Genomic DNA, 57,671 nt, shown 5'->3' on the forward strand with positions numbered 1-57,671 from the left:
GTAAGTTGTTCATTGTAAACACTTTGAAGTTAAATAAATTTACTCTTTTTCAATCAAATGAACAACTTTATTATTTATCAATCAAAATGCACAACGGGTATAATTTACAATTTTTAAAATATGTAGCTTAACTTATACTATAAAATTCAGGGGATATCCATCTACCTGTGATTTTACAAATGTCGCAGTTGCTATAAGTGTAAAAACAAATAAAACTTTTTTCATATTTTTTGAGTTAACAAAACCATCGTAAATTCAGTAAAAAAACTTTCAAAATCATGAATTACATGCATTTAATACATAAAATAATTATTATAGGTTATAAAAAATATAGACTCCGCTATTCAAGCGGAGTCTATCATGATTTATTTCATATTATTTTAAAATTAGATGACTTCTGCAACAATAAATGTACTACCTCCAACGTAAATCATGTCATTTTCTGTTGCATTTGATTTTGCAGCAATTAATGCCTTTTCTACAGTATCAAAAAAGTGTTTATCGGTAATATCTTCTGGTATGATTTTATACAAGTCGTCAATGTCATATTTTCGAGGAACATCTGGTTGACAGAAATAATAAGTTGCTTTTTTAGGAAAGAAATTTAAAATAGATAAAACATCTTTATCATTCACAAATCCTAAAACCAAATGCAATTGATTATAAGCTTGCTCATTTATTTGTTTTGAAACCTCTGCTAAACCATGTGGATTATGCGCAGTATCAGCAACAATTAATGGGTGTTGTCCTAAAATATCCCAACGTCCGCGCAAATTTGTATTCTTTACAACATTCAATAAGCCATTCGTAATATTTTCAGGAGAGACTGCCCAACCTTGTTTTTGCAATTGTTCAATAGCGGTTAAAACGGTACGTTTATTTTTGATTTGATAAGACCCTTTCAAATCTGAAGCTAAATCTTGAAAATGTTTTTCTTCAGCAAAAATGATTTTTGCATTTCTATCTTTCGCTACTTGTTCAAAAATTGTTTTTGTCTCTGCTGTTGTTTCACCAATTACAACCGCTGTATTTGGTTTTATGATACCAGCTTTTTCAAATGCAATTTTGTCCAATGTATCACCCAAAAATTGTGTATGATCTAAACCAATGTTCGTAATCACAGAAAGTTCTGGTAAAATAATATTCGTTGAATCTAATCGTCCGCCCAAACCAGTTTCTATAATCGCGATATCAACTTTCTGTTGTGCAAAATATTCGAAAGCCATCGCAATTGCAATTTCAAAAAAAGATGCTTTTTGATCAATTATTTTTTGCTCATGCTTATTCACAAAATCAATCACAAATTCTTCATCAGCCATTTCTCCATTTACACGTATTCGTTCACGGAAATCTTTGAGATGTGGAGAAGTTGTCAAACCTGTTTTATAACCTGCTTCCTGAAAAATAGAGGCCAACATATGAGACGTACTTCCTTTACCATTTGTCCCTGCAATATGAACCGTTTTAAACTTAGTTTGAGGATTTCCCAAATACTCGCATAAAGCTGTAATATTTGTTAAATCTGCTTTCATTGCTGATGCTCCAACACGTTGAAACATTGGTAAATTTGTAAACAACCAATCGATTGTTTCTTGATACGTTCTCATTTATTCAAAAATTTTACACGAAGTTACGGAATCATCTTCAAAAAAAAATCGAATTTCTCCGAAGAAAAATTCGATTCTATTATTTATGAATTGACTATTCTTAATCTGAATAATCTTGTTTTGTAGTTAATAATATTTTTAAAACAATAAATCCAACAATAGCAGCTGTTAACGAAGCTACTAAAATCATCAATTTCGCTTCATTTATATAACTTGGGTCTTTGAAGGCCAACATCGAAACAAAAATAGACATTGTAAATCCAATTCCTCCTAAAATTCCGACACCAAAAACTCGTTTGAAATTTACTGCTGTAGGTAATTCACACAATCCTAATTTAACCGCAATCCATGTAAATAATGTAATTCCGACTGGTTTTCCGACAACTAATCCTAAAAAAATACCCGAAGCTAATGGAATACTAAAATGCGCTAATCCTCCGCCATCAATTCTAATTGCTGTATTTGCTAAGGCAAATAAAGGCAAAATAATAAATGCGACTGGTAAATGTAAAGCATGTTCCATTTTAGCTGAAAGTGATTTAGAATCGTCCTTATCAAATGGAATTGTAAATGCAACCAAAACTCCCGCAATTGTAGCGTGAATACCCGAATGCAACATAAACCACCAAACAGCAATCCCTCCAATGATATAAGGAATCATTGATTTTATTTTTAATTTATTTAAAGCGAAAAGACCTAATAAAATGGCTATTGCAATTCCGAATTGTGTAAAATCTAAAGGTAATTCTGGGTTTGGATAAAATAATGCAATCACGATAATTGCTCCTAAATCGTCAATCACAGCTAAAGCTGTTAAAAATACTTTTAATGATAATGGAACTCTATTTCCTAACATTGTTATAATAGCAACAGCAAAAGCAATATCTGTCGCCATCGGAATTCCAAAACCATGAATGGTATCCGTTCCTTTATTCGTAAAAAAGAAAATAAATGCAGGAATTAACATTCCTCCCAAAGCTGCAAAAACAGGTAAAATTGCTTTTTTAGTATCCGACAATTCACCTACAAAAACTTCGCGTTTTAATTCTAAACCAATCAAGAAAAAGAAAATAGCCATCAAACCATCATTAATCCAATGTGAAAAATGATGACCAAATAGATTAATTTCCCAAATAGAATCATAAGATTCTGCAATTGGTGAATTGGCTAATAATAAAGAAAACGCAGTACAGAAAATCAATAAAATTCCTCCTGAGGTTTGGCTATGAAAAAATTGGTTAAAAAGTTTAGAAACTATCATTATATTTTTTTTAGTTTGGTAAAAATAATGAACTCGTTTTTAACCGCCTAATCTAAACGAAACAATAAGACCTAAATTATCATTTATATAATCTTCAAAATACTTTTTTGATACCAATTACTAAAATTAAACATCTTTTCGATGATAAAAACGAATATGAAAGGTAAAATCAGCAAGAAATAATTATGAGATTGAATGATAAAAAAACTACAAAACACTAAAAATCTAATATGTTCTAAATACGGTACCCATCTTTTTTGTTCTAATTGTGCACCAATATTTATAAATGTAATCAAGACAAATACAACGAAGAAACCTTTGGTTAAATTATCAAATTGATCAAAGTAATATGTTAGAATACTCATCGCAAAAAACGATAAAATCAATTGTAAATTAATATAACCTTTGTATTTGAAATGATAACTATTCCCTTTATTCTTAGACACCCATTTCTTTTCAATAATTGGTCTTATTTCCTGATCCATCACTGCTGGACTACCAAAATATATCGTCAATTTTTCTTTAATGGAGGATTTTCTTCGAGCAGCTTCATACAACTCTAAATAATAATGAAAATGTTGCCACAAAAAACTGTAACTATTGATAGGATGCGTCAATCCATATCTTGGTTTTTCTTCTTCTTTCTGAAAAGTACCAAATAATATGTCCCAAAAAACAAATACATCTCCATAATTTTTGTCCAAATATTTTTCGTCAGAAGCATGATGAACACCATGAAGAGAAGGTGTTATAAAAATATATTCAATCCATTTTTGTTTCTCCAAAATCTGCGTATGCGTAAAAAAAGAATACACGCCATGAACCACCAAAATCGTCATCACTAAATTTGGATGAAAACCAATAAAAGGCAAAATACACCAAAAAATATTGCGAACAATTGCTTGCAAAGTCGTTATACGTGCCGCCACCGTAAAATTAAATTCTTCGGATTGATGATGCACAATATGGGCTCCCCAAAAAATATTGACTTCATGTCCCAAACGATGATACCAATACCAAACAAAATCTGTCGCTAGAAGCATCACAACCCAAATCCACCAAGCATTTGAAATATCTAAAAGACGATAATTTTCGTAAATCCAAACATACAAATTGTAAAAACTTACCGTAATAAAAAGATTCAATAATCGTTCTGCAATTCCTATTGAAATATTAGAAACCGAACTTTCATACTTATAAATATTCTTTAATTTTTTCTTTTTAACAACTACATATTCAAGCCATAAAAAAAGAAAAAAAGCTGGTAAAGCAAAAGCTAAATACTCGGGATGATTCATTTTTAAGCACTTAAAAATTGATTAATATGTTGATTAAAAAGTATCGGCTGCTCCATCATCGGCACATGACCACAATGATCGATATAAGCTAATTTTGCATTAGGTAAATGTGCAAAAAACTCTTCAGCAACATTTGGCGGTGTCACAATATCTTGTTTTCCCCAAACCAATAAAACTGGCTGATCTATTTTATGTAAAAGATGTTTCAAATTTTGTCGCTTTGCATCTCGCGCAATTTAAATTATAGACAAAGCTTTTGTAGGCGTATTAGCGGCCGAAAAAACATCATCAACCAACTCTTTTGTTACAACATTTTTTGTTTCAAAAACATCTTCTACCTTATTTTTGATATACTCGTAATCTCGCACACGCACAAAAGAAGCCTGCAAATTGCTTTCATACAAACCTGAACTTCCAGCTAAAATCAATTTATCAAACAAATTTGGATGTGCCAACGCATACAGCAGTACAACATGACCGCCCAAAGAATTTCCAATTAATATTGGATTTTCAATTTTATTAGATTGAATATAATTTTCTAGAAATTGAACTAAATTTTGAAGTGAATTTCTTTTGAAATGTGTAGAAAATAAAGGAAATGTTGGCGTATAAACATTATAATTTATTTCAATATTCTTGATAACATTTCCCCAATTACTAAGGCTTCCAAATAAGCTATGAAGTAAAATAACATCTTTATTTTTCGAATATTTCATATCGCATTTATTCTTGGTTATCGAATAAATGTAAATAAAATATTTTTTAAACTCTATTATTTAGATAGACTTTATAAGTGATATATAATTCCAGACGAATGGTCTTTGCTCGCTCCTGTTACAGATGCCAAACAATTTATTTCGTTATAAACACGACGATAACCAAGGAATGCAAATATTAAGGCTTCTTTAAAATCGATTAAATTATCAGTTGGAATAATGATTTCAACAGTTGATAATTCTCCTAAACGATTGATAAAAAATGTATTTCGAACTCCTCCTCCAGTTATCAACACGTTGTTGATATCATATAAAGCAAAGGTATTTTTAATTTGAATTACAAAATGCTCCACACAACTTCTCAGCTTATCTTCGATAGAAATATCGTACTTATCAACAATTGTTAAAAACTCATTCATAACCCATTCAAAACCTAATGATTTTGGAAAAGGTTGATGATAAAAATTCAAAAGATTCAATTCTTCAACTAATGCGGTATTAATATGTCCTTGTTCTGCTCGTTCTCCATTTTTATCAAAATCAAAACCGAGTTGTTTTGCATAATGATTCAAGACAATATTAATTGGGCAGATATCAAATGCAATTCGTTTTCCATTTCTATTCATCGAAATGTTAGAAAAACCTCCAAGGTTTAAACATGCATCATAGTTAGAAAATAATAATTCGTCCCCAATCGGAACCAAAGGCGCTCCTTGTCCTCCTAAAATAACGTCTTGTGTTCTGAAATCGCACACCACTTTTTGTTGACAACGCGACGCAATTGCTAAACCATTTCCTATTTGCAAAGTGAATGATTTCTGCGGTTGATGAAAAATAGTTTGCCCGTGAGATGCAACAAAATCTACTTTTCTAATCTTATTTTTATGAATAAATTCTTTTACTTGTTCTCCAAGAAAATAACCATACTCTACATCTAGTTGGCATAAATCCATTGCCGAATATTGAAAAGCTTCTGTTAGTTTTGTTCGCCAATCGGATGAATAATCTATAGTTTCGGCATGTAAAATTTCGAAATGTTGGTTACCATCAAATCGTACATAGCAAATATCCAAACCATCTAACGAAGTTCCAGACATTAAACCAATGCAAAAAGTAGGGTTTTTCATGCTGTAAATTTAATGAGAGAAATTGATAGTTGGTTGGTTTAGAAATTAGAAATTTTAAATATCTAAGAAACCATCTTTCATTTTTTCCTTGATGAAAAAACGAAACAAAAAAATCAAGACCTCAATAAATCGGCTGAAAATGATTCATTCTACGCGAAAAGATTTAAAAACCTATCGGTTAAATCTTTTTTATCGCTTCGAATTTCTTCATTTTTTTAACGCCTTTTTATTGAAAGGTCATTTGAAATTCCTTTGAATAAGTAAATTAGTTTTCAATTATTAATAAGGTATGATTCTGAAAAAAGTATAAATATTATTACTCAAAACTAAGAACTTGTTACTCACAACTCGAGATGCGTTAGGGATAGTAGTGGAAATCCTTTGCGTGAAACAAAGCGATAGCGAAGTTACAAAGTAAAGATTGCAACGAATAGCCCGCCCGAAGGAAACGCCCAAATCATTAGAAAAATTGTTTTGATAACTCTTAGGTTATTACGAATATATCAGTTAGAAATTCTAATGATAAAAGCTTATATTTGAAACACAATTAATACAAACAAAACATGGCACAAGATGTAATCTTCGATTTGATTGAAGAAGAAAAAGAAAGACAACTGAATGGAATTGAATTAATCGCGTCAGAAAACTTTGTTTCAGACAACGTAATGCGCGCGATGGGTTCTGTTTTGACAAATAAATATGCAGAAGGTTATCCTGGAAAGCGCTATTACGGTGGCTGCGAAGTTGTAGACGAAGTAGAAACTATTGCAATTGATCGTTTGAAAGCGTTGTTTAATGCAGAGTATGCAAATGTGCAACCTCACTCAGGATCTCAGGCAAATGCAGCTGTTTACTTAGCATGTTTGAAACCAGGAGACAAGATCTTAGGATTCGATTTATCGCACGGAGGGCACTTAACTCACGGTTCTCCTGTTAATTTTTCTGGGTTAACTTACCAAACTTCTTTCTATGGAGTCGACAAAGAGACGGGAAGAATTGACTACGAAGCTATGGCAGAAACTGCTCGTAAAGAGAAGCCTCAAATGATAATTTGTGGTGCTTCGGCATATTCAAGAGACATAGATTATGCTAAATTTCGTGAGGTAGCTGATGAAGTTGGTGCTTTGTTATTAGCTGATATCTCGCATCCTGCTGGGTTAATCGCCCGCGGAATCTTAAACGATCCTATGCCTCATTGTCATATCGTAACGACGACAACTCACAAAACTTTACGTGGTCCTCGTGGTGGAGTCATTATGATGGGGAAAGATTTTGAGAACCCTTGGGGAGCAAAAACTCCTAAAGGTGAAGTGAAAATGATGTCTCAAATCTTGAACGGAGCAGTGTTCCCTGGTACACAAGGTGGGCCTTTGGAGCATGTAATCGCGTCTAAAGCTATTGCTTTTGAAGAGGCTTTATCTGACGGTTATATGGACTATATTGTACAAGTTGTGAAGAATGCTAAGGCTTTAGCTGCGGCATTGGTTGCAAAAGGTTATGACATTGTTTCCGGAGGTACAGATAATCACTGTATGTTGATCGACTTACGTAACAAAGGTATTTCTGGGAAACAAGCAGAAAACGCTTTAGTTTTGGCAGAAATCACTTGTAACAAAAACATGGTTCCTTTCGATGATAAATCTCCTTTCGTTACATCGGGGATTCGTTTAGGTACGGCTGCTGTAACAACTCGTGGGTTGGTTGAAGCAGATATGCAAACTGTTACTGACTTGATTGACGAAGTATTAATGAATATTGATAACGAAGAAATCATTGATGGAGTTGCAGATCGTGTAAACGAGTTCATGTCTTCTCGCCCATTATTTCAAATGAAATAAATAGAAACTTAGTTTCGATGATAACAATAGAAAAGTCCTGAGTATTTCTTAGGACTTTTTGTTTGATATAAAATGTCGAGACGTTTTAATCAAAACCACCTTAGCTTTTAGGTAAAATCACTTGACGTTTTTATTGAAATGTCTTGAGGAAATAATTTATTTCATTTTAATTTATAAAAAGAATAAAATAATGAGAATTCTAATTAGATATATGATTACAAAAATTATCATCCTGAATAAAGTAATAACTAAGTAGAAGTATTTCTTCAATACATATGTTAAAGAATAATTATTCAAAAGTGTTTATTACTTCTTTATAATCTAAAGTAAACATTATAAAAAAAAGCAACTTCGAGATGAAGTTGCTTTTCTATTTAAAAATAAGATAAGTCTTTGTTTTTACGCATTCAATGCTTCTGCACCACCAACGATCTCTAAGATCTCGTTTGTAATAGCAGCTTGACGAGCTTTGTTGTATTGAATTTTCAATCCTTTTTGTAATTCGCTTGCGTTGTCTGTTGCTTTATGCATTGCAGTCATACGTGCTCCATGTTCAGAAGCGTTAGCATCTAATACGGCTTTGAATAATTGCGTTTTCAACGTTTGAGGGATCAAGTCTCTTAAAATTTCTTCTTTCGAAGGGTTGAAGATATAATCTAACTCTGCTGAATTGTTTGCTTCTTCTTCAGTTTTCTCTAAAACGACTGGTAAAAATTGTTCGTCTTGTACAATTTGAACAGCTGCATTTTGAAATTGATTGTAGATAATTCTGATTTGATCAAAGTCACCTACAGTAAATTTCTCTACTAAATCGTCTGCAATTTCAGCCACATCTGCAAAATTTAAATTATCCCAAATGCTTGATGCATTTTTATAGATAGTTTGTGTTTTACTAAAAGTATCATTAGCTTTTTTACCAATTGCTAAAATCTCTACGTGTTTACTTGCTAATTCGCCAGCTAATAACGCATTTACTTTTTTGATGATGCTTGAGTTGTATCCTCCACATAAACCTCTATTCGAGTTAATAACGACTAAAAGTACTTTATTAACTTCGCGCTCTTCTGTTAATGCACCTCCTACTTCAGCTTCTAAAGTAGAACTTACATTTTGTAAAAGTTCACGTAATTTATCTGCATAAGGACGTAACTGTACGATAGAATCTGTAGCACGTTTTAGTTTTGCAGCAGAAACTAATTTCATAGCACTTGTAATCTGCATTGTAGAACCTACAGAAGTAATACGGTTACGTATATCTTTTAAATTTGGCATAATTCTATTTGAGATGAAGGATTAAAAGGAACTTAGAGATTCAGAAACCTCTAAGTTTCATTTATATTTTATTAGTATTTAGAAGTAGTTTCTGTGATAACTTTCTTCAATACATCCATAATTTCATCAGTCCATTTACCTAAACGGATAGATGTTAAAGTGTCTGCATATTTGTTGCGCATTAACTCAACAAAGTCACCTTGCCACTCTTTCACTTGGTTAACTGGAACGTTTTTCAACATACCATTAGTACCCGCATAAATAACTGCTACTTGTTCTTCAACTGGAATTGGAGCGTTAACACCTTGTTTTAATAACTCAACGTTACGTTCACCTTTACCAATTACGTTCATTGTAGCTGCATCTAAATCAGAACCAAATTTTGCGAAAGCTTCTAACTCACGATATTGTGCTTGGTCTAATTTTAATGTACCAGATACTTTTTTCATTGGTTTTGTTTGTGCAGAACCACCAACACGAGATACAGAGATACCTACGTTGATTGCTGGACGAACACCTGAGTTGAATAAATCAGACTCTAAGAAGATTTGTCCATCAGTAATCGAAATTACATTTGTTGGGATATATGCAGAAACATCACCAGCTTGAGTTTCGATAATTGGTAAAGCAGTTAAAGAACCACCACCTTTTACGATACCTTTCATAGATTCTGGTAAATCATTCATTTGAGATGCGATTGCATCATCTTTGATTACTTTTGCAGCACGCTCTAATAAACGAGAGTGTAAGTAGAAAACGTCTCCAGGATATGCTTCACGTCCTGGTGGGCGACGTAATAATAAAGACACCTCACGGTATGCAACGGCTTGTTTAGATAAATCATCATAAACAATTAACGCTGGACGACCAGAGTCACGGAAGTACTCTCCGATTGCAGCACCTGCCATTGGAGCATATACTTGCATTGGAGCTGGATCAGATGCATTAGCAGCAACTACTACTGTATATTTATCTGCACCGTGGTCTTGTAATGTTTTCATGATACCTGCTACTGTAGAACCTTTTTGTCCTACTGCAACATAGATACAGAAAACTGTTTCTCTTCTATCGTAAAACTCTTTTTGATTTAAGATTGCATCTAAAGCAACAGAAGTTTTACCTGTTTGACGGTCACCAATGATTAACTCACGTTGTCCACGTCCAATTGGAATCATCGAGTCAATAGAAACGATACCTGTTTGTAATGGTTCGTTTACTGGTTGACGATAGATAACCCCAGGAGCTTTACGCTCGATAGGCATTTCATATAATTGTCCTTCGATTGGTCCTTTACCATCGATAGGATTTCCTAACATATCTACAACACGTCCTAACATTCCTTCACCTACGTTAATAGATGCAATTTTGTTTGTACGTTTTACAGTGTCACCTTCTTTAATACCTTTTGAAGGTCCGAAAAGTACAATACCTACGTTGTCTTCTTCAAGGTTTTGTACCATTCCTTCTAACCCGTTTGAGAATTCTACTAATTCTCCGTATTGAGCATTATCTAACCCGTAAACACGAGCAATACCATCCCCAACAGTTAGAACGGTTCCTACTTCTGCTAATTCAACTGATGAATCAAAGCTTGTAAGTTGTTGTTTTAATATAGCTGAAACTTCAGCTGGATTTATTTCTGGCATTTCTGAAATATTTAAAATTTAGGAATGTATTCGTTTTTCGAAAAATCTTTTTTTAATGTAGCTAACTTAGTTTTGATTGACGAATCAACTTGATTGTTTCCAATTTTTAAAACGAAACCTCCAATTAAAGATGCATCAATTTTGTTCTCTACTTTTACTTGACTATTTGCAGCTAAAGTTTGTTTCGCTTTTGCTACAATATTATCAATTGTATTTTGATCTAATTGTACTGCCGAAGTAATTTCTGCTGTTACAATATTATTTGCTAAATCGTATAATGAAATAAACTGATCTGCAATTTTAGACAAAATATTTTCTCTACCATGTCTTACGACTAACGAAATGAATGTTTGAGAAGTTTTTGATAAAGATTTGAAAATCTCACTCAAAACAGCTTCTTTTTTCTTTGCATCAATCACTGGAGAATTTAAGAAAACTCTTAAATCATCATTCTCTTTAATGACTTTGCGAACATCATTCATTTCAGCATACACTACGTCTGTTTGGTTTGCTTCATTCGCAAACTCCATCAAACCTTTAGCATATCTATGTGCTGCTCTGAATCCTGCCATGATTAATTGAATTTAACTTGATCAATAACATCATTCACTAAAGCTTCTTGTGCAGATTTGTCTGACAATTCTTTAGTTAAGATTTTTTCAGCAATTTCAATTGACAACTGTCCAACTTGATTTTTGATATCAGCCATAGCTGATGCCTTTTCATTTTGGATAGCTGACTTAGCATTTTCAATTAATTTGTTTGCTTCTACAGTTGCAGAATTTTTCGCCTCGTTGATGATATTTTCTTTCATTTCACGCGCTTCTTTCAAGATAGCATCACGTTCAGCACGAGCCTCTTTCATGATTTTCTCGTTTTGAGCGTTTAATAAAGCCATCTCTTCTTTCGCTTTTTTAGCTGCGTTTAATGCATCCTCGATAGATTGTTCTCTTTCTTTAACTGCAGATAAAATTGGTTTCCAAGCTAATGATCTTAACAATACTAATAAGATGATAAATACGACCGCAGTCCAAAAAATAAGACCAACTGAAGGTGTAATTAAATCCATTGTGTGTATGTATTAAATTTTATTTTTTACTAATTAATTTTTTAATGAATTAGCTTCAACAACCAACCGTTATTGAAGCTAATTTTAATTCAAATATTATCCGTTACCTAATAACGCAACTACGATACCGAATAAACCTGCACCCTCGATTAAGGCTGCTGCGATAATCATAGCTGTTTGAATTTTTGAAGCCGCTTCTGGTTGTCTAGCGATTCCTTCCATAGCTGATCCACCGATTTTACCGATACCTAAACCAACTCCTAAAACTGCTAAACCAGCTCCGATTGCTGCAATACTTCCTGTCATGATAATTGTATTTAATTATTAAAAAATTATTTTATTGTTTTTTATATTCTATTCTTAATGATGATCGTGTTCTGCTACTGCTGTTCCGATGAATAACGAAACTAACATTGTGAATACGAACGCTTGTAATGCCGCTACTAATAACTCTAAACAGTAGATAAATAACGCTAATGGAATAGATCCACCTGCCATAGCTTCTGTTTGGAAAATAAAGATTAACGAAATTAACGACATAATAATGATGTGACCTGCTGTAATGTTCGCAAATAAACGAATCATTAAGGCGAAAGGTTTTGTAATAATCCCGATTAACTCAATTGGAGCTAAGATCAATTTTACTGGAACCGGTACACCTGGCATCCATAACATATGTCCCCAGTAACCTTTGTTTCCTGAGAAATTAATTACGATTAATGCGATTAATGCTAATACAAATGTAACTGCGATATTACCTGTAACGTTAGCTGCACCTGGTAATAATCCTAATAAATTGTTGATCCAAATGAAGAAAAATAACGTTAATAAATAAGGCATAAATTTCGCATATTTTTTCTCACCAATATTTGGAATTGCTACTTCATCACGAACAAAAATAATAATTGGTTCGATAAATCCTGCAATACCTTTTGGTACCATATTTCCTTTTTTGTAGTTAGATGCAACTGCAGAGAAAACTAAGATTAAAATCACGAAAGAGATTAACATTGATGTTACGTTTTTCGTAATAGAAAAATCTAATGGTTTTTCATTTTCTAAATGAATAGCTCCTTTTTCGTCTACGTGAGGTTTGATTGTACCTTGCGCATCTGTTTTGTAGATTTTTTCGTGGTAGTTGATGTAGTAGTTTCCGTTACTTTCAACAACCGCTTCGTTGTGGTGAAATTTAGAAGACATAAAAACCTGTAAACCATTATCCCATAAAATAACAGGTAATGCAACTCCTACACTTTTTTCTCCTTCTCCCCATAAATGCCAATCGTGCGCATCTGCAATGTGGTGCATGATACCTGGCACTGGGTTAAATGTAGATTCGCCAGATTTCACTTTAGCAGCTTCCTCTTGACTTTTTACTTGCTCACTTTTAATTAACTCCTCAAACGTTTTTGGAAGACTTTCGTGCGGAACCGTTGTAGAGGCGAATCCGAAATTGAAAAGTAATAAAAACGCTAATAACGCTGAAAATTTCATGTATAATTCCTTTGTTTCTAAATTGCGTGCAAAATTATAGTAAATTAACCACTTACCAAAGTCAAATGCTAAAAATCATTAAACTTTTTTTAACTTTAAATTAATTAAGCGAATAAACACTAAAACTTCGGCTAGCAAAATTACAAAATAACTTATAATTAATTGCACAACATTTGATTTAATTTGTTCATTCACAACAATCAATGCTAATACAATTGCCATCTTCGCAATCATGCCTCCCATAAAGGCAAAACCAACATATTCTGGAAATTTTATCTTCACAAAACATCCAACTTGCAAAATCATTAATGTAATTAATCCAATTATTAAATACATTTTTGGAACAATTAGCGGATTTTCGCTAAAATTATAATGCTCAACAATTGCGTAATGAATACCACAAAAAATTGCAACCATTGCAATAAAAGAAAGTGCTAAAAGAATAAATTTCTTAATCATTAAAATTATTTTTTTGGTAATTGCTTCAACATCAAATATAATCCTGCAAAAACTCCCAGCAAAGATAAGCCAGCCGTCCATAATGGCTTCTCTGTTTCCATTTTTTTATCCAAAAATGTTCCTAACCAAGCAAATAACGCAATCGTTACCGCCATCTGTATTCCCATCGCAGAAAATTTTAAATATTGATTTACACCTTCGGACTTTCGTTCTTCTTTCATAAGTTTTATGTAATTTTGCAAAAAATTATTTCGTGGTAAAGATAGGAAACATAGAATTACCAGACTTCCCTTTATTGCTTGCACCAATGGAAGATGTGAGTGATCCGCCATTTCGTCGCCTATGCAAAATGCATGGTGCAGACTTGATGTATACAGAGTTTATTTCATCTGAAGGATTGATTCGTGATGCAATAAAAAGTCGTCAAAAATTAGATATTTTTGATTACGAACGTCCTATTGGTATTCAGATTTTTGGTGGAGATGAAGAAGCCATGGCTATGTCAGCTAAAATTGTCGAGACTGTTCAGCCTGATATTGTTGATATTAACTTTGGATGTCCTGTAAAAAAAGTGGTTTGTAAAGGCGCTGGAGCTGGTGTATTAAAAGATATAGATTTGATGGTACGTTTAACAAAATCTGTTGTTGAAAGTACACATTTACCAGTTACTGTAAAAACGCGTTTGGGTTGGGATTCTGACTCGATTAACATTTATGAAGTTGCAGAACGTTTGCAAGAAACAGGTATCAAAGCCTTGTCAATTCACGGTCGAACACGTACACAAATGTATAAAGGAAATGCAGACTGGGAACCGATTGCAAAAGTAAAAGCTAATCCAAATATAGAAATTCCAATTTTTGGAAACGGAGATATCGATTCGCCTCAAAAAGCAATAGAATACAAAGAAAAATACGGTGTTGATGGTGTGATGATTGGTCGTGCGGCGATTGGTTACCCTTGGATTTTCGAGCAAATTAAACATTATCGAGAAACAGGAGAATTGTTACCAGAACCAACAATTGTAGAACGAATGGAAGCGGCTAAAAACCACTTAAATTGGGCGATTGATTGGAAAGGTGAACGTACAGGAATTTTGGAAACACGTATGCATTATACCAATTATTTCAAAGGAATTCCAAATTTTAAACCTTATCGCACAAAGTTAGTTACACAAGATAATTTGGTTGATTTGGAAGCTACTTTCAAAGAAATTGAAGAAGAATTTATTCCAACATTAGAAGAAATTTAATCGTTAGAAATAATTCATCACTATAAAAAAATCCACCAAAAAACTTGGTGGATTTTTCATTTAAACTTGAGACTATAATTAATTACAATTATCTACAAGCAACACTTCTTCTGGATTCAGCGTATCATATTTCATCAATACAACTTCGTCCACGTCTGCTCTAGATCGTAAAGTAACTTCATAAACTTCATCATTCACAGGATATTGTATAGTTGCTTTCGGACGTTTAAATGTTCCGCTAGTTTCCACAACAACACCTTCTACGCATTTCCCTGTTTTAGCCAATTGATCTTCTAATTGACTTTTCGAATATTGACTAAATCCGAATGCTGCAAGACCTAAAACTGCAATGACGATATAAAAATATTTTTTCATAGAATTAAAATTTAATGTTTCGTATAGTTTTGTTTGAAACAAATTTAGATTCAATTCTATCGTTATAAAATCCCTATTATTAGCTAATTTTTAGTTTCACGTTTGGTTTTCAGCGCATAAAGTGCAAAAGTTCCCAACCAATGACTTCCCATATAATCATCATTTGAAATATTATTGAACGAATAATTGAAGTGATGATTTGCCCAATCATTCAAATAATTTAACTCTGGTAATTTTGCAGAAATTTGATACAAAGCCGTTGCACGACTAAAATTCAAACCATCCAAATGAACCAATTGCCCATCCGTACGATCCGAAACAATTCCAGGTTTTAGCTCATGTTTTTTATCAAACAATTGTGGTAAAAATGATTTCAACCATTTTTTATATTCATCATGCGGATGAATTTTAGACATCAACAAAGCCTCTTCCAAACAAGCCGAAAGAAAATCTGATCCACTTGGTTCGAAAGCAATATTGCAACTTTTATCTTTTAAATAAAGACGATTTGCATTATCAGTAATCACTTTTTCGAATGTTTTATCATTCACAGAACGTGCATAATCGATCGCTAAGCTCAAACCAAAAGCTGTGTTATCATGCGTACCTGTACGAATTGGATAAACTAATTTCGGCAAATATTCTTTGTATCGAATAATAATCAAATCACTCAAAGGTTTCAGATTTTTTGCCCAAACTTGCGCATCTTTATCTTGCCAATTATTTAATTCCATTTGCAATTGTAACAACCAAGCCCAACCGTATGTACGTTCGAAATTCTTGTTATTTTTATCATTGAAAAAGGCCATTTCAACCGCAACATTTTCTGCTGTAATCAATTGATTTAACTCATTTCTAACCTGATTATTCTGATCCAATTCAGGAAAATCTTTCATCAATTTCACAATCGACCAAAATCCATGCACAGACGAATGCCAATCAAAACATCCATAAAAAATTGGACGCAATTGCTTTGGCGTTTTCAAATCCTGATCACTTCCCAAAACATTTCCTAGTTTATTCGGATACTCAGTCTTGATACAATGCGTTGGTAATTCAAATATTTTTTTGGCTTGATCTAATTGTAATTCTTGCGCAAATGCAGTTGTCGTTAGTAAAGTTGTTAAATAGAGTAATTTTTTCATCAAAATGTTTTTACCAAATTACTAATTTTTATTCGAGTCCAGGAATTTTTTCAATTCTTCTTTTGTTTGTAAACTTTCAGGAAAATTTTTCAGATTTTGTTCAAAAAACTGTTTTGCTAAATCCGTTTTCTTTTGTTTTACCAGATAATTTGCAACATTGTTGATATACGTTTCTGTTGGTTGAAAAGAATAATTCAACTTTCTAGAAATCGATTCAAACGAATCTTTTACCAAATTTGGTTGATTCGGAATCTCTTTAATATTCACACGATAACCATCAAACTGCCAACGTAAATAATCAATCGAGCCAATCATCGGAACCGAACCATGTTCTTCGTCAACATATTGTTTGTAATGATAATTCAACGATTTATTCTTCGAAGATTTCAAACGTTCGTCCACCTTTTTTATACTTTGATAATGATCACGTAAATGATCTGCATTTTGACTTTCACCAACTTGTGTTATCATCAAAAATCGATTCTCGAAAGAATGATTTTCTAAGTTTTGATAAAGATTCAATAATTCTTTGTTGTTAAACCAAATACTTGGATCGTGCGCAACATATCCATTGAAAGTTTTGGGATGATTGTATAAAGTTTTCAACGCAAAATAACCACCCAAAGAATGTCCAATTAACAAACGAAAATCATTCACGCGATAATTTTTCTGCATAAAAGGAAACAATTCGGTTTGAATAAAATTGAGGAAATTAACATCATTCACATGTGTAAAATCTTTTGTTCGATCACCATTTTTATTCGTAACTCCGACAATGATCGATTCGGGCATTTCTGGATAAAAACCAGATTGAAACTTAGAAACTACGCCTGTTAAAAACGTAAAATTAGATTCGGCATCTAACACATAAATCACAGGATAATTTACTTTCTGAAGTTTAGAATTATTATATGATTCGGGAAGATTCACCCAAATTTCTCGTTCAGTATTTAAGATTTTAGAACTTATTTTTTGGATTTCTGCGATAGATAATTTCTCTTGTGAAAAACCGATTTGAGAGAAAATCAAACAAAATAAAAGTAAGAATTTTTTCATGTATAAAATTTTCCTAAAAATAGTTATTTAGAATTATTCTACACAAATGATTTTAGACAGAAAAAACGACCTCATCAAGAAGTCGTTTTCTATATAATTTGTATTTTTTTTAACTAAAAATATTCCATTTCAAGCCAAGTTGAAATTTGAAATCTCGATACGGAACATTTGGCGCTGCGAAATAATCAGGTTGTTTTGTAAACGACGCATTGATATGTTCACCACGAATGTAAAAACGCATATTACGTACCTTGAAATTGATAAAAACATCCAAAATAGGATAACCTCCAATCTCTTGTATATTTGCTGGATCTTGCAACGCAAATTCGTTCAGAATCGGGATGTAACGCAAACCATTGTATTTCGTAAAATATGTTGCATTAATACCAGCTTGCAATTGAGCATTCTTGTTGAATAATTCTCCTTGCCAATACAATGTTTCACGAATCAAGAAATCTGGCAAAGGCATATATTCTTCGTTTTTCGTTACTTTTTGATATTGCGCTGTCGAAACCAAATTAATCTTTCCGAAACGTAAATGATTTTCACCTTTTATCTTGAAATAATTGATATTATCCGCCAATTGCTCATAATTCAAAATATCATTCAAATACACTTTATTGTCAATATTATAAATTGAAGCTTCTAAAGTCGTGTTGACTTTATCTAACTTTAATTTTGCAAAAAGGTTTTGAACATTTTCGGTTTCAAATTTATTAACGTAGTTAAAATTATTAAAGAAACTTTGATTATAAACCGCATTCAACGAAGGAAGTTTTGACTGAATAACCGCTCCTGCGCTCAATGTATAACCTTCTATCGGCGTCACATCTAAAACTGCATCTACATTATAAACACTTTTGTAATTATCAGATTGCAAATATTCAACATTTCCGTAAAGTTTTAATTTTTCATTCCAATCAAAATCCACTTTTCCAACAACTCCAAAAAGATTTTCCTCTATTTGCTTTGGAACTGCAACAATCGTCATGGCTTGATCAGCAAAAACGCGCAAATTCTGGAATTTAACACCAGCCTCTATTTTCACACGATCTGTCCACTGAAAACCAGCAGTTGTCGTATTGGATAAATCTGTAAAACTCTTTTTACTTCTATAATCCATTCCTGTAATAATCGGTGTAGAATATAAAGTTCCGTTTGGTGACGTATCCTCGTAGCGATATTTTTGTTTTTCATACGAAAATTTATTCTTCAATTCAATTGGATTATAAAAAGTCGAATCTTTTTCATTCATTTTTTTTAAGATTCCGTACGAAGCATTCAATTCAATTCGACGTGCATCAAATTCAGATTTTGCTGTCTGCGAATTCACGGGAATATTACGAACATTTGTCATTCTGCGATCATCTTGCAAAATAAAATCGTTGATATCTTCTATTCCACCGTTCTCATTATTTTTCAGATTTTGTGCTGCATAGTTCCACCACAATTTGAAACGTTCCGATTTTGTTTTATAATTTGATGAAAAAACAAAGGTATTATTCTGCGCTTTTTCATGACGATAACGACCTTCAGAAATTAATCCACGATAATGAAACGTATAATTGAATTGCTTGTTGAAATTATGCGAAAATGTTGAAGACAAAAAGTTACCTTCTTTAACACCATTCTCGTAAATAAACTCGGTATATGGCGTTTTGACATCATAATATTTGATATCATTTGCATAATAATAATTGTATTTTTTACCAGTTGGTAACATCGACGGATTGAATGGCGTATTTTGATACTCCAAATCCACCACTACACCACCAACATTCGGAAAAAATAATTTTCCGAACGCATCTTTGCGAATAAAATTTTGATTATAATAGTTTTTGATACTTAATGTCGTATCCAATACTTCTGGTTTTCTACCATTTGTCCAAAACTTATAATCGTCAATTTTGGTTTTATAATATGTAACCGAATCATTTGTTGATGATCCTTTTAATGGTTTTAAAACTTTTATCGAATCCTCTTGAGCCTGTGCTACAATAGCTCCTAATAAAAATAAACCAATGATTGTTTTTTTCATCCTGTTGAATAAATCCTTACAAAAGTAATCTAAAATTGAGAGATACAAAAAAACCCACTTATTTCTAAGTGGGCAAATGTTATAAAAATGTTTAATTCGTTAGTTTATTACCAGCCTGGATATTGCTTCACCTCAGGAGCTCTATCTAATTCTCCAATTGGAATAGGAAAAACAAACAACTTATCATTTGCAGAAACTTCGCAAATATTTCCATTACAATTTGAAGTTTTAACAATAGGCAAATTATTTCTTTTTAAATCATAAAACCTCAGTCCTTCTCCAATAAATTCTTTTTGTTTCTCAGTTAAAATATCAGTAATAATATCATCTCCTTTATAAACTGAACTTTTTCTTGTTAATGCAAACTCGTTTAATAAAGTTAATGCTTCAGACTTTCTTCCTAACTTCGCTAGCGCTTCCATTTTAATGAATAATAGTTCAGTCATACGAAATACTTTTACATTTGCTGTATTAGCCCCTTCAGATGTTGACTGAGGAACCTTTTTTAACCAAACACCTTTTGGATCATCTACAGTAGGAGCTTGAGCTGTTTGAAACAAAGAAAGTCGTACATCTTTAGTACTATTCATAGTATTGTATAAAGATGTTCTCATCATCAACCTTCTTTTAGATGCATTGAAGGTATAATACTGACCAGGATGAGTATTAATTCCTAAATTAGATATAGATGTTTGAGAAATTTCAAAAATTGTTTCTGGTTGATTTTCTAACAAACTTATTTCTTTTGAAGTAAAATAATTAACTAAACCACTAGCTTCTATCATTGAAAAATTTGATGATGACTTTAAAATATCATCAACTAAATCAATTGATTTTTGATAGTCTCCAGACTTACCTCTAGTTAAATATACTTTAGACAACAAATACTTTCCTGCAGTTGCACTTAAATAAATTTTATCCTGACGACTTGAATTAGCCATCCCTTCAATTCCTTCGGTTAAATCTCTAATAATAAAATCATATACTTCATCGATAGTTGACCTACCAACTGTTTTTTGAGGATCGTAAATATCGTTTTTAATAGGAATACCATATTCTTGATTAACACCAGATGTAGGGTTTGGAGAAAAACCTTGTACAAGGTAGAACATTGCTAATGCTCTTGCTATTTTAGCCTCTCCTTTCAAACTTAAGACATTATCATTTATCGGAACATTTGTATCATTCAATACTAAATTGGCTTGCTGAACGACTTCATATAAACCTCTATATTGTCCAAATGGAGAATTACCTGAATGCCACGCAAAAGCAGCAGTATTAACATAGGCTATATCTCCTGCAGCATTCGATACAAAAATATTATCTGATAACAGTTCTCCTTGTATTAAAATATCTGCTCCAAAATTAGATCCACTACCTAATTTTGGATAAATACCTTGCACAACCTGAGCCATTTGATCTTCGTTCTTTAAATTACCATCATAGACGTCCCCTACCTCAGGTATAAGATCAAGTCTATCCTCACTACAAGAACTCAATAGAATAGGTACAATAAATAATAATCTATAAATATGTTTTTTCATTTTTTTATTTTTTAAAAGTCAATAGAAATACCTAATGATACACTTTTCATAATAGGAGATGTGTAATCATACATTCCCTTTCCATAAGCACCTCCTGCTGCATTTGAATTAGACTCAGGATCAAAAGTTAAGTCTTTATCAAAAACATAAATCCATAAGTTTGTTCCTTTTGCATAAATTGTGAAATTATCTATACCCGTACTTTTCTTAAAGAGATCATTAAAACTATATGCAAATTTTATATCTTTTAATCGAATATGATCTCCTTTTCTCAACCAACGAGTAGAAGGCTCATAAGATCCTGTTGTGTTGAATAACATTTGTTTTGGATTATCTGCTTTTGTATTTGTTTCTGTCCAAGAGTTATATAAAACATCTTTAGTTTGATTATAATAAATGCTATTACCATCACTTGTAACATAATTCTGCCAACGATTCATGACAGAAAACTTGAACTGTCCTGTAAAGAATACAGAAAGAGTAAAGCCTTTATATGTGAAATCATTTTTTAAACTTGCTAAATATTTTGGAAATGGAGAATCTTTTTGCCAAATTCTACTTGCTTGATTATATTTACTAGCATTATCTAAAATAACTTTTTCAGTTCTTGATTCATCCTTCCAGATAGTTCCATACCCTGTTGCTTCATCTACTCCAGCCCATTCATAAGTATAATATTGTAAGTATTCTTTACCTACACTAAGAGCTCTTAAACTTGATCTATCTATTTGATCAGGATTTGCAAGTTTTGTAACTTTATTTTTATTATAAGAAGCATTTCCATAAATATTCCATCTAAAATGTTCTCCATTTACAGGTAAATAATTAAAACTCAACTCAACTCCTCTATTCGTTATTTCTCCAATATTAGTCAAAAAACTTCCTGGACTTCCATTTTGAGGTGCTATTGGAGTAGTATATATAGCAGATGCTGTTTTTCTTTGATAAGCATCTACTGAAAGTGTTAATTTATCTTTAATAAAACCAAAATCTAGACCTACATTAAACTGTTTACTTACTTCCCAAGCTAAATTATCATTCTTAGCATTACTTAAATAAATTGTAGCATCATCTCCTGTATAACTACTTATTCCTAACAAATTCAATGAATTATACACACTTCCCCATGAGTCCGCATATGGAATATTCCCTATTTCACCATAATTCGCTCTTAAAATCAACTTACTAAAGGGTGATGAATCCCAGTCTTTTGTTACATTCCAAGACCCTCCTACAGACCAAAATACTCCAGATTTTTTAAACTTTCCTAATGTCGAATTTGAATCTCTTCTTAACTGAGCAGAAAATGTATACTTCCCATCCAAAATATAATTTAATCTTGAAAAGTACGAGATTTGAGTCCATTTTAATACATCTTCATCTGCACTTCTTCTTTCTGTTCCATATGTTAAAAAAGGTCTAGGTTCTGATAATTTACCTACAGATGCTGACGAAATTGTATAATTATGCTCTTGATACTCCATTCCTACATAGGCTTGAATATCATGTCTATCATTCACTTTTTTTCTAAAACTAACAGAATTTTGCCAGTTCCAATCAAAAATATTTGTAAAGGATTGCTGAACTACTCCTCCATATGTTAATCCATCTGCAATACGAGGATCCCAGTACATTTTCTCTTCTAATTTCTGACTTTGTGCTCCAAATAAAGAATACAAATAGAAATCTTTAGCAAACTGCCACTCTCCATTAACGGATCCTAAAAAAGTTTCAATACGACCTTTAGTAAAATCCATCTCCTGAATAGCTAGAGGATTAAAATTACTATTACTAGGTCCTAAATTATCTTGATTATAAGTACCATCTGCATTATATGCTGGATAAATTGGAGATATATACCAATTCGTTAACCAAGGATTTCTATAAGCTCCACCATCATCTATAGAATTTCGTTTAACATTTGTATAATTAACATTTAATCCAAAAGTAAATTTATCTTCTATTTTATGATCAATTGCAGTACTTAAACTCATTCTATCAAAATATGAATTTAAAATCAAAGGATTATTCTCGTAATAAGAAGCTCCAAATCTATAAGAAGTATTCTCTCCTCCTCCTGTCATTGCAAAATTATAAGTCTTAACAGAAGCTGTATTACGTTGAACACGTTTCTGCCAATTTTCATCTGTCACTCCATCATAACTAACAAGAGTTGAAAAAGCCTTTACAGCATCATCCATCGAAGTAAATGATCCTGAATTATATTCCATCAATCCTCCCCACTTAATATATTCAGAAGCACTCATCCATTCTTGCTTATCATAAGCAATAGACTGAAATGCCATATCAGTACCTATATTAAATCTTGTCTTTTGATTATATTTTCCCCTTTTTGTAGTTACAACAATAACTCCATTTGCTCCCCGTGCTCCATACAGAGCTGTAGCTGAAGCATCCTTCAAAACTGCAACAGATTCTATCATATTAGGATCAATAGCTGCTAATGGATTCCATGATTCCATTAAACCTGCATTATCTGAACCTTTACCTACAACAATCCCATCAATTACATATAAGGGATTAGGCGTTCCAATCAAAGAACCTACCCCTCTAATTGTAATAATATTTGTAGATCCAGGATCTCCAGAGTTAGTAGAAAAAACAAGCCCAGATACTCGTCCATTCAACACTTCATCTATTGAAGCAGTTGGAGCTAATTCAAAATCTTCTTTTTTTACAATATCATAAGCTCCAATTTTTTGAGCTGCATCCATCTTGATTCCTCCTACTAAAGTAACAGTATTTAATTCAATACTACTAGATGCTTTTGTAATAAACTTCACATCTCCCAATGTTGTAGAAGTAACTTTTATCGTTTTTTCTTCTCCATTAGAGTCAATAATTTTTAATATATCACCAACTTTGGCGTCTACATTAAAATTTCCTTCCACATCAGTGAATACTGAAGCGCCTGTTCTTGTAACAATCACCTCAACTTCATCCATTGGAAAACCATTCGAGTCTTTTAAGACTCCTTTAACTTGGGCATAAGCCAAACTTCCCATCAAAAACATTGATAGAATGCCCAAAGAAGTAAATCTTCTCCTCATATTGTGTTAATTTTTAGTGCTAATTATTACAAATATGAGAAAAAAACTTAAAATATCTAAATAAATTGTTAAATAAAATAATGTATAATGAAAAAACCCACTTATTTCTAAGTGGGTTAAATATTTTATAAATCTTTCTTAAAAAGTGAAAGTTGTGCCATCAGCGCCGTCTTTCAGTTGGATACCTAATGCACTTAATTGATCACGAATCTGATCTGATAAAGCCCAATTTTTATCCACACGTGCCTGATTACGCATTTCGATTAGCATTTTTACAACACCATCTAATTTGTCAGAACTTTCGTTTACAGCTTCTGTATCTAAACCTAAAACATCATGAACAAAACCATTCATAATCGCTTTTAAACGTTCTAAATCTTCTGCTGTAATATTCTCGAAACTATCTTTGATTGAATTAATCATTTTTACTGCCTCAAATAAATGTGCGATCAATATTGGCGTATTGAAATCATCATCCATTGCGGTGTATAATTTCGCTTCTAATTCATCAATATTAACGGTAGAAGTTTTCTTTGGTGTAATTGTTTCTAATGTTTTTAATGCTTCAACCAAACGATTATATCCTTTTTCTGAAGCTAACATTGCATCATTCGAAATATCTAAAACACTGCGATAATGCGCTTGTAAGAAACAAAAACGTACAACAGCAGGATGAAATGGTTTTTCGAAGAAATCATTTTCACCATTCACTAATTGCATTGGCAAAATGTAATTTCCAGTCGATTTGCTCATACGCTGACCATTCATCGTCAACATATTTGCATGCATCCAATATTTTACTGGTTCGTGACCATTAGAACCTTTTGCTTGCGCAATTTCACATTCGTGGTGAGGGAATTTAAGATCCATTCCACCTCCATGAATATCGAAATAATCTCCAAGATATTTTGTACTCATCACTGTACATTCTAAGTGCCAACCAGGAAAACCATCTCCCCAAGGTGAAGCCCAACGCATGATGTGAGCAGGCGAAGCATTTTTCCAAAGTGCAAAATCCACTGGGTTTTTCTTCTCTCCTTGCCCATCTAAATCTCTTGTATTATTGATTAATTCTTCAATGTTACGGTTACTCAATTCACCATAATCAAGTCCTTTTTTATTGTAAGCTTCTACATCAAAATAAACTGATCCGTTTACTTCATAAGCAAATCCTAAATCAATTAATTTTTCTGCTAAAGCAATTTGTTCCAAAATATGACCTGTCGCTGTAGGTTCGATTGTTGGAGGTAGTAAATTAAATCTTTCTAAAACTTTATGAAAATCAACCGTATATTTCTGTACGATCTCCATTGGTTCTAACTTTTCTAGTTTAGATTGTTTTACAAAACGATCATTTTCTACATTTCCGTCATCTGTTAAATGTCCTGCATCAGTAATATTACGAACGTAACGAACTTTGTAACCCAAAAATTTTAGGTAACGATAAATCATATCAAACGACATAAACGTACGTACATTCCCAAGATGCACATTACTGTAAACGGTAGGTCCACAAACATACATTCCAACATTATCTTGATTAATTGGTTCGAACGTTTCTTTCTGTCCCGTTAAGGAATTATGTAATTTTAATTGATTTTCTTTTACCATTTTATAGGATTTATAATTTAAACATTGAAAGGAGTTTTCATTCCGATGTACGAAATAAACTCTTTTCTTAATTGCTCATTATCTTTAAAAGCTCCACCATATTCAGCAGTTACTGTACTTGATTCGATATCTTTGATTCCGCGCGAATTTACACACAAATGTTTCGCATCAATAATACATGCTACATCGTCTGTACCTAACGCTTCTTGCATTGCTTTCACAATTTGCATTGTCAAACGCTCTTGTACCTGCGGACGTTTTGCATAATATTCTACAATACGATTCATTTTAGACAATCCGATTACTTTCCCTTTCGAGATGTAACCAACATGTGCACGTCCAACGATTGGTAAAAAGTGATGCTCGCAAGTTGAATAAACCACGATATCCTTTTCAACCAACATTTGATTGTAGTTATATTTATTTTCGAAAGTTGACATTCCAGGCTTACGCTCTGGCAATAAACCACCAAAAATCTCTTTTACGAACATTTTCGCAACACGTTTTGGCGTTCCTTTCAAACTATCATCTGTTAAATCTAAGCCTAAAGTTTCCATGATGTTACGGAAATCCGCTTCTATCTTTTCCACTTTTTCTTCAGCAGACAACTCAAAGGCATCAGCTCTCAAAGGCGTTTCTAAGTTTGCTGAAATATGGTCGTCCCCCATTTCGTCATGAAGATGTTTATCACACATTACATAAAAATTTTAGCAAATTTATAAAAGATAGTGTTATAAAACCTTATCAAATCTCAATTTATTACATCTGAAATGATTTCTATCTTTTATCAAATCAATGAAAAGATTATCTTTGAAGTATCACAAATTCGAAAAAATGATCAAGAAAACTTACGGCATCGATTTTCTTTCGTTCGAGAATTACAAAGGAATCAAAGAAGGAAACATCGAAATTGAACTTAATGAAGCGAGTAAACAACAAATCTTAAAATCGCAACAAAACGTTGCTAAAATAGTTGCTTCTGGTCAAACAGTTTATGGAATTAACACTGGTTTTGGACCACTTTGCGACACTAAAATCTCGGAAGAAGAAACGCGTCAACTTCAACATAATTTATTAATCAGTCATGCGGTTGGTGTTGGAAATCCAATCAAGAAAGAAATTTCTAAAACCATGTTAATTGCAAAAGCACATGCTTTATCAAAAGGATATTCTGGTGTGACTTTAGATGTTGTGGAACGAATTTTACTAATGGTCGAAAAAGATATTATTCCGGTCGTTCCTGAAAAAGGATCTGTTGGAGCATCTGGAGATTTAGCGCCATTATCACATTTATTTTTACCATTAATTGGTGAAGGAAAAGTTTGGGATGGCGATACAATTGTTTCGACAAAAGAAGCTTTGGCTAAACATAATTTACAACCTTTACATCTTTCTGCAAAAGAAGGTTTAGGGTTAATCAACGGAACACAATTCATTTTATCTCATGCCTTAAACGGTTTAGAAAAATTCGAATATTTATTGAATTTAGCTGACGTTGCGGGTGCTTTATCATTAGAAGCTTACGAAGGTTCTCCTCGCCCATTCGAAGAAGAATTGCATCAAGTTCGTCCATTCAAAGGAACTTTATTGGTTGCAGAACGCATGCGAAATTTATTGAAAGGTTCTGAAATCGCTTTCTCTCACGCAGATTGTGGTCGTGTACAAGATCCATATTCGTTACGTTGTATGCCTCAAGTTCATGGTGCATCACGAAATGCATTTTTCCATTTACAAGAATTAGCTGAAATCGAATTAAATTCTGTTACCGATAATCCTATCGTTGTTTCGGACGAAGAAGCCATTTCTGGTGGAAACTTCCACGGACAACCATTAGCTATGGTATTAGATTACGCTACAATTGCAGCATCTGAATTAGGAAATATTTCGGATCGTCGTCAATATTTATTGATCGAAGGAAAATATGGTTTACCAAAATTGTTAACAGAAAGCTCTGGTTTAAATTCTGGTTTCATGATTCCTCAATATACCTCAGCAGCACTTTGTACAGAAAACAAAACGTTGTGTTTCCCTGCATCGGCAGATAGTATTCCGACTTCTTTGGGACAAGAAGATCACGTTTCGATGGGAAGTATTTCTGGGCGAAAATTCAATCAAGTTTTAGATAATGTAGAACGTATTTTAGCAATTGAGTTAATGTATGCTTGTCAAGGTTTAGAGTTTAGAAGACCTCGTAAAACAAGTGCTTTCTTAGAAGAAGTTTTTGCAAAAGTTCGTTCGGTTTGTCCTAAATTAGAAGACGATCGTTTGATTGGAGATGACATCAATAATATCATCGATTTATTACAAACAGATGATTTCAAAAAATTAATATTAAGTTTCTAAATTATCCTTTTTATCCAGAATTTGTCGAAGGATAAACTATTAATAATATGGGAAACTAGTATATACAGAAGACTCTTTGACATGCTCAGGGGACGATAAAAACTACGACAATCAAGTAAATGTCATTCCAATAAATAGAGGAATTTAAAAAATATAATGTTTCCTGAAACAAGTTCAGGAAGGTTTAACGATTAGTCAAATTGAATTCATTTCAACTTCGCATAACTTTTAGAGATTCCTCGACAAGTTCAGAATAACAACAAAAAATCGTAAAACTTATAACGTTTAACGCAAAACATAAAAACACGCAAAAAAATGACTTTTCAAGAACAAATAAAACAAGGTATTCCTTCTGTTTTACCTCAAAAAAAAGACAGAAATCCTAACGTAAGTCACGCACCAAAGCGTAAAGAAATATTATCGGAAGAAGAAAAAAAATTAGCACTAAAAAATGCGTTACGTTATTTCGAACCAAAAGATCATGCAGAATTAATTCCAGAATTTAAGCAAGAATTGAAAGATTTCGGACGAATTTATATGTATCGTTTAATGCCTGATTATAAAATTTTTGCTCGTCCAATTACAGATTATCCAGGAAATTCAGAACAAGCAAAAGCAATTCAATTAATGATTCAAAATAATTTGGATCACGCAGTTGCACAACATCCAGAAGAATTAATCACCTATGGTGGAAATGGTGCCGTTTTCCAAAACTGGGCGCAATATCTATTAACGATGAAATATTTGTCTGAAATGACAGAAGAGCAAACCTTGGTGATGTATTCTGGACATCCGATGGGATTATTTCCTTCACACAAAAATGCTCCGCGCGTTGTCGTTACGAATGGAATGGTGATTCCTAATTATTCGAAACCGGATGATTGGGAAAAGATGAATGCGTTAGGTGTTTCTCAATATGGGCAAATGACCGCTGGAAGTTATATGTACATTGGTCCGCAAGGAATTGTTCATGGAACAACGATTACCGTTTTGAATGGTTGTCGCAAAATCGATAATGAAGGTACGGCTGGTAAATTATTTGTAACGGCAGGACTTGGTGGAATGTCAGGTGCTCAACCGAAAGCGGGAAATATCGCAGGTGTTATTTCTGTAACTGCCGAAGTAAACCCTGCTGCGACATACAAACGTCATGAACAAGGTTGGGTGGACGAAGTGATTACTGATTTGGATGAATTGGTTGCTCGTGTGCGCGAAGCCAAAGAAAATAAAGAAGTTGTTTCGATTGCTTATGATGGAAATGTAGTGGATGTTTGGGAAAAATTTGATCAAGAAAATGTTTACGTTGACTTAGGATCAGATCAAACTTCATTACATAATCCGTGGGCTGGTGGTTATTACCCTGTTGAATTATCATTTGATGAAGCCAATGAAATGATGGCAAACAACCCTGAATTATTTAAAGAAAAAGTACAAGAATCGCTGCGTCGTCATGCAGATTCTGTAAATAAACACACAGCAAAAGGAACGTATTTCTTCGATTATGGAAATGCCTTTTTATTAGAAGCTTCTCGAGCTGGCGCAGATGTAATGGCAGAAAACGAAATTGATTTCAAATATCCATCTTATGTACAAGATATTATGGGACCAATGTGTTTCGATTTTGGATTTGGACCTTTCCGTTGGGTTTGTACTTCAGGAAAACCAGAAGATTTACAAACAACAGATGAAATTGCTTGTCAAGTTTTAGAAGAAATCATGCAACATTCTCCAAAAGAAATTCAGCAACAAATGCAGGATAATATCACGTGGATTAAAGGTGCACAAGAAAACAAATTAGTTGTAGGTTCGCAAGCTCGTATTTTATATGCAGATGCAGAAGGGCGCATCAAAATTGCGAAAGCGTTTAACGATGCAATTGAGAAAGGTGAAATCGGATCAGTTGTTTTAGGTCGTGATCACCATGATGTTTCTGGAACAGATTCTCCTTTCCGCGAAACTTCTAATATTTATGATGGTTCAAAATTCACAGCTGATATGGCGATACATAATGTCATTGGTGATAGTTTCCGAGGAGCTACTTGGGTTTCGATTCACAACGGTGGTGGCGTTGGTTGGGGAGAAGTAATCAATGGTGGATTTGGAATGTTATTGGACGGATCTTCGGATGCGGAACAACGCTTGAAATCCATGTTACATTGGGATGTAAATAATGGAATCGCTCGTCGTTCTTGGGCAAGAAATGACGAAGCTATTTTTGCGATTAAACGCGCTATGGAAGAAGAACCTTTGCTAAAGGTTACACTTCCTAATATGGTTGATGAAAATTTATTATAAAAGCTTATGAATACTATTGAAAATTTACTCAAATTAATTTCTTCTCAAAACAAAAGAGATATTAAAAAACTCGAAATTAGAGAATTAGAAGAAGAAAAAAAAGGGAACTTTATTGCTTTTGTAGATGACCAGTCGAATAGTTACGATGTAAATATAGTAATCAAAAATAAAGAAGTTACTTCCCATTCTTGTGATTGTGGAAGTAACGAATCTTGGTGTATTCATCAAAAAAAAATGCTAGAAGAAATCGTAAAACTTACCTCTTTAAAACCTGTTAAAAAAACTCGCATAAAAAAAGAAAAAGAGAGCGAAACTTTACTTAAACTAATTGAAGAAGAAGATTTAAGAAAATGGTTACTTGATTTTTTTAATACAAATAGAGAAGCTGAACAATATTTCATGTTATCATTTTCTCAAAAACAAAAAGAGTATTCTCTTGATGAAGTAGAACAATTAATAAAAGATACAATAACCTCAATAATAGGTAAAAAAAGGAAAGTAGAAATATCCGAAGTAAAAAAGATAATCGATTTACTACAAATTGCTCTTGAACCTGTATTTGCTTATATAGATTGCATTATTAAGACGACAGAAATCGTAAAACCACTAATTATAAGAATATGTGATTTATTACTTTCTTTTCATTTTAACTCGGGTACAACAAGTAAAAGATTAGAAAAATATGTTTACGCTATTATAGAAAAATATGCTTTTAGGATCAATAAAATAGCAGTAGAAGAACAATGGAAAAACGTTGTACTTGATCATTGGAGCAACTTCCTTAATATGGATAATATAACTGTAAATGATTTTGAAATAAATAAAGAAATATATTATCAAGCGACTACAGAGAGAAAAAAAATTATCGGACAACACCTTCTAAATTACCTAAAAAAATGGCATAAAGAAAATATAAATTATAACATAGAGATTCAGACATTCTTTCTACAAATCATGATAGAGACAGAGTTGTTTACAGAAATAAAAGAATATTTCAAACCATCAATTTATCAAAATGACTATAATTTAATGATTTTAGAAGAACTAATGAAAACTGACCATATTGCTGTAGAAGCTTATTGTAAAGATATTATTTCAAACAATTCTAAAGAAAAATACAACTACCCTTATTACAATATTCTAGAAAAACTTTATAAACAGACAAATGATTTGCCTAAATATACAGAAATAAAACTTTTAAAATTCCCTTACAATCCATCATTAGAAGATTTTCTTTTTATAAAAAATCATTTAAATGAAGAAGAAAAGTTTAAAAAATTCAGAACGAAAACACTTACTAATCTTAAAATAAATTTTTACGAATCAGATGATTGTATTGATTTATATTTTAAGATATTAGATGCTGAAAAGGAGTATAAAAAAATGATCGATGTAATAAGTAATTATGTTCCAGCTGAAATAATTTTATGTTATTTTGATCAACTCTTTTTATTTAACAAAAATACCTTCTTAATAAATTTACTTAAACGTTTAGCTTATCTCTACAGTTATTCTTCTCAAAAAGATATGGAACTTGATTTAATCAATAAAATTAAAAAATCATACGGCGATATACTTATTAAAAAATATTTAGATTTTTTAATTAATAGCGATAATTTTATAAAAATTAGAATTCAGAATAATGAATTTATAGAAAAACTACTTGACTAATTTATTTGTTTAATTGTGATCTCATAGACCTGAAATAAACAGTTGAATAAAATTCTGATGCTGAAAACAGTTTAAAATCAATATACATTGGGATGTGAATGAAACGATGAAGCTATCTTTTCGACAAAACGTGCCATGGAAGAAGAGCCTTTGCTAAAGGTTACACTTCCTAATATGGTTGATGAGAATTTATTATATATAACTAAACCCACCTCAATTGAGGTGGGCTTTATACTTCTATAAAAAGAATATTAAGAATGTATAGCTACAACAGTAGCTACTGCAGCTCTTACACAATCTTCGATATATGTTTTGATTGCATCACGATCCTCAACATTTATTTTACTGTCTTGATAAGCTTTTTCAACATCATTTTTCAAATCAGTAATTTTCTTTTCAGATTTCTCTATTTCTTTTGCGTCTTTTACATTAATACTATCAATCAACGCTTTACCCAAATCACTTGCTAATTTTTTAGCTTTATCATTTAACAATGCAGGCATCGGAATTTTAGCAACAGCAGCATTTGCGGCAGCAATATCTGTATAAATAACTGTTGCAATATCTGATTTTACTACAGCTTTGTCGCAACTTGATTTGCTTCGTTTGCATCATACGCTTTGTCTAAAGCTTTCTGTGACTCTTTTTGCGCTTTTTCTTGAGGTGTTTCATTTTTACAAGATCCTAATGTAACTAATGCAAATACACCTAAAACTATTGAATTTTTTTTCATTTTTATTTATTTTGTTAGATAGATACAACCAAATATAAAAAAAACAATAATTAGACAAACATCGTTCATCTATATTTTAGAACTATTTAAATTTAACAGATCATACAAACCATTGATATATGTTAACTTATTCAATTAAAACTTCTTACCCTACATCAATACAATCAATACATTGGAATTGTAAATTTGTATAAGAAAATAAAAAACATCATTATGAACACAAAAAATATAGAAGCGGTTATCGCTCCAAGAGAGCCTCATTTCGTAGGAGATGGATTTAGAGTTCATAACTTTATTCCGAGCGGTTATCATTTAGACATGAGAAGAATGGATCCTTTCATTATGTTGGATTATAATTCAAAATTTGATTTTCCTGCAACGGACAAACCAAAAGGTGTTGGTGTACATCCGCATCGTGGTTTCGAAACAGTAACAATCGCTTATCAAGGAAGTGTTTCTCATCATGACAGTGCTGGCGGAGGTGGAACAATTCACCAAGGCGATGTACAATGGATGACAGCTGCGTCAGGAGTTTTACACAAAGAATATCATGCAGAGGAGTTTTACAAAAAAGGAGGAATTTTTCAAATGGTTCAATTATGGGTAAATCTCCCTGCAAAGGATAAAATGAGTGCGCCTAAATATCAAGCTATTGAACACAAAGATATTCCAACCGTTGAAGTTGAAAATGGATTTGTAGAAGTTATAGCTGGTGAATATAACCAAGCAAAAGGTGCTGCATCTACTTTTTCTCCTGTTCATATGTTGAATGCAAAATTAAATGAAGGTGGTAAAGCGAATTTTAATTTTCCAGCACATTACAATACGATCTTATTAGTTATAGAAGGAGAAGTAAAAGTGAATAATCAAGAAATTGTTCCGACAGATCATTTGTTATTGTTTACTAATGAAGGAGAAGATTTTACAATCGAAGCGACTGAAAGTAGTGTGGTACTTATTTTGAGTGGAGAACCTCTAAATGAGCCAATCGCATCATACGGTCCATTTGTAATGAATACACAAGAACAAATTCGTGAAGCATTTGACGATTACAATCACGGAAAATTTGGTACATTAGAAGATTAAATATTCAACTTAAAAATATATTAGATGGAAATTAAACAAATTGATGATAAAAAAAATGGTGCTTTTGTCGTTTTAGATGGCGATAAAAAAGCTGGAGAAATGGCTTATGTTTGGGCTGGAGATGATAAAATTATCATCGATCATACAGAAGTTGATGAAGCTTATGGCGGACAAGGTATTGGTAAAAAAGCTTTTTTAGCTTTAGTCGATTGGGTGAAAAAAGAAAATATCAAAGTAATTCCTTTATGTCCTTTTGCAAAAGCACAATTTGAAAAAAATCCTGATACTAGAGAGGTTTTGTCTTAATTTAAATAAGGCTATTCAAAATTTGAATAGCCTTTTTATTTTATTAATATCCCACCGCTTTGTCATCACCTCTTGGATCTGCACCAGCTTGATATGTTCCGTCAATGTTGACCAAAATTCCTTCCACACGCCCGTAAGGTTTACGTTCTTTCAATGTATAGCCTTTTTGTTTTAACGATTCACGAACGTTTTCTGAAATTGCATTTGGCTCATAATCGATTTGGTCTGGCAACCATTGATGATGAAATCTTGGTGCTGCAACAGCTTCTTGCATCGTCATTCCGAAATCAACAACATTCAAGATGGCTTGAAAAACTGACGTTATAATTGTAGAGCCACCTGGCGTTCCCACAACCATAAACAATTTACCATCTTTCTCTAAAATAGAAGGCGTCATCGAACTTAACATTCTTTTCGAAGGTTCAATCGCATTAGCTTTTCCTCCAACTAAACCATATAAATTTGGTGTACCTGGTTTTACAGAAAAATCATCCATTTCATCATTCAACAAAAATCCTGCACCTTCTACTACAACCAAAGATCCATAGGAATTATTCAAAGTAGTCGTTACAGAAGCCGCATTTCCATCTTTGTCAACAATTACATAATGCGTTGTTTCCATCGATTCTTTACCGATTATTTCTCCCGCTTTGATTGCTGAACTTGGTGTTGCTTTATCAAACAAAAAATCTTTCATTCGATTTACATTATAATTTTTATCCAATAATTGTTTTTGCGGAACTTTTATAAAATCTGGATCACCTAAATGCTCTGCACGATCTGCATAAACGCGACGCTCTGCTTCTACCATCACTTGAATTGTAGAATCTGCCTGAAATCCCCATTTATTAATTGGATAATCTTCGATTGATTGAAACAACGAAACCAACGCAATTCCTCCACTTGAAGGCGGCGGCATCGAAATCACTTTAAGACCTTTATAATTTCCAGAAACTGGCGTTCTCCAAACCGATTGATATTCTTTTAAATCTTCGTGCGAAATAATTCCGTTTCCACGTTTCATTTCTTTCACTATTAAATCAGCTGTTTTTCCTTCATAAAAACCAGCTCGACCTTTTTGCTGAATTAATTTTAACGTATTTGCTAAATCTTTTTGAACCAACAAATCTCCTTCTTTCCAAGATGATTTAGACGTTAAAGCATTCGTTTTTGAATTATATTTTACAAAATCATTGTGCTTATTTGTCAATTCACTCGCTTGTTGTTTGGTAATTTTAAATCCTTTTTGAGCTAAATTAATAGCTGGCTGAACTAATTCTTTCCAATTTAATTTTCCATATTTTTCATGCGCTTTCACCATTCCATCGACTGTTCCAGGAACACCTGCAGCAAATTGTCCATACAAACTAAGATCAGTAATTGCATTGCCGTTTTTGTCCCAATACATATCTTCACTCGCTTTCAAAGGTGCTTTTTCACGATAATCTAACGCATCTGTCTTTCCTTTTGCATCACGATAAACCAAAAATCCACCGCCTCCAATATTTCCTGCATTTGGATAAACAACCGCCAACGCAAACTGAACTGCAATAGAAGCGTCAATCGCATTTCCACCTTTTTTCAGAATTTCAACTCCAACTTTTGAAGCTTCGGGATGAGCCGTTACAACAACTCCATTTTTGTAAGATTCTTGCGCATTCAACTGAATAATCGCGAAGAATGAAACTATAATAAATGATATTTTCTTCATAAAATCGATTTAAACAAAAATACCAAACCTTCATCAATTAAGACAAAGATTTGGTAAAACATATAAACTATTTAAATTATAAACTTAATGATAGACGAGCAAAAGCAAAACGTCCTCCAGTTCCGAATTGTTGTCCAGTACGTGAATACACGAAATATCCTGCTCCTCTATTTCCTCCAATTTTCGTTTCATCAGGATAAATATCAAATAAATTATTTGCACCGATTGTTAACGAAATATTTTTGTTGAAAGCATAGCCAAAACTCAAATCTGTTACAACTTTTCCGCTAAAAGTTTGCGAATCTGCCACCGTATTTGTCGCTGCATCAACCTCTCCGAAATACACATTTCTTAAGTAAACATTCCATTTATCCAATGAATAATTCAAGGATAAATTGATTTTTGTACGAGGAATAGCTGATTCTAAATAAATACGACTCGAACGATCAAAATAAGTAGACTCTTTTCCTTTTAATAAATCCGAAGCATGAACGTCGCCCACAACATTTGTTTTACTAAAAGTCGCCGATAAATCTCCACGTAATTTTCCTGCGCCTAAACGATCTTGATACGTCAAAACAACATCTATTCCTTTGGTTTCAGTATCAATTGCATTTGCGAAGAAACGAGCCGAAGTTGCATTTGCTTGTTGCAATAATTCGTAAATCTCTTTGTCTTGAGCTGATGCATTTGCTGCATTACTTCCTGTGAAAGATCCTGTGTAAATGATTCGATCATCAATTCTGATAAAATATCCATCAACACTCAATTTGAATTTTCCCCAATTTGCCGTTGCTCCAGCCGAAACTGATTTCGATTTTTCTTCGTTCAATTGTGGAATTCCTAATAATTTCGCAGCGCGACTATCATTTGTAAAAGTTCCTGAATTAGAAATTGCTCCATCTAAGAATAAACTTGAAGTTGCGCTAAAATATAATTGATGTAAAGATGGTGCTCTAAATCCTGTACTTGCAGCCGCTCTCAACACATAGTTTCCTAATTTGTATCGAGTCGAAATTTTTCCATTTAACGTTGATCCAAAATCTGAATAATCTTCGTAACGTAACGCAGCAGCTACTAAGAAATCTTTCGTAAAATTGAATTCAGTATCTAAATACGCCGCAATAGAATGACGATTCGCATTGACTTCATTCGCTGGTAAAAAACCAGGAAAAGCTTGCGCTCCGCCTGCTAAAGCAGTACCATTTGCAGCAAATAAAGTATTGATATTTCCGTTAAAATCTTGCACATAAATTGGCTTTCCATTTCCGTCTACGCCAATTTGACGAACTTTACCATAATTCGCATAAGATGCTTCTTCACCGCCTACAATTTGATAATTTTCATAACGAAATTCTGCACCAAAAGCGACATTAATTCCAGCTAAAACATCATCAAAAAAACGTGTAAAATCTAGGTTGGTTGTATTCTGCGTAAAACGATATCCACCAGCTTCAAAAGATGTTGGCGAAGATTCTTTCATCGATGCGTTAACTGTATTTTTGACTCCAAAATCTATGGTATTATTTCCGTATGTGTTCGAAAAATCAACTTTCCAACCGTTAATTTCACTACGAATTCCCGCTGCTAAAGAGCGATCGTAATTATTGGTTTGAATTAATGGTAAAAATCCATTTGGATAAATTGACGCTACTGTTTGATGTAACTGAGCAGGCTGACGACGAAAAGCCGCCGATTCACCCAAACGATAATTTAATCCTCCAAATGCATAAATTTCGGTTTTATCTGAAACTGGAAAAAGTGAATTAATAAAAATCGCTCCTCCTTCATTTTTTGATTGTCCAATGCGCGAAACATAATCAGCACGCGTTTCTCCACGACGGGCTAACTCCTCATCTGTAATATCTTTTCCAGTTGGATTTGGATATAAATCTGGTCGATTATAATCAGAGAAAATTGTTCCTGTAAATTCTTTTTGACGATTGAATGGTTGACGCTTGTCGTAAGAACCTGCAACATTTACAAATCCCCCTTTTTCACCCACTTTTACACCATAATTTACATTCGCTTGAAAAGTTTCACCATCAAAATGATCTTCTGCATTTTTCGAAAGATTTCCTCCATAGGAAATTGACGCACGTAGTTTATCTGTCGAATCTTCCAAGACAATATTAATCACACCTGCAATCGCATCAGAACCATATTGAGCAGCGGCTCCATCTCGAAGAATTTCAATTCTTTTAATTGCAGAAGTTGGAATTGCATTCAAATCTGTACCAACAGAACCTTTACCAAACGAACCATTAATATTAACCAATGATGTTGTATGACGACGCTTTCCGTTAATCAAAACCAATACTTGATCTGGTCCTAAACCACGCAAAGAAGCAGGATCTATATGATCTGTTCCATCAGAAATAACTTGCGTATTCGAGCTAAAAGATGGCGCAACATAATTTAAGATTTGATTCAACGAAACTTGTCCAACATCTTTTGTCACCTCTTTAATATCTATCACATCAACTGGCGTTGAAGAATCTAATTGTGTACGTCCGACCGCGCGTGAACCAATCAAAACGACTTCGCTAAGATCAGTATCCGAATTGATTGATTGTAAAAAGAAATCTAAAGAAACTTCATTTTCATCAAGCACATTAATCGTTTGCGTCGTTGTTGGCTCACCTATTTTTGAAACAATAATTTCATACTTCCCAGGCTCTAACGTTAATTGATATAAACCATCTGCATCTGTTGTCGTCGTAATATTTGTTCCTTTTACATTAACCGTTGCTTGATCGATTGGTCCATTTACATCTTCAACCGTACCTGTGACTTTGGTTTGAGCGAATAAAAATGTTCCGCCGAAAAGAGCAGTTAGAAAAAATATTTTTTTGAGTGAGTATAATTTCTTGTTCATATTTACAATTTTAAAAGTCTAGCAAATTTATAGACTTTATAGAATATAAAACAAGTCGTTTTTAAATAAAATAAAAGAAAACTTTAAATTAATGTTAAACAGAGATTCTATTCTAAAAATAAGATTAATAATAGAATATAATTCTATATAACAAGTAGAGTATTGATTTTTATTAAATAAAATTTCATAAAAAAAGGAGCTCAAATTGAGCTCCTTTTAAAATATTTGTTGAGAATTGATTATTTCAATTTCTTTTTAACCTCTACAGTTTCGTAAGCTTCGATAATGTCACCTACTTGAATATCGTTGAAGTTTTTGATGTTAAGACCACATTCGTAACCTTTACTAACTTCTTTCACGTCATCTTTGAAACGTTTCAATGAAGCTAATTCACCATCGTGGATCACAACTCCGTCACGAATGATACGAATACTAGAGTTTCTGTAAACTTTACCGTCTAAGACCATACATCCAGCAATAGTACCAACTTTCGTTACTTTGAATGTTTCACGAACCTCAATATTACCTGTTACTTGCTCTTTCAACTCTGGAGATAACATTCCTTCCATCGCTTCTTTGATCTCTTCGATCGCAGCATAGATAATTGAGTAAGTTCTAATTTCAACTTCTTCTTTTTCTGCAATATCACGAGCAGATCCACCAGGACGAACATTAAATCCAATAATAATCGCATCTGAAGCAGAAGCTAATAATACGTCAGATTCTGTAATTTGTCCAACTCCTTTGTGTAAGATGTTAACAATAATTTCTTCTGTCGAAAGTTTTTGTAAAGAGTCTGTTAATGCTTCTACAGAACCATCCACGTCCCCTTTCAAGATAATATTCAACTCTTTGAAATCTCCTAAAGCGATACGACGTCCAATCTCATCAAGTGTGATGTGTTTTTGTGTACGAATAGTTTGCTCACGTTGTAATTGATCTCTACGAGTTGCAATTTGTTTCGCTTCGCGTTCGTCTTCGTAAACTTTGAACTTATCACCTGCAGTTGGCGCACCTGCTAATCCTAATATTGTAACTGGTGTTGATGGTCCAGCAACTTTGATATTGTTACCACGCTCATCTAACATTGCACGAACTTTACCATGGTGAGATCCTGCTAATACATAATCTCCGATGTGTAATGTACCTGTTTGTACAATAATTGTCGAAACATATCCGCGTCCTTTGTCTAATGCAGCTTCTACAACTGTACCAGATGCTTTACGTTTTGGATTCGCTTTAAGGTCTAATACCTCAGCTTCTAATAATACTTTTTCTAATAAATCTTCTACTCCTAAACCAGATTTAGCCGAGATTTCTTGCGATTGGTAAGTACCACCCCAATCTTCAACTAATAAGTTCATTTGAGCTAATTGCTCTTTTACTTTTTCTGGATTAGCTGCTGGTTTATCAACTTTGTTGATTGCGAATACCATTGGTACTCCAGCTGCTTGAGCGTGAGAAATTGCTTCACGCGTTTGTGGCATGATTTGGTCATCGGCCGCAATCACAATAATTGCAATATCCGTTACCTGAGCACCACGAGCACGCATCGCTGTAAAGGCCTCGTGACCTGGTGTATCTAAGAACGCTACACGTTTACCACTTGGCAATGTTACGTTGTACGCACCAATATGTTGTGTAATACCTCCAGACTCACCAGCAATTACGTTTGCTTTACGAATATAATCTAATAAAGATGTTTTACCGTGGTCAACGTGTCCCATTACAGTTACGATTGGCGCACGAGTTACTAAATCTTCTTCGTTATCGATTTCTTCTTCTTCAGTTGAGATTTCTTCTTCAGCATTAGCAAATACTGCTTCGAATCCGAAATCATCTGCAACTAATTGAATTGTATCCGCTTCAAGACGTTGGTTCATGGTAACCATGATTCCCAATGACATACATGCAGAGATAACTTCTGTAACAGAAACATCCATTAACGAAGCCAATTCGTTAACCGTTACAAATTCTGTTACATGTAAAGTTTTGTCCATGTCCATTGCTTCTTGCTCTTGCTCAGCAAACTCACGACGTTCTTTACGTTTGTCTCTTCTGTGTTTAGCCCCTTTAGATCCTTTTCCTTTGTTCGTAAGTTTATCTAAAGTGTCTTTAATTTGTTTTTTAACATCTTCGTCAGAAAGTTCTACTTGAGGAACTCTTGGTCCACGGTTGTTTCCACCTCTAAAGTTTCCACCACCTTGACGATTACCTCCTTGTCCACCTTGACGATTTCCGCCTTGACCTCCTGGGCGATTTCCACCTTGTCCTTGACCTCCTTGACGGTTGTTATTATTTCCTCCTCCGTGGTTGTTATTACCACCTTGGCGGTTATTATTATTTCCTCCTCCGTGGTTGTTGTTACCACCTTGACGATTGTTATTGTTTCCTCCGTTTTCTCCAGCTTTTGCTACATCTTCTGGTTTAACGTTTTTCTGGATACGTTTGCGCTTTTTCTTGTCAGCAGCGTTATTAGCACCTTTTTGATTCCCTTTTTTATCGTCAGTTTTTTTCTTATCAAATTTAGATAAGTCAATCTTTGCACCTGTAAAATTAGGTCCATCTAATTTTGTGTAGACAGTTTCAATTTTTTGAGGTTCAACTGCTGCTACTTCTTCAATTTCTTCTTTCTTCACTTCAGGCTTCGCTTCCGTTTTTATTTCAGGCTTTTTAACCTCTTCCACCTTTTTAGGTTCTTCTTTCTTCACCTCTTTTTTAACTTCCGCCTTCGGTGCTTCCGCCTTTTTAGGTTCTGCTTGCTCTTTTTTAGGAGCTGGAGAATCTTGCTTTTTAGGTTTACCTGTATTATTTATTTTATCAAGATCAATAACCTTAATCACTTTTGGTCCTTTCGGTTCCTCTTTTGATTCAGTTTTAGGTTCAGCTTTTGGTGCTTCCTCTTTCTTGATTTCTTCTTTCTTCACCTCTTCTTTTACCGCAGTTTTTTCTACTTTGGCTTTAGGTTTCAAAGCATCTAAGTCTATTTTTCCAACAGTCTTTGGTCCTTCCAATTCAACTTTCGTCGTTTCAATGATTTCAGGTTTCTTTTCTACTGGTTTTTCAGTTGCAGCTTTTGCTTCTGCTTCTTTTTTCTCAGCGGCTTTGATATCTGAAATTTTGTTAATGACTACTTCACCGGAAGCTTGCTTTTGTTTAGCATCAGATCGGAACTCATTAACTAAAATATCGTAAGTTGGCACATCGATTTTAGAGTTCGGATTTTTCTCTACAGTTTTACCTTTCCCTTCTAAAAAGTCAACAGCTCTATCTATTGATATATTTAATTCTTTTAATACTTTACTTAATCTTATTGTTTCCGACATATGAAGCTAATCTCTTATTTTAATGTTTGCAAATGTATGAATTGTTTATGACTTGAGTATGAATTAATCTTCAAACTCTTCTTTTAAGACACGGATAACGTCTAAGATTGTCTCTTCTTCTAAATCCGTACGCTTGATTAAGTCATCAACATCTTGTTCTAAAATACTTTTGGCAGTATCTAGCCCGATAGCACTGAATGCTTCGATTACCCATGCATCGATTTCATCTGAGAATTCTGATAATTCTACGTCTTCGTCTTGGGCGCCTTCTCTGAAAATATCAATTTCCATTCCAACTAATTTAGAAGCTAAACGAACATTGTAACCGCCTTTACCAATTGCTTTCGAAACTTCGTCTGCATTTACGTAAACTAAGGCTTTGTTTTCTTCTTCATTAATTTCGATATTCGAAATTTTAGCTGGGCTTAAAGCGCGTTGAATAAACAAACTCATGTTGTTTGTGTAGTTGATTACATCGATATTCTCGTTACGTAATTCGCGTACAATTGAATGGATACGAGATCCTTTCATTCCAACACAAGCTCCTACTGGATCGATACGATCGTCGTAAGATTCTACTGCTACTTTTGCTTTATCTCCAGGGATACGAACTACATTTTTGATTGTAATTAATCCGTCTAAAATCTCTGGAATTTCTTGTTCAAATAATTTCTCTAAAAATTTTGGTGATGTTCTAGATAAAATAATTTGAGGTTTTGCTCCTCTCAATTTTACGTCATCTACAACAGCACGTAATGTATCTCCTTTTCTGAAAAAATCTGATGGTATTTGATTTTCTTTTGGTAAAATCATTTCGTTTTGTTCGTCATCCATTATAATCACTTGTTTGTGACGTACATAATGGATTTCTCCCGTAACTACTTCTCCGATTAAACCTTTAAATTTTTCGTATAAATTAGAATTATCATGCTCCATTACTTTAGACACCAATGTTTGGCGTAAAGTTAAAATTGCACGACGACCTAATGCTTCGATCGGAATTTTTTCCGATACTTCTTCACCTACTTCAAAATCTGGCTCAATTTTACGTGCTTCAGATAATTCGATATCTGTTGCGTCGTCTTCTGAAAAACCGTCTTCTACAACGATACGGTTGTGCCAAATCTCTAAGTCTCCTTTATCAGGATTTACAATAATATCAAAGTTATCATCTGTACCATATTTCTTTTTCAAAACACTTTTCAGGGTATCTTCTAAGATTGCCATAAGCGTAATACGGTCGATGTTCTTATCGTCTTTAAAATCTCCAAAAGATTCAATTAATGCAAGATTGTCCATTAAACTTTAATTTTTTTAAAAGGTGACTTTTATAATCGCTTTCTTGATGTCAGCGTAATTTATTTTTTCTTTATGTTCTACTGTAATTTTTCCTTTTCCAACAGGTTTTGGTTCGCGCGCTTCCCAAAAAATTGTAACACCTTCTTCATCGGCTTCTACAATTTCGCCTTCCATCACTTTGTCGCTTAATGTAGCTTCTAAAGTTCTTCCTACATTTTTGACAAATTGGCGTGGCATGGTTAGGTTACTTCCTACACCAGGAGAGGAAACCTCTAATGCAAAATCACATTCTTCTCTATCAAGATTGTGCTCTACATATCGGCTTATTCTTACAATTTCTTCGACTGAAAGACCTTCGTCTCCATCTGCTAAAATTACAATTTTATCATCTGGAGTGATTTTCCAATCGATAAGAAACAATGACGGATTTTCCGCTATTGCTTCGTCTATCAGCTGTTTTACTTTATTTGAATCCATATACAACGAAAAAGAGAGCTATAACCAGCCCTCCTCCATTTATTCCTTTAAATTCTTTGCAAATATACATCATTTTTTTTTATTGACCTAATTTCAACCATTTAATCTGATTAACTCATCAGTTGATATACAAATATTCCGATAAAGATTAACGTTAATATAATGTCGTAACCTGTTGTTAAAATAAATCCGACAAAAGATCCGAAAGCAGATTTTAATGCAACTTTAGGCGAAGCCGCAGTAAAAACCAATTCGCCTAATAATGCTCCCAGAAAAGGACCTACGATAAACCCGATTGGTGGAAAAAATAATCCGATGATTAATCCTACAATAGATCCCCAAATCCCGTATTTGGTTCCACCTAATTTCTTGGTCATGTAAGCTGGTAATAAATAATCTAAAAGCGCACCTAATAACACAAAAAGTCCAGCAATAATTATCGTTCCCCAATTGTAACTACAATCACCACTAAATTTGAAAACTAATAATCCAACCAATGCCAAAGGTGCTCCTGGTAAAACTGGCAAAACAGTTCCGACCAAACCAACAACCAATAAAATTCCACTAATAAGATTTAGTATACTATCGTTATCCATTATTTTAGTATTTTTAAAACTGTAACTTTGCACAAACAAATCTATTTAAACTCAATTAACAGCTTATGCAAGATAAATCTTTTTATGAAGAATTTTCTGATGGTGTAAAATTTTTTTTCAATCAATATTTCAAAATTGATTTATCCGAAAATCTTTTTACCTTTTTAGAAATTGTCACTTGGATAGCTATTCTTTTTGTGTTAGATTTTGTGCTAAGAGCTATTATTCTTCCGCTTCTAAAAAAACTGAAAAATTTTACCGAAAACGATTGGCTGAAGTTTTTGTACAAAAACAAAGTCTTTGTTTCAGCTATTCATCTCATTCCAATCAGTTTTGCATTAAGCATGAATGTTATTTTGTTCAAAAACGAAGGAAATATTTTTCATGTTGTTCAACGCATTACACAACTTATTTCATTAATCGTTTTTACGCAACTTATTTTCCGAGTTATCAATACAATTATTGATGTGTACAACGAAGAAAATAGTTATACAACAGTTGGAGTACGAACTTTTGGGCAAATGTTGAAGTTTATTATCACATTTTTTGCGATTATTTCTGGAATAATGATTTTGTTTACGGTTGATAAAAACACAATTATTACTGTTCTCGGAGCTTTAACCGCAGCTGTTTTATTGATTTTTCGTGATGCAATTTTCGGATTTGTTTCTGGTTTGCAAATCTCCTATTCTAAAATTGTAAAAGTTGGCGATTGGATTACCGTTTCCAAAGGCGATATTGAGGGAACAGTAAAAGAAATTAACATCAATTTGGTGAAAATTGAGAAGTTTGATAAATCTATTGCAACAGTTCCTACTGTGGATTTGGTTTCGTCGCAAGTAACCAATCATATGGCGATGTTGGCGACTGGAACACGTCAAATAAAACGTTCTGTTTCGTTTAATGTAAATTCGTTTCAGTTTTGTAACGAAGAAATGTTAAATCGTTTCGAAAATATTACTTTAATTCATCATTATATTCAACAAAAACGTCACGAAATCTCTATCTATAATCAAAACATTGAAAATTCTGATTTAGATATTAATGGTAAAAACTTAACCAATATTGGTGTTTTTAGAATTTATGTTGAACATTATTTAAAAAGTTTGAAAACTGTTTCGCAAAATGATTCAATTATCGTAAAACAATTACCTGTTTCGCCGCTTGGAATGCCGTTAGAAATTGGTTGTTTTACAACTTCGGCAAGCAATTTGGAATTTGAAAGAATTCAGTCCGATATTTTCGATCATTTGTTAACAGCTTGTCGTAAATTTGACTTAGAAATTATGCAAAGCATTTCGCTTTCTGATATAAAAAAATTATAATATAAAATCATGACTAAATTAAGTGTTAATATAAATAAAATTGCCACAATTCGTAATGCGCGTGGTGGAAATACGCCAAATCTTGTAGAAGCGGCAATCAAAATTCAGGAATTCGGAGGGCAAGGAATTACGATTCATCCACGTCCAGACGAACGTCATATTCGTTACCAAGATGTGTACGATTTGAAACCTGTTGTAACAACTGAATTTAATATTGAAGGAAAACCGATTGATAGTTTTATGGAATTGGTTTTAAACTCAAAACCAGAACAAGTTACCTTGGTTCCTGATGCAGAAGATGCGATTACATCAAATGCTGGTTGGGATACAGTCAAACATTTTGATTATTTAACTGATGTAATTAAAACCTTTAAAGACGCTGGAATCAGAACATCTATTTTCTTAGATCCAAATCCTGCTTTAATTGAAAGTGCTGCAAAAACTGGTGCAGATCGAATCGAATTGTACACAGAAGAATTTGCAACGCAATATGGTTTAGGAAATCTTGAAGCAATCAATCCATATAAAGAAACAGCTAAATTGGCAATCAAAAACGGCTTGGCTGTAAATGCTGGACACGATTTGAGTTTAGATAATATTGAATATTTTATTCGTGAAATTCCAACAATTGCAGAAGTTTCTATTGGTCATGCATTAATTTCTGAAGCTCTATATTTAGGTTTAGAAAATACAATACAAGCGTATTTACGTAAAATTGAATTAGCAAATTTGTAAAAAATGGCAGAAATCTTACATAGTAAAATTGTTGGTTCTGGTGAAAAACATTTATTGGTTTTTCATGGATTATTCGGGCAATTGGATAATTGGAGCACATTAGGAAAACATTTTGGTGAATATTTTACGACACATTTGATTGATTTGCGCAATCATGGACGTAGCTTTCATAGCGAAGATTCTTCTTTGGAAGCGATGACGCAAGATATCGTGAATTATATGGATGCAAATTCTATCGAAAAAGCACATTTGTTGGGACATTCTCTTGGCGGAAGAATTGTGATTGATTTTGCAATGACTCATCAAAATAGATTAGATCATTTGATTGTTGCGGATATGGCGCCTAAAGCTTATCAACCTCATCATAATGCAATTTTCAAAGCATTGAAATCTGTCAATTTTGATCAAGTTGAAACTCGAAAAGATGTAGAAACGACTTTAGAACAATATATTCCTGAAATTGGTGTGCGACAATTTTTGTTGAAAAACGTTTACCACGCCGATAATGGAAAATATGCTTTTCGATTCAATTTAGCTATTTTGGAGAAATTTTACCAAGAGATGATTGGTTCTGAATTGTTAAAAGGCAAATTTGATGGTCCAACTTTATTTTTGGGTGGTGCAAATTCTAATTACATTATGCCAGAAGATGAAATGATTATCAAAGAGCGTTTTCCAAATGCAGAAATCAAAAAAATTGCAAATGCAGGACATTGGTTACATGCCGAAAACCCAAAAGATTTTACAGCAGAAGTTTTAGATTTCTTGTTGAATAAATAAAAACAAAAAAGCGAAATTCAAATTGAGAATTTCGCTTTTTTTATTAAATTACATCATTATTCAATTAAACTGATTATGAATGTCTAAAGCTAAATTTTTAACAATTTTTCTATTATTTTGGAATATTACTTATTCCCAATCTATTGATGATTCTTTTTCGCAGACAAAAATGCAAAAGGATTTAAAGATTTTTAAAGATATAAGGATTAAAACTAATTCAGGTTTATACAAATACAGAACAAAATCAGAAATTGACAGCATTTATAATTGGGCAGAAAAAGAAATTAGTAAATCTTCTACTTACCGAGATTTTTACAATATCATTTGTACTTTAACTGACTATGAAGGTAGTTTGCACAATGACACTGAATTATCTAAAAATAATTTAAAAATATTAAAAACAGAATTATCTGGATATTTTCCTTTTCCCTTAAAAAAGATAGATAACAAATGGATTATCAACTTCGAAAACAATGCTATTCCATTGGGTTCTGAGATAATTTCTATCAATAATGAAAAAATTGAGAATGTTGAGAAAAATTTATTCAAATACTACACAACAGATGGTTATAATACAACTGGAAAAAATATTGGTTTAAGCACTCATTTTTCTAAATTTTATAGATTAAATTATGGTCTAAAGAATAATTTTATTGTTGAATACAAATTACCTTTTTCCAATCAAATTTTAAAAAATACAATAGAAAGTATTGGTTATGCTGATTATTATAAAAATTTTAGAAACCGATTTTCAAAACCCTATGATCAGGTTTATTATGCTAATTTGAAAGAAAATGAAAAGTATTCCTTTAAGATAATAGATGCTTCGACTGCTATTTTGACAATTCATACATTTTCTATGGGTGATGAAAAATCAGAAGAACATAAAATTTATAACGAGTTTCTAAATAACACATTTACTGAAATTAAAAATAAAAACATTACAAATCTTATTCTTGATGTACGAAACAATGGAGGAGGAACAGACCCTAATGATATTTTAACTTACTCTTATTTAACTTCTCGAAATTTTCAAGAAAATAAACAAGCTTGGATTAGCTTTAAAAAAATTCCACTTTTAAAATATTATAATTTAAACGCTCCAAAATTTATACGTCCTTTATTTGTAGGAAAATATAATAAAGAATTACAAGCAATTTTTCCAGAGAATAGAAATGATGCATTCTATGAAAACGAAAAGAGCAATGATCATAAAATTTGGACTCCAAATTCAAATGCCTTTCAAGGAAAAATATACTTACTCATTAGTCCTGCTGTTGCTTCTGCTGGAAGTTTATTTGCTTCTATGGTAGCTGGAAACTCGAATTGTATAGTTATTGGAGAAGAGTCGATGGGTGGATATTATGGTCATAATGGTCATACACCTTTTGAATATAAATTACCATATTCAAAAATAATCACATCTTTTTCTATCGTTAATTTAGAACAAGATGTTCCTAAAAAAGATAAACAAAAATACGGAAGAGGAATTCTTCCTGATTATCAAATTTCACAGACCTTAGATGATTTCTTAAATCAAAGAGATACACAATTAAATTTCACGATTGATTTAATAAAAAAATAAATTCAAAATAAAAATTTTGAGATTCTTCATTTCGCTAACGCTACATTGAGAATGACATTTTCTTGATTGATATTTTAGAAGAATCTAATTTTTAAAACACCTTGACAAGGTTTTAATCCTTGTCAAGGTGTTTTAACTCAATTTATTTTCTCTCAACAACGACCAATAAATCATAGTTGAATCTCGACTCAATTCAGTGAAATTTAGTTTTTTCAAAAGCTTGGTTGAGCCAATATTTTCTATCAAACAACAAGCGGTAACTTCCTCTAAAGTTTCTTTCGTAAATACCCAGTTTATCAATTCCGCAGCTGCTTCAACGGCAAAACCTTGCTTTCTTTCGGCTTCGATAATTCCGTAACCAATATCACAACTTCTTCCAACAAAATTATAACCTTTAAAACCAATGTCACCAATTATTTCTCGTGTTGATTTCTTGATAATCATCCACGATTCGAAACCTGTTGGTGCGTCAACTTTAGACAAGTTTACAATAATTCGAGGCAATGTTTCGATTACATCTGCATCAGGCCAACCTTTTCCTCTAACTAAATTTAATTGCTCTAAATCGGTATAATTATTTTGTAATATATTTTCGCAAATGGAAATCGTGAACGGCATCAAAATTAATCGTTCGCTACACAATTCCGTTACTTGTAAACTTTCTAAATGCATAATTGATGAAATTTTATAACTTCAAAATGTATCAACTCATCTTTCATTAATTTTTGAGAAGAATAAGTCAACAATTCAATGTTTTTGAATGTAAATCTTACCAAATAATCTCTTCCCTGAAATTTTGATGAAATTACTTTTCCTTCGAATTTTCCATTTTCAGAAATTGTAATTTCTTCTGGATAAATGACAATTTTAGAAGAGTCGATTCCTAAATCTTGCGAATCATCCAACACATTTACATAACCAAAAAGTTTGGCCACATAAGCTGTCGCAGGAGAATTTCGCACATTCTCGACCTCATCAAACTGAATCATTTTTCCGTTTTGCAAAACTAAAATTTTATCCGAAGTATAAAAAGCATCATTCAAATCATGCGTTGTAAAAATCACTGTAATTTGATGCGCCTTGCACCAATCCATAATTTTTTCTCGAATGGTTAATTTTAATGTTTGATCTAAATTAGAAAAAGGTTCATCCAACAACAAAATTTCGGGTTGTTGTGCCAAAGCTCGTGCAATAGACACACGCTGTCGCTGACCACCACTCAACTTATTCGGAAAAATATGTTTAAAGTCTAACATTTCAACCACCATTAACGCTTCGTCAATTTGTTGTTGCTTAAGTTCTAAATCAAAATTGCTTAAGAATTTTCCGACATTTTCGCCAACCGTCACAAAATCTAACAAATCATAATCTTGCGCTACGTATTTCATCATTTTATGACCTGGAATCAAGTTATAAGCAGGACCACGTAATTTTTTGGTATGATAGTAAATTTCTCCTTCTTTAAAATCCAGCAAACCATAAATCAATTTCAGTAAAGTTGATTTTCCACTTCCACTTTCTCCGATAATACTTATCACTTCGCCTTTGTTAACTGCAAAATTGATGTTATCGAGTACTTTTTCTTCGAAATCTGGATAATTATAACTGAGTTGTTTTACGTTTAGCACGATTGAATAATTTTTCTTATGTTTGGCTAAGGTATTAGATTTATTCAATATGAAATAATTGTTTAATTATTTCATTTATTGATATAAATCAATATCAACTATTAATTTATATTATAGTTTTGTAAAAGAAAAAATTAAAAAAAGCAATATGAAAAAATTATTCTTAGGATTGGCTGTTGTTTCTGCTATTGCATTAACTTCTTGTGGAGGAAAAACTGAAACTAAAGCTGCAACTGAAGCTCAAGAAGGAGCAACATCAACTGAAGGAGCGGCAGAATATGCTGTTGATACAACTACATCTGTTGTAAATTGGAAAGGTGGAAAAACTTTTGACGATATCAACAAACCAGAAGAAGGTCACTACGGAGTAGTAAAATTAAAAGAAGGTTCTGTAAAAGTACACGATGGAGTTTTAGAATCAGGGAAATTTGTTGCTGATTTTGCTTCTTTCGAATCTAAAGATTTAGATGCTGATGCAGAAAGCAAAGGAAAATTAGACGGACACTTAAAATCTGCTGATTTCTTAGACGTTGAAAAATTCCCAACTGCAACTTTCGAAATTACAGGAGTTAAAGCTTTAGAAGGTGGAGATTACAATTCAGAAATTTCTGGAAACTTAGATTTCCGTGGAGTTCCTAAAAATGTTACTTTCAAAGCTAATGTAACTGTTGATGCGAATGGTGTTACAATTAAATCTGAAGAATTCGGAATTAACCGTAAAGATTTCGGAATTGTTTTCACAGGTGGTGGAGGATCTATTGTAAAAGACGAAGTTTTATTACAAGTAGATTTAGCTGCTAAACCAGCTACTGCAACAGCAGAAGCTGCTAAATAATCGAATTGAATATTCATAAAATAATAGAAGCCATTTATCTTAGATAGATGGCTTTTTTGGTTTAGAGGCGAAAAAATATAATTTCTCTCATTTTTTTTGTGATAATTAATTGAACTTAATTATATTCGTACTCATAATTAATAACATACATTAACAAAACAATGAAAACAATTAAGTTCTTCCATCCGGATGAAACATTTAATTATAATATTGAAAAATCGTTATGCAAAGTCGTTTTTCAAGGAAATAAAAAATGTTTGTTGGTCGAAATACATTCGACTGATGACTTAGAACACGTAGAAGGCGATTCGTTACAAAACGATTTTCCTCAACTTTCTTTATTTATTGATGATTTTCCTTTGGATGTAGAATCTGTAGAAGAATTAAACGGTAAAAAAGTTTCTATTCCTTACGGTTTTGCCGAGGAAGAAGACGAAGAAGGTGAAACGGTGGAAGTATATTACACAACGTTGAATGCTTCGGAAGAAGATTACGAAACGGTAAACAACGAATTAACTTTTAGTGTAAATGACAAAGGAATTTTGACCTTGAATTGGAAAGGTGAAGTGCAAGATTTTGTAGAAGAATCTGAAAAAGATATTCCTTTCGAAATAGAATGTACATTTGAAGAATTCGAATTCACAGAAGACGATTTTGAATAAAAAAATACAACAAAAACCTCTCAATTTTGAGAGGTTTTTTTAATCACTATAAATTATGAAAAAGTTTACTTTAACTCATCGATTATTACATTGGACAATCGGAATATCGATGATAATGCTTTTCTTAACTGGTTTTTTGAGAATGGAATGGATGAGTAAGAAAAATCTTTCTGCTTTGATTACTAATGAAGTTTCAAAAGAAGGTTTAAACATTTCTGACGCTACTTTAAAAACAATTGGGAGAAGTTCTTTAGAACCAATGTGGCAATGGCACGAAATATTTGCTTATATCGCTTTAGGTCTTTTTGCTGTCCGAATTGTTTATATGCTGGTAAAGGGAATCCGATTTCCTAATCCTTTGAAAAGTCATTCAACATCCGAAAAATTTCAGGGAATAATTTATATGATTTTCTATTTGTTAATGCTAATTAATATTGTGACAGGATTTTATTTAATGTGGGGAAATGGAACTTACAAAGACCCTATGGAAGAACTGCATAAAACTGCAATTTATTGGTTTCCTATCTTCTTTCTCATTCATCTAATTGGAGTTATTATCGATGAAGTCAATAAAAATTCTGGAATTGTTTCTAAAATGATAAATGGTAAAGATTAAAAATAAAAAAAGACACTTTATAAAGTGTCTTTTTTATTTAAACATTTGATATATTTTATCTTTTTCGTAACCTTCGATGGTTACTTTTTGATCAGTACTATAAAACGTATATTCTTTACGATTATCTGTATCTATAATATAATTCGGAAAAGATTTATTTGGTCTTCTCATTCTTGCTTCTTTGAGATTTTTTCGATCCTTGTTCGATATCAAAAAAGTCTTTTTATCAAGAATCAAAAAGTAATATTCTTTTTCTAAAGAATAATAGTTGCTTGACGATTTTACAGTTAAGATTAATTTATTATCCTTTACTTGATAAGTTCCTTCAGCAAAACCATAATTAGCATTATTGATTTCTTTACCGTTTTTATCTAACTCTACAATACAGCTAAGAAAAACCGACTTGTATTTGAATTGTTGGTTATTAAACAATTTCAATTCAAAGTCGCTATGTTTAAAGATTAAAGGAGTCGTCAACACTAATTTATCTTGCGCTTTTGTATTAATTGCAAGTAAAAATAATAATCCAACCAATAATTTATTCCACAAATTCATATAACTGATTAACAATTATATAAATTTAAAGAAAATTATTTTCCTTTCATAAAAATCCAAGCCAATAAACCCCAACCGATAATCATGAATAATCCTCCAAGTGGCGTAATTGGTCCTAAAAATTTAAGATTTGCATTCCAATGTTCTGCGAATGACAACAAATAGATACTTACAGAAAAAACAAATGTTCCGGCAATTAAACACCAAGCGGCAGAGCGTTCTAAATCGTTGTTAAATTGAAAATACATTCCAACAGCTAACAAAACAATTGCGTGATACATTTGGTAACGTACTCCAACTTCAAAACTTGCTAATTTTTCGGCAGGCAAAATTTTCTTGAATGCATGAGCACCAAAAGCGCCTAATATAACCGCAATCATTCCGTATAATGAAGCAATTGTCAACACAAGATTTTTCATAAATTATCTCTTTTTATTTTATTCAGATTTCTTTTTTCCTGCCACAAAATCTTTCAGATAATATGGCTCGAAATACGCAACATCTTCAAATGATTTTTGGTTAAATTTTTCTTCCGCAACACGAATCATATCTTTTGCCGATGGAAAAGTTTGTATAAACGTAGCATCTAAATGCGCTAAAACTTCTTGACATTTTTCTGCTCCATCACCCACAAAAATAATTTTCTTTCCTTTCAATTCTTCAAAAGAAGTTTCGTCGATTACTTTCGCTTCAGTTTCTGTCAACTGATTTCCTTGCTTATCGAATAAAGCTGTATAGACTTCCATTCGTCTAGCATCAATCATCGGAATGATATAATCTGCCTCTTGATTTAATTGTGATTCCGCCAAAATTTGCAACGAATTAATTGCCATAAGTGGAATATCAGATCCATACGCAAAACCTTTGGCAGACGAAACGCCAATACGCAAACCTGTGTAAGAACCTGGACCTTTTGAAACACAAACCGCCTCGATATCTTTCCAATTTATTTGCGCACCTTCCACACACCAATCCACAAACTGATTCAGTTTTTCGCCATGTGCATAGTTTTCATCACTTTCTTCAACCAAACATAGTTGAACGCCATCTTTAGCAATCGAAACCGAACAATTTTTTGTTGAAGTTTCTAAATTTAAGATTGTTGCCATGCTGCAAAGATACATCACGAAAGTTAGATGATTTATGTTTGATAAGATGATTTTCTTTCGGAAATAGAGAAAATAGTTAGCTTTAATCGATTTGTTTGACCAATTCTAATCTGTCCACAATAAAATTTTGTTCTAAAATAGTTCCTGGAGAAAGAACTGCATTTGCTCCAATTTTTGAATCGTCTCCTACCAAAGCTCCAAATTTCGTTACACCAGTTGAAATAATTTGATCGTTGACTTTTACAGAAATGTTTTAACAATACGTTCATTGTAATGATTCGCACAAATAGAACCAGCCTCAAAATTTACATTTTCACCAATTAAACTATTTCCAACAAAATTGAAGTGAGCTATTGCTGATTTTTCAAAAAGAATTGCTTGTTTTACTTCTGATCCCGGACCAACAATAACCGAATTCGTAAGAAAAATTGGTCCACGTAAATAGGCATGCGCTCCGATAAAACAATTTTCTGAAATAATAATTGTTCCTTTTAGTGTAACTCCTTTCTCTACAGTTGCAGATTTATGAATCGCAACATTACCTTCGATCCTATAATCATCAGATAGTTGCTGAATTTTATTCGTAAGAATTTCTTCTTAATTATCTATGATTTCCCAAGGTTGCTGATTTGCATTTTCTGGAAAGTGAGACAAAAAACTTTTTATGTAATCTTGAATATTTATCATTTTTAAATTTAAAAAATCTAGAAATAAATTATATCAAAAAAAGGTTATTAAAATAGTTAAACCTCTATTTCTCCTCCAACGTAATTGGAACGCCTGCATAGAAATCTAATATTTTTTGTTTGAAAATGTAGTTGTATTTCGCTTGTAACATTTGCGATTCTGCCACCATCATGTCATTACGCGAACGGTTAAAATCATATTGATTAATAACTCCAGCATTGTAAGATTTCTGTGCAAAATCGTATGAAATTTTCGCATATTTTACCGCTTCTTTCGACGAATCATATGATGCATAAGAGCTATTTACTTCAAAATAAGCAGACTGAACGTTTTTCAACACCTCTTGTTTCGATTGTAGAAGATCAACTTTTGCTAAATCCTCGTTGATTAATGCTTTCTGAATATTAATTTTATAGGAATATTGATTCCAAATTGGAATAGACACTCCAACTCCAAAAACACCCGTTACATTATGTCCTAATTGCTCTAATAACGCATCTTGACGTAATCTCTTGTTAAAATATTGCAGATAATTCGTTCCGAAATTGAAACTTCCTGTCACTTTTGGAAATAATGAAGTTCGCGCGATTTGAGTTTCTTTCGCAGCAACATCAATTTGCAATTCGGCATGTTTTACAGAAGGCTGATTTTGATAAGCCGTTTCTACCACATCATCCAAATTATACAATTGAGACGTTACATTATCTGGAATTTTGACATCAGTTACAGCAAAATTTCGGTAATCATTTAATTGCAACAACATCGCTAAATTGAACAATGCACGCTCTATTTCGATTTGTGCATTTACCACTTCACGTGTATTTGTCGCGACTTCAGATTCAGATTGAGCAACAACAGATTGAGCTACTGAACCAGCTTTGAATTTCTTTTGATTTTGATCCAATAATTGTTTCGAAATAGTTAGATTTCCTACTGCAACTTGTTTCAATTCTTTGTTCAATAAAACCGCCAAATAATAATTTGCAACTTGTAACGAAATATCATTTATCGTCATCGCAGTTTGTACTTTCGACGCTTCTAATTCCAAAGCAGCTTTGTCTTTATTCAATTGAACAACTCCACCATTGTAAATATTGATGCTAGATTGTACGCCAAATGAATGCGCAAATTGATAATATCCCTTTTCTATTGTTGGATTATAAGTTCCGATTGTAAAGTTAGTATCTACATAACCCGAAACTGTTGGCAACCAAGCGTTATAGGTTAATTCTAAATTTTTATTAAAAATTTCTTGGTTGATGGTATTCTGTTGAACAGTCAAATTATTTTTCGAAGCATATTCAATACATTTTTCAATTGTCCATCTTTCTTGGGCAAACGAAGAAAGAGAAGTAATAAATAGTAAAGTAAAAAATAATTGTTTCATAGACTATTCTTGTCAGAAAATTAAAGATATAAAATAAGTCGAATTTCTAACCAAAATGTTACGAAATTCGACTTAAAGTTTTTATTTGGTTAAAATCTTAACCTTTAATTTTTGAAGCAATTGCGAATTCTTCTGCAAAAGCAGCGATTCTTTCTGCAACTTCTTTTTCCTCTGTTGCTCTTTCGTAAGAACTAGACATTGAAATTAAAATTTGGTGAAAGAAACGTTTCATATCATCTTGTGTCATTTCTTTTGTCCACAAATCGATACGCAAAGCCTCTTTTGCTTTATCATCCCAAACAGAAAGTAACATTGCTTTTGTTTCTTCGTGACTAATTCCACCGTCTGGTGCATTCCAAGTCATTTTTTCTGGTACGTGATTTTCGTCCAATTCAATCTCTACCGTAATATTTGTTGTTCTCATAACTTCTAATTATTAGTTTATTTCACAAAATGGTAAACTTTACCATCAATTGTTTTTGTTGTATAATTTGTTGAATTATTACTTTCTAAAGCTGGCTTATATTTAGAATCTTTGAAGATTTTTTGACCATCCATATCATCTAACAAAGCTTTCAATTCTACCTTCGGATTCTCTTTCATGTATTGGCGAATAATTTGCAAACCAATCCAAGCCGCAATTCTTCCTGGAGAATCTTGTTCTATTTCATTATTAAATTTTGAAAATGGACTAACTGCTAAAAAGCGTTTATCCAAAGAAGCATCTGAACTGAATACATAATTTTGCTCCACAAAAAAGTTCCAAATTTGACCTTCGTTCTCAATACACCACTGAATTTGTTCTGGCGTGTAACCAACTTTATATTCGTCTGGTGTATCTGTTAACAATGCATCTTGCAAAATCAATTTCTTCCCTTCGTAAATCATTTTATCAATAAATAATTGATTTCTTGGGCTAAATGTTACCACATCATTCGCAATTGCATCAACAGCTTGAGAAGGCAAACGATTAAAATCTAAATTTGTGCGTAAATAACGTTCTACACCAATGCTATCATATAATTTATTCTTTGACCCCAAATACGCATCCATCGCAATAAACATCAAGCCAGATTGCTGACTAAACATCACAGGATAATCTATATTTTGCAAACCTGATGAATAAGTATAAACCGTCGGAATTTTATATTCTGGAAAATAAAATTGGTA

General features: G+C 32.6%; 52 protein-coding genes (1 of these 52 running past the window's edge). 14 read left to right on the forward strand and 38 right to left on the reverse strand.

The window, feature by feature from the left end; translation table 11 throughout:
• Positions 1-386 precede the first annotated feature (386 nt).
• The 6 genes from B4E95_RS10720 to B4E95_RS10745 form a co-directional block, all read right to left on the reverse strand.
• Positions 387-1,607 carry a bifunctional folylpolyglutamate synthase/dihydrofolate synthase gene (locus B4E95_RS10720; protein ID WP_291061176.1) on the reverse strand — a complete coding sequence of 407 codons (1,221 nt, stop codon included), beginning with the start codon at positions 1,605-1,607 and terminating at the stop codon, positions 387-389.
• 100 nt (positions 1,608-1,707) lie between these two features.
• On the reverse strand, positions 1,708-2,868 hold the full coding sequence (nhaA, locus tag B4E95_RS10725) for a Na+/H+ antiporter NhaA (RefSeq protein ID WP_291091466.1): 1,161 nt from the start codon (positions 2,866-2,868) through the stop codon (positions 1,708-1,710).
• An 83-nt stretch (positions 2,869-2,951) separates the two neighbouring features.
• Positions 2,952-4,166: a sterol desaturase family protein gene (locus tag B4E95_RS10730; RefSeq protein ID WP_291091467.1), complete on the reverse strand. Its 1,215-nt coding sequence runs from the start codon at positions 4,164-4,166 to the stop codon at positions 2,952-2,954.
• 2 nt (positions 4,167-4,168) lie between these two features.
• Positions 4,169-4,375 (reverse strand): alpha/beta fold hydrolase, encoded by a 207-nt coding sequence (locus B4E95_RS10735; RefSeq protein WP_291091468.1) that lies wholly within the window; start codon positions 4,373-4,375, stop codon positions 4,169-4,171.
• A 27-nt stretch (positions 4,376-4,402) separates the two neighbouring features.
• Complete coding sequence (locus B4E95_RS10740; protein WP_291091469.1) at positions 4,403-4,882, reverse strand: alpha/beta fold hydrolase; 480 nt, start codon at positions 4,880-4,882, stop codon at positions 4,403-4,405.
• 71 nt (positions 4,883-4,953) lie between these two features.
• The gene (locus tag B4E95_RS10745; protein ID WP_291091470.1) at positions 4,954-6,009 is read right to left on the reverse strand and encodes an anhydro-N-acetylmuramic acid kinase; all 1,056 of its coding nucleotides are present in this window, start codon (positions 6,007-6,009) and stop codon (positions 4,954-4,956) included.
• Positions 6,010-6,572: 563 nt separating this feature from the next.
• Here B4E95_RS10745 and glyA point away from each other — a divergent pair.
• Positions 6,573-7,847, forward strand: coding sequence for a serine hydroxymethyltransferase (glyA, locus tag B4E95_RS10750; protein ID WP_291091472.1), 1,275 nt, complete (start codon positions 6,573-6,575; stop codon positions 7,845-7,847).
• Positions 7,848-8,246: 399 nt separating this feature from the next.
• Here the strand turns inward: glyA and atpG are convergent, their stop codons facing one another.
• From atpG to B4E95_RS10790, 8 genes are all read right to left on the reverse strand, one after another.
• On the reverse strand, positions 8,247-9,119 hold the full coding sequence (atpG, locus tag B4E95_RS10755) for an ATP synthase F1 subunit gamma (RefSeq protein WP_291069038.1): 873 nt from the start codon (positions 9,117-9,119) through the stop codon (positions 8,247-8,249).
• 71 nt (positions 9,120-9,190) lie between these two features.
• A complete protein-coding gene (gene atpA / locus B4E95_RS10760; protein ID WP_291091473.1) occupies positions 9,191-10,765 on the reverse strand; it encodes a F0F1 ATP synthase subunit alpha in 1,575 nt (524 codons plus the stop codon).
• Between the two features lie 11 nt (positions 10,766-10,776).
• The gene (atpH, locus tag B4E95_RS10765) at positions 10,777-11,337 is read right to left on the reverse strand and encodes an ATP synthase F1 subunit delta (protein ID WP_038335127.1); all 561 of its coding nucleotides are present in this window, start codon (positions 11,335-11,337) and stop codon (positions 10,777-10,779) included.
• 2 nt (positions 11,338-11,339) lie between these two features.
• Entirely contained in the window at positions 11,340-11,834 is a 495-nt protein-coding gene (locus tag B4E95_RS10770; protein ID WP_038335122.1) for a F0F1 ATP synthase subunit B, read from the reverse strand.
• A 96-nt stretch (positions 11,835-11,930) separates the two neighbouring features.
• Entirely contained in the window at positions 11,931-12,140 is a 210-nt protein-coding gene (atpE, locus tag B4E95_RS10775; protein ID WP_013598300.1) for an ATP synthase F0 subunit C, read from the reverse strand.
• A 54-nt stretch (positions 12,141-12,194) separates the two neighbouring features.
• On the reverse strand, positions 12,195-13,328 hold the full coding sequence (atpB, locus tag B4E95_RS10780; protein WP_291091474.1) for a F0F1 ATP synthase subunit A: 1,134 nt from the start codon (positions 13,326-13,328) through the stop codon (positions 12,195-12,197).
• Positions 13,329-13,406: 78 nt separating this feature from the next.
• A complete protein-coding gene (locus tag B4E95_RS10785; protein ID WP_114997874.1) occupies positions 13,407-13,787 on the reverse strand; it encodes a hypothetical protein in 381 nt (126 codons plus the stop codon).
• 5 nt (positions 13,788-13,792) lie between these two features.
• A complete protein-coding gene (locus B4E95_RS10790) occupies positions 13,793-14,008 on the reverse strand; it encodes an AtpZ/AtpI family protein (protein ID WP_286496233.1) in 216 nt (71 codons plus the stop codon).
• Positions 14,009-14,040: 32 nt separating this feature from the next.
• On the opposite strand from B4E95_RS10790, the gene dusB reads away from it, so the two are divergent.
• Positions 14,041-15,036, forward strand: a complete 996-nt coding sequence (gene dusB, locus B4E95_RS10795) for a tRNA dihydrouridine synthase DusB (RefSeq protein WP_291091476.1) — start codon at positions 14,041-14,043, stop codon at positions 15,034-15,036.
• 78 nt (positions 15,037-15,114) lie between these two features.
• Here dusB and B4E95_RS10800 read toward each other — a convergent pair whose 3' ends face one another.
• From B4E95_RS10800 to folE, 8 genes are all read right to left on the reverse strand, one after another.
• Positions 15,115-15,411 (reverse strand): hypothetical protein, encoded by a 297-nt coding sequence (locus tag B4E95_RS10800; RefSeq protein WP_221854236.1) that lies wholly within the window; start codon positions 15,409-15,411, stop codon positions 15,115-15,117.
• A gap of 83 nt (positions 15,412-15,494) precedes the next feature.
• Complete coding sequence (locus B4E95_RS10805) at positions 15,495-16,556, reverse strand: DUF2891 domain-containing protein (RefSeq protein WP_291047645.1); 1,062 nt, start codon at positions 16,554-16,556, stop codon at positions 15,495-15,497.
• 21 nt (positions 16,557-16,577) lie between these two features.
• Complete coding sequence (locus tag B4E95_RS10810) at positions 16,578-17,612, reverse strand: alpha/beta hydrolase (RefSeq protein WP_291091478.1); 1,035 nt, start codon at positions 17,610-17,612, stop codon at positions 16,578-16,580.
• Between the two features lie 109 nt (positions 17,613-17,721).
• Complete coding sequence (locus B4E95_RS10815; protein ID WP_291091480.1) at positions 17,722-19,650, reverse strand: putative porin; 1,929 nt, start codon at positions 19,648-19,650, stop codon at positions 17,722-17,724.
• Positions 19,651-19,757: 107 nt separating this feature from the next.
• Positions 19,758-21,194 carry a RagB/SusD family nutrient uptake outer membrane protein gene (locus B4E95_RS10820; RefSeq protein ID WP_291091482.1) on the reverse strand — a complete coding sequence of 479 codons (1,437 nt, stop codon included), beginning with the start codon at positions 21,192-21,194 and terminating at the stop codon, positions 19,758-19,760.
• Positions 21,195-21,205: 11 nt separating this feature from the next.
• Complete coding sequence (locus tag B4E95_RS10825) at positions 21,206-24,265, reverse strand: SusC/RagA family TonB-linked outer membrane protein (protein ID WP_291091484.1); 3,060 nt, start codon at positions 24,263-24,265, stop codon at positions 21,206-21,208.
• A 138-nt stretch (positions 24,266-24,403) separates the two neighbouring features.
• Positions 24,404-25,876, reverse strand: a complete 1,473-nt coding sequence (cysS, locus tag B4E95_RS10830) for a cysteine--tRNA ligase (protein ID WP_291091486.1) — start codon at positions 25,874-25,876, stop codon at positions 24,404-24,406.
• Positions 25,877-25,893: 17 nt separating this feature from the next.
• Entirely contained in the window at positions 25,894-26,571 is a 678-nt protein-coding gene (folE, locus tag B4E95_RS10835) for a GTP cyclohydrolase I FolE (protein ID WP_291091488.1), read from the reverse strand.
• 100 nt (positions 26,572-26,671) lie between these two features.
• Between folE and hutH the strand changes: the two genes are divergently transcribed.
• The 3 genes from hutH to B4E95_RS10850 all read left to right on the forward strand — a co-directional run bounded on the left by hutH (position 26,672) and on the right by B4E95_RS10850 (position 32,185).
• The gene (hutH, locus tag B4E95_RS10840) at positions 26,672-28,219 is read left to right on the forward strand and encodes a histidine ammonia-lyase (RefSeq protein WP_414647152.1); all 1,548 of its coding nucleotides are present in this window, start codon (positions 26,672-26,674) and stop codon (positions 28,217-28,219) included.
• A gap of 315 nt (positions 28,220-28,534) precedes the next feature.
• Positions 28,535-30,514 (forward strand): urocanate hydratase, encoded by a 1,980-nt coding sequence (locus tag B4E95_RS10845; protein ID WP_291091491.1) that lies wholly within the window; start codon positions 28,535-28,537, stop codon positions 30,512-30,514.
• A 6-nt stretch (positions 30,515-30,520) separates the two neighbouring features.
• Positions 30,521-32,185: a hypothetical protein gene (locus B4E95_RS10850; RefSeq protein WP_291072911.1), complete on the forward strand. Its 1,665-nt coding sequence runs from the start codon at positions 30,521-30,523 to the stop codon at positions 32,183-32,185.
• Positions 32,186-32,436: 251 nt separating this feature from the next.
• On the opposite strand, the gene B4E95_RS10855 is transcribed toward B4E95_RS10850, so the two are convergent.
• Together B4E95_RS10855 and B4E95_RS10860 are read right to left on the reverse strand one after the other, a co-directional pair.
• Positions 32,437-32,688: a hypothetical protein gene (locus B4E95_RS10855; protein WP_125350491.1), complete on the reverse strand. Its 252-nt coding sequence runs from the start codon at positions 32,686-32,688 to the stop codon at positions 32,437-32,439.
• A 71-nt stretch (positions 32,689-32,759) separates the two neighbouring features.
• Positions 32,760-32,918, reverse strand: a complete 159-nt coding sequence (locus tag B4E95_RS10860; RefSeq protein ID WP_185144212.1) for a hypothetical protein — start codon at positions 32,916-32,918, stop codon at positions 32,760-32,762.
• Positions 32,919-33,131: 213 nt separating this feature from the next.
• Between B4E95_RS10860 and B4E95_RS10865 the strand changes: the two genes are divergently transcribed.
• Together B4E95_RS10865 and B4E95_RS10870 are read left to right on the forward strand one after the other, a co-directional pair.
• A complete protein-coding gene (locus tag B4E95_RS10865) occupies positions 33,132-34,004 on the forward strand; it encodes a pirin family protein (RefSeq protein WP_291091493.1) in 873 nt (290 codons plus the stop codon).
• A gap of 24 nt (positions 34,005-34,028) precedes the next feature.
• On the forward strand, positions 34,029-34,310 hold the full coding sequence (locus tag B4E95_RS10870) for a GNAT family N-acetyltransferase (protein WP_225539677.1): 282 nt from the start codon (positions 34,029-34,031) through the stop codon (positions 34,308-34,310).
• A gap of 43 nt (positions 34,311-34,353) precedes the next feature.
• Here B4E95_RS10870 and ggt read toward each other — a convergent pair whose 3' ends face one another.
• The 6 genes from ggt to B4E95_RS10900 all read right to left on the reverse strand — a co-directional run bounded on the left by ggt (position 34,354) and on the right by B4E95_RS10900 (position 44,597).
• The gene (gene ggt / locus B4E95_RS10875; protein ID WP_291091496.1) at positions 34,354-36,021 is read right to left on the reverse strand and encodes a gamma-glutamyltransferase; all 1,668 of its coding nucleotides are present in this window, start codon (positions 36,019-36,021) and stop codon (positions 34,354-34,356) included.
• A 76-nt stretch (positions 36,022-36,097) separates the two neighbouring features.
• Positions 36,098-38,899, reverse strand: a complete 2,802-nt coding sequence (locus B4E95_RS10880) for a TonB-dependent receptor (protein WP_291091498.1) — start codon at positions 38,897-38,899, stop codon at positions 36,098-36,100.
• A 239-nt stretch (positions 38,900-39,138) separates the two neighbouring features.
• A complete protein-coding gene (gene infB, locus B4E95_RS10885) occupies positions 39,139-42,225 on the reverse strand; it encodes a translation initiation factor IF-2 (protein ID WP_291091500.1) in 3,087 nt (1,028 codons plus the stop codon).
• 63 nt (positions 42,226-42,288) lie between these two features.
• Positions 42,289-43,524 carry a transcription termination factor NusA gene (nusA, locus tag B4E95_RS10890; protein ID WP_114997920.1) on the reverse strand — a complete coding sequence of 412 codons (1,236 nt, stop codon included), beginning with the start codon at positions 43,522-43,524 and terminating at the stop codon, positions 42,289-42,291.
• Between the two features lie 15 nt (positions 43,525-43,539).
• A complete protein-coding gene (gene rimP, locus B4E95_RS10895; protein ID WP_221854248.1) occupies positions 43,540-44,001 on the reverse strand; it encodes a ribosome assembly cofactor RimP in 462 nt (153 codons plus the stop codon).
• A gap of 110 nt (positions 44,002-44,111) precedes the next feature.
• On the reverse strand, positions 44,112-44,597 hold the full coding sequence (locus B4E95_RS10900; RefSeq protein WP_291091502.1) for a DUF456 domain-containing protein: 486 nt from the start codon (positions 44,595-44,597) through the stop codon (positions 44,112-44,114).
• Between the two features lie 65 nt (positions 44,598-44,662).
• Between B4E95_RS10900 and B4E95_RS10905 the strand changes: the two genes are divergently transcribed.
• The 4 genes from B4E95_RS10905 to B4E95_RS10920 all read left to right on the forward strand — a co-directional run bounded on the left by B4E95_RS10905 (position 44,663) and on the right by B4E95_RS10920 (position 49,022).
• The gene (locus tag B4E95_RS10905; protein WP_291091504.1) at positions 44,663-45,922 is read left to right on the forward strand and encodes a mechanosensitive ion channel family protein; all 1,260 of its coding nucleotides are present in this window, start codon (positions 44,663-44,665) and stop codon (positions 45,920-45,922) included.
• Between the two features lie 9 nt (positions 45,923-45,931).
• Positions 45,932-46,657 carry a pyridoxine 5'-phosphate synthase gene (locus tag B4E95_RS10910; protein WP_291061125.1) on the forward strand — a complete coding sequence of 242 codons (726 nt, stop codon included), beginning with the start codon at positions 45,932-45,934 and terminating at the stop codon, positions 46,655-46,657.
• Positions 46,658-46,660: 3 nt separating this feature from the next.
• The gene (locus B4E95_RS10915; protein WP_291061123.1) at positions 46,661-47,437 is read left to right on the forward strand and encodes an alpha/beta fold hydrolase; all 777 of its coding nucleotides are present in this window, start codon (positions 46,661-46,663) and stop codon (positions 47,435-47,437) included.
• 169 nt (positions 47,438-47,606) lie between these two features.
• Complete coding sequence (locus B4E95_RS10920) at positions 47,607-49,022, forward strand: S41 family peptidase (RefSeq protein ID WP_291091506.1); 1,416 nt, start codon at positions 47,607-47,609, stop codon at positions 49,020-49,022.
• A gap of 132 nt (positions 49,023-49,154) precedes the next feature.
• Here B4E95_RS10920 and B4E95_RS10925 read toward each other — a convergent pair whose 3' ends face one another.
• Together B4E95_RS10925 and B4E95_RS10930 are read right to left on the reverse strand one after the other, a co-directional pair.
• Positions 49,155-49,694: a GNAT family N-acetyltransferase gene (locus B4E95_RS10925; RefSeq protein WP_291091508.1), complete on the reverse strand. Its 540-nt coding sequence runs from the start codon at positions 49,692-49,694 to the stop codon at positions 49,155-49,157.
• Entirely contained in the window at positions 49,685-50,698 is a 1,014-nt protein-coding gene (locus B4E95_RS10930; RefSeq protein ID WP_291091510.1) for an ABC transporter ATP-binding protein, read from the reverse strand. The genes B4E95_RS10925 and B4E95_RS10930 overlap by 10 nt, the downstream gene beginning before the upstream one ends.
• A 100-nt stretch (positions 50,699-50,798) precedes the next feature.
• Between B4E95_RS10930 and B4E95_RS10935 the strand changes: the two genes are divergently transcribed.
• The 3 genes from B4E95_RS10935 (at position 50,799) to B4E95_RS10945 (ending at position 52,763) form a co-directional block, all read left to right on the forward strand.
• Entirely contained in the window at positions 50,799-51,485 is a 687-nt protein-coding gene (locus B4E95_RS10935; protein ID WP_291091512.1) for a YceI family protein, read from the forward strand.
• Positions 51,486-51,646: 161 nt separating this feature from the next.
• Positions 51,647-52,147, forward strand: coding sequence for a hypothetical protein (locus B4E95_RS10940; RefSeq protein ID WP_291091514.1), 501 nt, complete (start codon positions 51,647-51,649; stop codon positions 52,145-52,147).
• 55 nt (positions 52,148-52,202) lie between these two features.
• Positions 52,203-52,763, forward strand: coding sequence for a cytochrome b/b6 domain-containing protein (locus B4E95_RS10945; protein WP_280037289.1), 561 nt, complete (start codon positions 52,203-52,205; stop codon positions 52,761-52,763).
• Between the two features lie 33 nt (positions 52,764-52,796).
• Here B4E95_RS10945 and B4E95_RS10950 read toward each other — a convergent pair whose 3' ends face one another.
• From B4E95_RS10950 to B4E95_RS10980, 6 genes are all read right to left on the reverse strand, one after another.
• Positions 52,797-53,318 (reverse strand): hypothetical protein, encoded by a 522-nt coding sequence (locus B4E95_RS10950; RefSeq protein WP_291091516.1) that lies wholly within the window; start codon positions 53,316-53,318, stop codon positions 52,797-52,799.
• Positions 53,319-53,353: 35 nt separating this feature from the next.
• Complete coding sequence (locus B4E95_RS10955) at positions 53,354-53,737, reverse strand: DUF423 domain-containing protein (protein WP_291091518.1); 384 nt, start codon at positions 53,735-53,737, stop codon at positions 53,354-53,356.
• A gap of 18 nt (positions 53,738-53,755) precedes the next feature.
• The gene (tsaB, locus tag B4E95_RS10960) at positions 53,756-54,427 is read right to left on the reverse strand and encodes a tRNA (adenosine(37)-N6)-threonylcarbamoyltransferase complex dimerization subunit type 1 TsaB (protein WP_291078252.1); all 672 of its coding nucleotides are present in this window, start codon (positions 54,425-54,427) and stop codon (positions 53,756-53,758) included.
• Between the two features lie 751 nt (positions 54,428-55,178).
• Positions 55,179-56,501, reverse strand: a complete 1,323-nt coding sequence (locus B4E95_RS10970) for a TolC family protein (protein WP_291091520.1) — start codon at positions 56,499-56,501, stop codon at positions 55,179-55,181.
• 97 nt (positions 56,502-56,598) lie between these two features.
• Positions 56,599-56,925 (reverse strand): gliding motility protein GldC, encoded by a 327-nt coding sequence (gldC, locus tag B4E95_RS10975; RefSeq protein ID WP_038335027.1) that lies wholly within the window; start codon positions 56,923-56,925, stop codon positions 56,599-56,601.
• 17 nt (positions 56,926-56,942) lie between these two features.
• Positions 56,943-57,671: the 3' portion of a gliding motility protein, GldB gene (locus tag B4E95_RS10980; RefSeq protein ID WP_291091522.1), read on the reverse strand. 321 nt of this gene lie beyond the right edge of the window; only the last 729 of its 1,050 coding nucleotides appear in the window; its start codon lies beyond the right edge, outside the window; it ends in the stop codon at positions 56,943-56,945.

The organism is Empedobacter sp. UBA7494, assembly GCF_002478465.1.
Taxonomy (GTDB): Bacteria; Bacteroidota; Bacteroidia; order Flavobacteriales; family Weeksellaceae; genus Empedobacter; species Empedobacter falsenii_B.

Bases quoted from the DNA above. Each gene is read 5' to 3' on its own strand.
- B4E95_RS10915 (WP_291061123.1), top strand. From the start codon at position 46,661: ATGGCAGAAATCTTACATAGTAAAATTGTTGGTTCTGGTGAAAAACAT.
- gldC (WP_038335027.1), bottom strand. From the start codon at position 56,925: ATGAGAACAACAAATATTACGGTAGAGATTGAATTGGACGAAAATCAC.
- B4E95_RS10730 (WP_291091467.1), bottom strand. From the start codon at position 4,166: ATGAATCATCCCGAGTATTTAGCTTTTGCTTTACCAGCTTTTTTTCTT.
- B4E95_RS10845 (WP_291091491.1), top strand. From the start codon at position 28,535: ATGACTTTTCAAGAACAAATAAAACAAGGTATTCCTTCTGTTTTACCT.
- B4E95_RS10950 (WP_291091516.1), bottom strand. From the start codon at position 53,318: ATGAATTTGTGGAATAAATTATTGGTTGGATTATTATTTTTACTTGCA.
- B4E95_RS10920 (WP_291091506.1), top strand. From the start codon at position 47,607: ATGCAAAAGGATTTAAAGATTTTTAAAGATATAAGGATTAAAACTAAT.
- B4E95_RS10945 (WP_280037289.1), top strand. From the start codon at position 52,203: ATGAAAAAGTTTACTTTAACTCATCGATTATTACATTGGACAATCGGA.
- B4E95_RS10865 (WP_291091493.1), top strand. From the start codon at position 33,132: ATGAACACAAAAAATATAGAAGCGGTTATCGCTCCAAGAGAGCCTCAT.
- rimP (WP_221854248.1), bottom strand. From the start codon at position 44,001: ATGGATTCAAATAAAGTAAAACAGCTGATAGACGAAGCAATAGCGGAA.
- B4E95_RS10940 (WP_291091514.1), top strand. From the start codon at position 51,647: ATGAAAACAATTAAGTTCTTCCATCCGGATGAAACATTTAATTATAAT.
- atpH (WP_038335127.1), bottom strand. From the start codon at position 11,337: ATGGCAGGATTCAGAGCAGCACATAGATATGCTAAAGGTTTGATGGAG.
- B4E95_RS10900 (WP_291091502.1), bottom strand. From the start codon at position 44,597: ATGGATAACGATAGTATACTAAATCTTATTAGTGGAATTTTATTGGTT.
- folE (WP_291091488.1), bottom strand. From the start codon at position 26,571: ATGTGTGATAAACATCTTCATGACGAAATGGGGGACGACCATATTTCA.
- B4E95_RS10800 (WP_221854236.1), bottom strand. From the start codon at position 15,411: ATGAAAAAATATTTTTATATCGTCATTGCAGTTTTAGGTCTTGCAGCA.
- B4E95_RS10880 (WP_291091498.1), bottom strand. From the start codon at position 38,899: ATGAACAAGAAATTATACTCACTCAAAAAAATATTTTTTCTAACTGCT.
- nhaA (WP_291091466.1), bottom strand. From the start codon at position 2,868: ATGATAGTTTCTAAACTTTTTAACCAATTTTTTCATAGCCAAACCTCA.
- atpB (WP_291091474.1), bottom strand. From the start codon at position 13,328: ATGAAATTTTCAGCGTTATTAGCGTTTTTATTACTTTTCAATTTCGGA.
- atpG (WP_291069038.1), bottom strand. From the start codon at position 9,119: ATGCCAAATTTAAAAGATATACGTAACCGTATTACTTCTGTAGGTTCT.
- B4E95_RS10825 (WP_291091484.1), bottom strand. From the start codon at position 24,265: ATGAGGAGAAGATTTACTTCTTTGGGCATTCTATCAATGTTTTTGATG.
- B4E95_RS10935 (WP_291091512.1), top strand. From the start codon at position 50,799: ATGAAAAAATTATTCTTAGGATTGGCTGTTGTTTCTGCTATTGCATTA.
- glyA (WP_291091472.1), top strand. From the start codon at position 6,573: ATGGCACAAGATGTAATCTTCGATTTGATTGAAGAAGAAAAAGAAAGA.
- B4E95_RS10810 (WP_291091478.1), bottom strand. From the start codon at position 17,612: ATGAAAAAATTCTTACTTTTATTTTGTTTGATTTTCTCTCAAATCGGT.
- B4E95_RS10805 (WP_291047645.1), bottom strand. From the start codon at position 16,556: ATGAAAAAATTACTCTATTTAACAACTTTACTAACGACAACTGCATTT.
- atpA (WP_291091473.1), bottom strand. From the start codon at position 10,765: ATGCCAGAAATAAATCCAGCTGAAGTTTCAGCTATATTAAAACAACAA.
- infB (WP_291091500.1), bottom strand. From the start codon at position 42,225: ATGTCGGAAACAATAAGATTAAGTAAAGTATTAAAAGAATTAAATATA.
- B4E95_RS10910 (WP_291061125.1), top strand. From the start codon at position 45,932: ATGACTAAATTAAGTGTTAATATAAATAAAATTGCCACAATTCGTAAT.
- nusA (WP_114997920.1), bottom strand. From the start codon at position 43,524: ATGGACAATCTTGCATTAATTGAATCTTTTGGAGATTTTAAAGACGAT.
- B4E95_RS10770 (WP_038335122.1), bottom strand. From the start codon at position 11,834: ATGGATTTAATTACACCTTCAGTTGGTCTTATTTTTTGGACTGCGGTC.
- B4E95_RS10815 (WP_291091480.1), bottom strand. From the start codon at position 19,650: ATGAAAAAAACAATCATTGGTTTATTTTTATTAGGAGCTATTGTAGCA.
- B4E95_RS10790 (WP_286496233.1), bottom strand. From the start codon at position 14,008: ATGAAAGAAGAACGAAAGTCCGAAGGTGTAAATCAATATTTAAAATTT.
- B4E95_RS10745 (WP_291091470.1), bottom strand. From the start codon at position 6,009: ATGAAAAACCCTACTTTTTGCATTGGTTTAATGTCTGGAACTTCGTTA.
- B4E95_RS10860 (WP_185144212.1), bottom strand. From the start codon at position 32,918: ATGAAAAAAAATTCAATAGTTTTAGGTGTATTTGCATTAGTTACATTA.
- B4E95_RS10925 (WP_291091508.1), bottom strand. From the start codon at position 49,694: ATGCATTTAGAAAGTTTACAAGTAACGGAATTGTGTAGCGAACGATTA.
- hutH (WP_414647152.1), top strand. From the start codon at position 26,672: ATGAAAAGATTATCTTTGAAGTATCACAAATTCGAAAAAATGATCAAG.
- tsaB (WP_291078252.1), bottom strand. From the start codon at position 54,427: ATGGCAACAATCTTAAATTTAGAAACTTCAACAAAAAATTGTTCGGTT.
- ggt (WP_291091496.1), bottom strand. From the start codon at position 36,021: ATGAAGAAAATATCATTTATTATAGTTTCATTCTTCGCGATTATTCAG.
- atpE (WP_013598300.1), bottom strand. From the start codon at position 12,140: ATGACAGGAAGTATTGCAGCAATCGGAGCTGGTTTAGCAGTTTTAGGA.
- B4E95_RS10970 (WP_291091520.1), bottom strand. From the start codon at position 56,501: ATGAAACAATTATTTTTTACTTTACTATTTATTACTTCTCTTTCTTCG.
- B4E95_RS10855 (WP_125350491.1), bottom strand. From the start codon at position 32,688: ATGCCTGCATTGTTAAATGATAAAGCTAAAAAATTAGCAAGTGATTTG.
- B4E95_RS10955 (WP_291091518.1), bottom strand. From the start codon at position 53,737: ATGAAAAATCTTGTGTTGACAATTGCTTCATTATACGGAATGATTGCG.
- B4E95_RS10820 (WP_291091482.1), bottom strand. From the start codon at position 21,194: ATGAAAAAACATATTTATAGATTATTATTTATTGTACCTATTCTATTG.
- cysS (WP_291091486.1), bottom strand. From the start codon at position 25,876: ATGGTAAAAGAAAATCAATTAAAATTACATAATTCCTTAACGGGACAG.
- B4E95_RS10720 (WP_291061176.1), bottom strand. From the start codon at position 1,607: ATGAGAACGTATCAAGAAACAATCGATTGGTTGTTTACAAATTTACCA.
- B4E95_RS10870 (WP_225539677.1), top strand. From the start codon at position 34,029: ATGGAAATTAAACAAATTGATGATAAAAAAAATGGTGCTTTTGTCGTT.
- B4E95_RS10740 (WP_291091469.1), bottom strand. From the start codon at position 4,882: ATGAAATATTCGAAAAATAAAGATGTTATTTTACTTCATAGCTTATTT.
- B4E95_RS10850 (WP_291072911.1), top strand. From the start codon at position 30,521: ATGAATACTATTGAAAATTTACTCAAATTAATTTCTTCTCAAAACAAA.
- B4E95_RS10905 (WP_291091504.1), top strand. From the start codon at position 44,663: ATGCAAGATAAATCTTTTTATGAAGAATTTTCTGATGGTGTAAAATTT.
- B4E95_RS10785 (WP_114997874.1), bottom strand. From the start codon at position 13,787: ATGATTAAGAAATTTATTCTTTTAGCACTTTCTTTTATTGCAATGGTT.